Raw genomic sequence first — 57,392 nt, 5'->3', positions numbered from 1 at the left:
TTAGTATTGAAAGACGCAAAAAGCGCTCTTGAAGTATCCGAAGCAACCTTTGGACGTGATTTTAACGAAGCACTAGTACACCAAGTAGTAGTCGCATTCGGTGCAGGAGCTCGTCAGGGTTCTAAAGCACAAAAAACACGCTCTGAAGTACGCGGTGGTGGTGCCAAACCTTGGCGTCAAAAAGGAACTGGTCGTGCCCGTGCTGGTACAATCCGTAGTCCTATCTGGCGTTCTGGTGGTGTAACTTTCGCAGCAAAGCCACAGGATCACAGCCAAAAGGTTAACAAAAAGATGTACCGTGGTGCTATTCAAAGCATCCTTTCAGAATTGGTACGTCAAGAACGTTTAATCGTGGTTGAAAAATTTGCAGTTGAAACTCCGAAAACTAAGGAATTAATTTCTAAGTTGAAAGAGCTTGAACTTAAAGATGTACTTATTGTGACATCAGAAGTTGATGAGAACTTGTTCTTGTCTGCACGTAACTTGTATAAAGTTGATGTGCGTGATGTTCAGGGTATTGACCCAGTAAGTCTTATTGCATTCGAAAAAGTATTGATGACTGCTGATGCAGTTAAACAATTAGAGGAGTCGCTAGCATGATAAATGAAGAGCGTCTACTTAAGGTGCTATTAGCACCACATGTTTCTGAAAAAGCAACGCTATCTGCTGAGATAAACAACACTGTTGTTTTGAAAGTAGTCAAAGATGCGAACAAAGAAGAAATCAAAGCGGCAGTTGAAAAATTGTTCGAAGTTGAAGTTGATTCTGTTCGTACCCTAAACGTGAAGGGTAAAACCAAACGTCACGGTGCATCATTTGGCAAGCGTAAAGACTGGAAAAAAGCTTACGTTGTGCTTAAAGAAGGTCAAGACATCGACTTTACTGGCAGCGAAGGCTAAGAAGGGGATTAGATATGCCATTATTAAAAGCTAAACCGACTTCTCCTGGTCGTCGTCACGTAGTTCAGGTAACCAACCCTGATTTACACAAAGGCGCACCTTATGCACCTTTGCTTGAAAAGAACAGCAAATCTGGTGGTCGTAACAACAATGGTCGCATTACCGTGCGTCATATTGGTGGCGGTCACAAGCATCATTATCGTGTGATCGATTTTAAACGTAACAAAGATGGCATCCCAGCCAAAATTGAACGTTTAGAATATGATCCAAACCGTTCTGCAAACATCTGTTTGGTGTTGTATGCAGATGGTGAACGTCGTTATATTTTGGCTCCTAAAGGCGCTAAAGCAGGCGATGCAATCCAGTCAGGTTCTGATGCGCCGATTAAAGCAGGTAATACTTTACCAATGCGTAACATTCCAGTAGGTACTACGGTACACGCTATTGAAATGAAGCCTGGTAAAGGTGCCCAAATTGCTCGTTCTGCAGGTACTTATGCACAGATCCTAGCGCGCGCGGAAGGTTATGTAACCCTTCGTTTACGTTCTGGTGAAGTTCGTCGAGTATTAGCAGATTGCCGTGCCACCATTGGTGAAATCGGTAATGCAGAACACATGCTACGTTCACTTGGTAAAGCCGGTGCGAACAGATGGCGCGGTATCCGCCCAACTGTACGTGGTGTAGCCATGAACCCTGTTGATCACCCACATGGTGGTGGTGAAGGTCGTACCTCTGGTGGCCGTCATCCTGTTTCACCTTGGGGCGTTCCAACTAAGGGCAAGAAAACACGTAGTAACAAGCGTACTGATAAATTAATCGTACGTCGTCGTAATAAGTAACAGCGAGGATTCACCATGCCACGTTCTCTCAAGAAGGGTCCATTCATAGACCTACACTTGCTGAAGAAGGTTGAGGCTGCAGTGGAGAAAGGCGAGAAAAAACCAATAAAGACTTGGTCTCGTCGCTCTATGATCATCCCAGATATGATTGGGTTGACCATTGCGGTCCATAACGGTCGTCAACACGTTCCTGTATTTGTCAGTGACGAAATGGTCGGCCATAAATTGGGCGAATTTGCTCCAACGCGTACTTACCGTGGCCATGTCGCGGATAAGAAAGCCAAGAGATAGGAAATAGATTATGGAAGCTTTTGCTAAACATCGTCATGCTCGTACCTCTGCTCAAAAGGCTCGCTTGGTAGCAGATCAAATTCGTGGTTTACACGTTGAAAAGGCCCTTGAAGTGCTGTCTTACAGCCCTAAAAAAGGCGCCGATCTAATCAAGAAAGTATTAGAGTCAGCGATTGCGAACGCCGAACATAACGAAGGTGCGGATATCGACGAATTGTCAGTATCTCAAATCTTTGTTGACGAAGGTCCAACTATGAAGCGTATCAAGCCAAGAGCCAAAGGCCGTGCTGATCGTATATTTAAGCGTAGCAGTCACATCACCGTTGTTGTGGCTGATAACTAGGAGAAGATAATGGGACAGAAGGTACATCCTACAGGCATACGCCTGGGTATCAGCAAACCATGGACATCTACCTGGTACGCTAATACTGCAGATTATGCAGATAACCTGTTTAATGATCATCAGGTACGTCAGTATCTGACTAAGGCACTTAAAAGTGCTTCACTTTCGAAGATCGTTATCGAACGTCCAGCGAAAAGCATACGTGTAACTATACACACTGCTCGCCCTGGTGTTGTTATCGGTAAGAAAGGTGAAGACGTTGAGAAGCTACGTAAGTATGTATCTAAGCTAGCCGGTGTGCCAGCTCAGATCAACATTGCTGAAGTACGCAAGCCTGAATTAGACGGACAACTTGTTGCAGATAGTATTGCTAGCCAATTAGAGCGTCGGGTTATGTTCCGTCGTGCTATGAAGCGCGCAGTGCAAAATGCAATGCGAATTGGTGCTAAAGGTATCAAAGTTCAAGTAAGCGGCCGTTTAGGCGGTGCTGAAATTGCGCGTGCCGAGTGGTATCGTGAAGGTCGTGTTCCATTACACACTTTCCGTGCTGACATCGACTATGCAACGTCAGAAGCTGCGACAACTTACGGTATCATTGGCGTAAAAGTATGGATCTTCAAAGGTGAAGTATTAGGTGGCATGCCACTTACTCACGAGCAGCCAGCTGCCGCACCTAAGAAGAAGGGCCGTGCTCCTAAGCGTGAGGGCTAATTATGTTACAACCTAAACGTATGAAGTTTCGTAAAATGCACAAAGGTCGCAACCGTGGTTATGCTGCGGGCGATAGTGTAAGTTTCGGAACTTACGGACTAAAATCCGTAGGACGTGGTCGTATGACTGCGCGCCAAATCGAAGCAGCTCGTCGTGCAATGACACGTGCCGTTAAACGTCAAGGTAAAATTTGGATTCGAGTTTTCCCTGACAAACCAATTACTGAGAAGCCTCTAGAAGTGCGTCAAGGTAAAGGTAAAGGTAACGTTGAATACTGGGTATGCCAAATTCAGCCAGGTCGTGTTTTATACGAAATGGAAGGTGTTCCAGAAGAAGTAGCACGGGAAGCGTTTGCATTGGCAGCGTCAAAACTGCCCTTTAAAACAACTTTCGTAACTCGGACGGTGATGTAATGAAAGCCACAGAACTGAAAGAAAAAAGCGTAGAAGAATTGAACGCAGAGCTACTTAGCTTGCTTCGTGAACAATTCAACTTGCGTATGCAAGCGAGCACAGGTCAGCTTGAAAAAACTGACGGTCTTCGTAAAGTGCGTCGCAGTATCGCGCGTGTTAAAACCATTCTGACTGAAAAGGCTGCTGCATAATGACTGAACAAGCATTTAGAACAGTACAAGGTCGTGTGGTCAGCAACAAAATGGAGAAATCCATCACTGTTGCAGTAGAACGTAAAGTGAAGCACCCTATTTATGGGAAATTCATCAAACGCACTACTAAGCTACACGCACATGACGAAACTAACCAATGTAACGAAGGTGACGTAGTAACAATACGTGAATGTCGTCCTTTGTCTAAGTCCAAAAACTGGACGTTAGTAGACGTTATTACTAAAGCTTAATTGTTTTAGTAAATAATAATTGAGAAGGCGCTAACCGCAAGGTTAGCGCCTTTTTTATAGGTTAACTCATAGAGTTAATTAACGTTGAGGATAAGCGCTAACATCCCCCCTGTTATCTTCCTAGAGCTTGCTCATATTATTACTGCGGTGATACACCACTTTGTTAGGATGTACTGAGCAGATAATTTCACGGTATGCACATTGAAATGTGCAACTAATGTGATGTTGTTAGATTTGGCCTAGTGCTGACTGAACCTTTACTTTCTATGCCATTCTGATGAGGAGTCGTTATTTTATGTATTAGAGAGTTTCAATGTTTAAATTTAAAAAGTATGTGTTGTGTTTTACTGTTTCTGCCTTAAGCATTTTTTTGTATGGGTGTGGAATAGAAGATGATGAAGAGGGCTATGGTTATTATCAGTATGTGAATTTGGTGCCGCAATCTCCAAATATCGAATTTGTAGTGGAAAGTTCATCCCTTGGCGATCTGGCGTTCACCGAAGCAACAGCCTATAAATATGTGAGCAAAGGCACCTTTGATATTGAGTTCAATCAGATCCTACCGAATATAGAAAATGAGAGTTTTATAGATGATGAATCTTTGCGTGTTTACGCCAATAAATTGCATTCCTATATTCTCTACGGTGAGGCTAGTTCCCCAAGTAACTATACAATCGAGATTGATGTCTCTGACGTATATTCTGATGACTTTGATGATGAGTATGCCATGGTGCAGTTTGTCAATTTAGCCAATAGTGGTGAATCAGTAGACGTATATTTACTAGATGCAGACGATAATTTAATTAACCAAAGTGTTGACTATAGTCTAGGACAAGCAGACACCAGTGGTGACGTTGAGGTAAGTGAGGGGGATTACAAAATTGTGTTTACAGAGTCAGGCTCAGACTCCATATTGGCGCAAAAAAACAATATCAGTATTGATGAAGGTGAAGCTTTATCTTACATTTTGGTTAGTTATTACGTGGCTGGATATGACGAAGCAAGATATAAAATTGTAGAATTAAATGATACTGGTTCGCGTTCCTTAACCAATCAAGCCGCAGACGCCCATCTACGTGTTGCAAATGGTATCAGTAATACCAGTGGTATATCCATCGCTACTGGTGAAAGCTCAAATATTCTTGAGTCCTATCTTGAACTTGGGAGTATTTCATCAGACGTAGCTATTTCTATTTCTATTTCAGATTCAGACTCGGCTGAATCAACTACCGTGTTTATAGTTGATAGTGAAGATGAGACCCAGCTCGACAGTACTTCATTGAGTCTCTATGCAGATGATCAAATACTTCTGCTTACAGCGGGTGATGCCAATGCAGCTGTTTCACTAAACGAATCTAATGAAGATTTACGGGTCATAGACACTCACGGCAAAATATTACTGTCCCACGCAATATATGCAGAGCGTGACGAAACGTTAGAAGTGCTCATAATTGAAGAAGGCAGCAACCCTGACTCATACGATACCGAATTATCAGTAAGCTATTTAGATACAGGCAGTTATGAAATCGAGGCGGGAAATTACGACATCTATATATATGATTCTAATGATGAGTTGTTACTAGAATTTACCTTGTATGATTTGGCCGAAGGCGATGTGGTTAACTTAGTGACTACTGACTTTGAAACTAGCGGCTCACCTTATCAAATAGCGGAATACTTTAACTAACTAGAGTTTAAGTTAATTGAATAAAAGGTGTGAGTGATTGCTCTCGCTTAATTTGTAGTATTCTGAACAATGGCAAGGCGTTTTCCCCTAGGTAAGCGCCTTTTTTGTTTCACTGAAACTCCTAAACTATTATATGCTCGGTTATAAGTGAGTAACGTTATTAAATACATAGGTTAATGCATGTCTGAAAAGAAAGTTAAGTTTGAATTTGAAAAACAAAATAAAAATAGCGTGCGCTATAAAGAAGTGCCAGAAGAGGGAATGCCACCGCTAATAGGCAGTATTTATATACAAAAATGGTTTGCGGGAAACAGTAAAAATATTGAGATAATCATCAACAAAGAGGACTAATGATTTTTAGATATCGAGTCGAGGTTTGGGTAAGTAATAGGTGAGTTTGAATAATGGACTGTTAGCCTAGCCAGTTATTTTACTTTGCAGCTGATATTGTTTAACAGATAGAATTCTCCATTTTGGTTGTGCCTTAAGTAGCAATGACCGTCTTGGGTGAGTAAAGAAAAGGTATCCGCGTGACGTGTATCTCTCCCATCTAACAGATTGCCGTGACTGTCCTTAGACTGACTAAAGTCAATAATGACAGTGCTTTTTAGAGTAAATACCTTGTCTGCGAGCTTAACAGGATGGGTGTTTAGCAGCTTGCCAATAGCCGTTTCTAAAACCAAGTGACTTTGTGTACTAGGCTGTTCGAGTAATGCTTCGACTGGGTGTAAGGGGGGCGTCGTCATGCAGCTACTGAATATTAATAGAGTAGATATGCCTAGACCATTGGCTGTGGGTGTAATCACAATCTCTAAGGCTCACTAATAGGAGTTAGGATCTTCATTGACTCAAGCAAGGTATTAGGGGTATTGATAGCATTCCCCGTGTTTTCTACCTTCACCTCTTTGTTTGCTAAGGTTGTAGTTATTGGACATAAGCCGCTTTCAGCAAAATTTATTGCTGCTGCTAGTAAAGGTTCATCTTCATTTCCAAGAGCGCTAGTGAAATCGTCAGTAACAGTACAACCGGGTAATTGATCATCAAATATGGGGCTGGAGACGGGTTTAAATCCATCAGAATAGGCGCCAAAGTTTTTTGCATTGACGCCTTGAAACTGAATGGTGAAGTAGGTAGTACTACAATTATCTGTCGCATAAAAACCGAAGGGTTTACCACATGTTGTATCACCAATTAACACAACATCAACATCAATGCCTCGGAGGCCATTTATAACGGCTTCACTAGCAGAACAGGTATTGGCTGTGGCTAAAATAAATACTCTTGTTAAATCAACAGAAGGCAAAGTGTTGCTAGTGAGTTTGTTGGAGTTCCAATCAATCGCTTTAGTGTAAAAAGGTGTGGGTTGTATTGTGTTGCCAGTAATCGGGTCAACGTTAGGGTACTTATCATTAAATTCCAGGGTTTCAAAAATTTGATTATTAGTTTGTGCATTGCCGGCAATCATATAGGCGACCTGTGAAGCCATGGCTAATAGTCCTCCGCCGTTATAACGTAGGTCAATAACTAGTTCAGTGATGCCTTGATCAACAAACTCTTGAAAACCATTGATTAAACCATCTTGTCCCGTTCTGATAAATGAATTGAATTGCATATAGCCCATTTTGCCTGCGGAAGTGTGGATTGTTTTAACGTTTTGTACTGGCTGTAGTTCAATATTGGCAGACGTTAAATTAGTTGCTAATAATACTTTTCCAGTCGTATCGGAGAATACAAAGTTAAAGGTCTGCCCTGTATCAGATGGGGATAACGCAGCATTAATTTTATCCACGTTAGCTTCGCTAGTTGCATTAACAAAATCAATGTCATCAATTTTCTTTAATTCGTAACCTCTTGTCACACCTGCGATTGCGGCAGGTGAATTTGGTTCAGTGTAACGCACAATTAGACGCCTAGGAGCGCTGGCACTAACGTATTCCCAACTGATGCCATATCCAGAGGTAACGCCACTTTGGGTGCGTTGATTGTATTGTTCAGTAGATTGGGAAAAATGAAAGTTATCTTTAAGGGACTCTGATGGGGTCAGTTCGTTGGTTTTTAGTTGACTAAAATAGTCAGCAACAGAAAAGTGAGATGGATTATTATCATCGACTTCACTGTACCAAAGGTACGTATCGTGGGTCCAAGAGCGTAGCCACATTTTTTCATGCATAGCAGTGCCTTGAGAATCCAAGAATGTGTCGCCATTGCTATCTGGACCTATTCTAGGGACGGCACAAAGATTTTTGTAGATAGCATCATCAGAAAATTGCCCTACTAACCAATCTGGTTCGTTGGTATTCGGTATAGGTGGCACACCTGACTGCGCGTTACTGTCTCCGCATGAGTAAAGTACGAAGCTAACGCCTATAATGAGTGCCGACAAAAATGCTTGATTCATATTTACCATTCTTCTTAAGGATGTAATTTTCTACCAGTTAGTTTTAATTGAGGAGCCGTCAGATAGATGCCATCATTTTGGCTTAACTTGCAAACTTATATCTAGCGGCAGAACTCGCAAATTGAGTGCCTATCAATGACAGCAAACAGTATGCGGTGAAGTAATAAAACCCCTCTCCAGCCGCTGACAATGTTTGTGTGCTAATGTCCAAAGCAATCTTAAAACCAAATACACTGAATTGTTCAGTTGTAGTGGTATCGGCATGGTTGGTAGACATAATCGCAAGGAAAATAGCAATAACAAACACGTCTGCCATTGACCACTTACCTATAGCAGCAACAAAATTAGTTAGCCTTCTTTCAATTTGTAGAGATTTAGTAAAGTAAGCAAGACACAGCAGAAGCGTTTTTAGCAGAGGAATACACACTGAAAATGCAAATATCAATGCCGCAACTAACAAGCGTTGGTCGTCCCATAATTCACTCACTGTGGCCATAATTGATAATTCTTTATCAATTAACGACGAGGTCAAGTTTGAGCCACTTAAAGTGGCAGCCATTTCCATATTAAAAGAAAACATGGTCAACAGTATGCCAGGAAAAAAAAATCCTAATGCTGCTATGTTTAGGGCAAAACCAATATGTCGTTTATACATTTTCAAACAAAGCTTCTACTCGCTTGCGAGTATCTTCAATAGTACTAATGTCGGCAGGGGCGATAAAAATAGTGTCATCCCCAGCAATAGTGCCTAGCACACCGTCTTTTTTACCCAATGAGTCCAACAAACGAGCAATTAATTGAGCTGCGCCAGGACTAGTACGAATGATGACCATCACATTGTTGTGCACAATATCCAACACTAGCTGCCTAAGTGGACTTTTGGCAGTTGGCATGCCCATTTCAGGAGGTAAGCAATACACCATATCTCCGCGTGCGTTGCGGGTGCGTACCGCGCCAAATTTACTTAACATACGGGATACTTTAGATTGACTAATATTATCGAACTGCTGAGTTTTCAGTGCTTCGACTATATCGCCTTGAGACCCAAAACTTTCGGTTTTAAGAATGTTTTTAAATGCTTTGATCAATGCGTCTTGTTTAGTAATGGCCATAGGGGACTAATTGCTTGAGTTGATAGGGGTATTTTGCCGTATTGCATGGGTTTAAGCAATTTGCCAACTCAAAGAATGTCGAAGAGTATATGATAAAACATAGCTGGCTATTAAATCGAACAAGACCCTAGTATAATCCCGCGGTCTAAAATATTGTCCAAGCTTTATATTTTATAAACCATGTTAGTTTTGATTATTGCAAAGCAGCAAGCTTTTCACAGGAGAGAGTCATGAAAATAGCCGTATTAGGTGCAGCCGGTGGTATCGGTCAAGCGTTGTCATTATTATTAAAAACTCAATTGCCAGCAGGCTCAGAGTTGAATTTGTATGATGTTGCTCCAGTGGTTCCTGGTGTAGCGGTAGATTTGAGTCACATCCCAACTGATGTGAAAGTACAAGGTTTCGGAAAAGATGATTTAGCTGACGCCTTAACCGGTTGTGATATTGTATTGATCCCAGCGGGTGTGCCTCGTAAACCGGGTATGGATCGTTCTGATTTATTTAATATTAATGCTGGTATCGTTAGAAATTTAGTTGATGCCATTGCAGATAATTGCCCAGAAGCTTGTACTTGTATCATCACTAACCCAGTTAATACTACTGTTGCTATTGCAGCTGAAGCGTTAAAAGCCAAGGGTGTTTACAACAAAAATAAATTATTTGGCGTGACTACTCTTGACGTTATCCGCTCAGAAACATTTGTGGGTAACCTAAAAGGATTAAACCCTGCGAACGTACATGTTCCTGTTATTGGTGGGCACTCTGGTACAACTATCTTACCTCTTTTATCACAAGTAAAAGGTGTACAATTCACAGATGAAGAAGTCGCAAGTTTAACTACTCGTATCCAAAATGCGGGTACTGAAGTAGTTGAGGCTAAAGCGGGTGGCGGTTCGGCTACACTTTCTATGGGTCAAGCAGCGGCAAGATTCTGCTTATCTCTAGTTGACGCAATGCGCGGTGAAAATGTAGTTGAATACACTTACGTAGAAACCAATAGTGACGACGCTACATTTTTTGCTCACCCTGTACGTTTAGGTAAAAACGGCGTAGAAGAAATTCTATCTTACGGTGAGTTGAGTGAGTTTGAAGAAAACGCTAAACAATCAATGTTAGAAGGCCTACGTGGTGATATCGCATTAGGTGTTGCATTCGTTAACGGTTAGTTTTTATTGAATTACTAATCAAAGCAGTTACAAAAAAGCCCCTTAGAGATTACTCAAAGGGGCTTTTTTTATACGGTTAAGCTTGCGATTGATTGGTTGTTACGCTGCCGCAACTGGCCGGCTAGGTACAGTCTTATTGGTTTGAATTGGCCTTGTAGGTTTTGTTTGCCTTGCAAAGGCGGTTGCCAACTTTCCGCTTTGAGGAGTCGGAGCATTAAGTTGTTTTAGCTTAGGCGTGGGAAGTTTAGCTTGAATACATTCTCTAATATCTTGTGCTTTGTAGCCAGAACGCACTTTGATCCTGAGATGGGGTATATGCGCTGCATCAAGGGCGCCGCTAACATAAAAGTCGCGCTGGCTTTTATAACCCTCTTTGCCACTATTGTGGACTAGATCAATTGCAATGATCGGCGACATGTCTTTTTTGGAACACAGCACAAAATCAAGATGTTTGCTGCCAGCTCTTGAAGCCGCATTTTTGATGGTTTTTTTATCTGCATTTTGATGGATAGTTAATATATCACTCATTCTCACTCTGCATAATATACGAAATTCATTTCCTACCGCTTCTTCGATAAGTCCTAAAAACGTACGTTCAACGGGAGTGAACAAGTTGCCTTTTTTTCTAAAAGGGAATGTCAAACCCGGTTCATGAAGTTTCATAGCACCTACAGCTACGATAATCAGTAACATCATCAATACAATTGCTAGTTCCACTTTGCCTCCAAAAGTCAATGTCAGAAAATTGACTCGGTGTTAGTCTTACCCTGTTTAAGCAAAGAAAGTGCCAATGGAGTAGTAAAGATGAGGCTTTTAATTTTTTGATTTAGGAATGGGTTTTGGTTAACGACTTATAACACTTCAACCAGCAGATTTTATGAGGATATCGATTTGACTTCCTTGGCCATCTTTCGAGATCACTACTATTTTTTGTCCATTGGAATATTGCAGTACTATGCGGCCATGAAGCATTTTTTCTTGTTCAGCTTGGCCCAAATGATTGATATAAAACTCTTTAGCACTTTGCTGATCGCTGATTGCAAAATAGGACATGCTGGCAGGTAGGCCTTGTGCAAACAACTGGCAAAATTTAGCGTTAGGGTATAAAGGTAAAGTGAAAAAATCTGCGGGGCAAATGGGGCTAGGAGTGCTTGATAAATTTGAGGATTCCGGAACTGATAGGTTTGCAGTTTCGGATTGTTGTTGTTCCATCTCCTCTGATTGAGCTTGTATGGGTAGATAATCTTTAATTTCATTGTCTTGAGCCTGCAATGTAATACTAGTCAATGCAGCCAACAAGATTGAACTTTTCAATTTAAAATTTAACAAACAACTATCCCCTAGATAACGCTTTTGATTACTATAGAAGTTCATTACCTAAGCGGCAAGGCAATTCAGGTGAGCAAAGGTATGTTTGCCCGTGAATGAGTATAGAAATGATAAAATTTTGTATAGAGTACTTACGGCTTATACTTTTTTGCAGTGGATTACTGATTGGCATTCAGGTCCCAGCTGTAGTTGATCAATATGAAAAACGCATCGATGCACACTTATCAGAGGCGTTACAGATTTTGGCTGGATTCCAACAAACGGCTGATCGTTATTTTAATGGTAGTGTTGAAGATCTGGTTAAGCATTATGAGAGCAGTGATGATCCTGTTTTTAATAATGATGCTCGTAATATTCGTTTTATCTCTGAACGTGTAGCAAAGCTTCAGCTAGAAGCGCAGACTCTGCAACAACAGGCATTATGGCGAGTACTTCATGTGGTCACCACGCCCGACAAGCAAATTATTCAACAAACTATGGAACAGTATAGCTACATGATCCTCATCGACCCTCAAGCTCTGATCTGGGGAGTCTTATGTGGTTTTTTAATTGCCATTCTATTGGAGGGGTTTTTGCATCTTTTAGGCTTTTGTTTATTGTGTTTTTCACCCCATAAACATGGAAAAAATACGTGATAACCGAACTGGCCGTATTAGATGTTATTTCAGATAGGCAGCAAGAATTTGAGCAAGCTTTTCGACAAGCACAGAATCTCATTATTACGCAGAAAGGCTACATTAGTCATGAGTTACAAAAGTGTATTGAAACTGATGGTCGTTATCTTTTGTTAGTTAAGTGGCAAACACTAGACGATCACACCATTGGTTTTCGACAATCTGCAGACTATCAAAAGTGGAAAGCCTTGTTACACCACTTTTATAAACCCTTTCCTGTAGTAGAGCATTATCAAGCGCTAAGCTTGAAATAATAGACATAAATTAACTGTCCTGTAAGGACTTAATCAAAAATGGAAAGTTATGACTACGCAATTAAAAATCGACATCGTCTCTGACGTATCTTGCCCTTGGTGCATTATTGGCTATCAAGCACTCAATCAGGCTTTATCTAATTTAGCGCCAGGTATCCAAGCTGATATTACTTGGCAGCCCTTTGAGCTTAATCCACAGATGCCAAAAGAAGGGCAGGAAATTACTGAGCATATTACACAGAAGTATGGCATCAGCGAGGAGCAAGCGGAGCAAAACCGAACGGCAATTAAGGAGCGCGGCCTTTCAGTAGGTTATGAATTTGGCAATCGTGGTGGTGGTCGTATTTATAATACCTTTGATGCACACCGTCTATTACATTGGGCGCATGAGTTAGGCAAACAAACCGAGTTAAAGTTGGCGTTGTTTAATTTGTATTTTCAGCAAAGTGGCAATCCAAGTGATCATCAGCAGTTGTTATCTGTTGTCGAAAGTATTGGTCTTGATGCGGCACAAGCCCAACAGATTTTGGATTCTGAGCAATACACTGCTGAAGTAAGAAAACAGCAGCAACATTATCAATCAGCTGGGATCAGTTCGGTGCCTGCAGTGATAGTAAATGACAAACACTTGATCAGTGGTGGTCAACCTACAGAAATATTTGAGCAGGCATTAAAGCAGATTGCCGCTGAATAAATATGTTCCAAACACTCACTCTCCATAACTATTCGACCCCATTTACACATATGTTTTTGTGTAAATGGGATCACTAGAGCAATTCTCTTAGTCGTTATTGGGTAACTGGAAACCCTCTATCTCGCATTAACGCTTCAACTTTAGCATCACGTCCACGGAATAAACGATAAGCTTCTGCAGGATCCACAGCATTACGGATAGAAAACAAGTGATCGACTAACTTTTTGCTCACTTCTTTATCATAGAAACCACCGGGTGCTTCAGCAAAGGCTTCGGCTGCATCGGAAGTCAGTACTTCTGCCCACATATAACCATAATAACCAGATGAATAACCTTCACTTGAAAATACGTGGCCAAACTGAGTACTGCGATGGCGCATGACCACTTCTTCAGGCATGCCAAGAGCGGTTAACTGCTCTTTTTCGAAAGCCTGTGGCTCGATTTTGGCAGGATCTGTAGTGTGGTATAACAAGTCCATAATGGCAGAAGCCATATATTCAGTTGTTTTAAAACCTTCGTTAAAAGTGGCGGCTTTTTTAATTTTAGCGACCAAATCAGCTGGGATAGGTTCTCCTGTTTTGTAGTGAACTAGGTAGTTATTGATGACTTCGTCTGTGGTTAACCAGCGCTCTAATAATTGCGATTGAAATTCAGTGTAATCTCGCACTCCAGAATGTGATGTTGGATACGCGACTGTGGCAGATAGAAAATGCAAGGCATGACCAAATTCGTGGAAATAAGTTTCTGCATCGTCCCAAGAAATCAGAGTCGGTTCGCCTTCTGAACCTTTAACAAAGTTAGAATTGTTAGAAGAAAGCACCGTTTTTTTGCCATCAAATGTTGTATGACTGCGGTAGGTAGTAGCCCAAGCGCCTGAGCGTTTGCCTTTGCGACCGAATGGGTCTAGGTACCAAAGCCCAATATGAGCGCCTGTGTTTTTGTCTTTGACCTCCCACACTTTTACGTCTTCATGAAAAACTGGCACCGAACCTTCTGGAACTGGGCTAAAATCAAAGTTAAATAAACGGCCTGCCACATAAAACATAGCTTCCCGTAAATTATCTAACTGTAAATATTGTTTCACTTCATCAGAATCAAGTGAGTATTTGTCTTTACGGACTTTCTCGGCGTAATAGCGATAATCCCAAGGAGCGATTTTAAAGTTAGCGCCTTCTGCGTCAGCCATTGCTTGCATATCTGCCACTTCTTCATCGACACGGGCAATGGCTGCTGGCCATACTTTTTTCATCAAATCCATAGCGTTTTCTGGATTTTTTGCCATTCGGTCTGCTAAGCGCCACTGTGAGTAATTATCGTAACCCAACAAGGCAACACGCTCGTCGCGTAAAGTCAGGATTTGTTTGATGAGTGCGTTATTGTCATATTCATCGCCATTATTGGCGCGACTGTAATAAGTTTTCCATACTTTTTCTCTGAGCGCTCGCTCGTCAGAGTAGGTCAAAAACGGATCCATAGATGAACGTGAGTTAGTGATTGCATATTGTCCTTCTTTACCTAAGGCTTTTGCTGCGTTAGCTGCAGCCGAAATCAACGATTCGGATAGTCCTGATAACTGTTCCTCATTTAAAAACAATACGTAATTTTCTTCGTCGGCGAGTATGTTGTTGGCAAAACGAGTTTGTAAACCTGCGACTTCTTGATTGATTGCTGCATAACGCGCCTTGGCTTCTCCTTCCAACGTGGCACCATTACGAGCAAAACTATTATAAGTAAGCCATGTGACTCGCTGTTCTTCCCTTGTTAAACCCTTTAATTCTTCACTTTGATAAACAGCTTTGACTTTAGCAAAAAGCTTTTCATTACCTGTGATACTAGAATTAAAGGCAGAGATTTTTGGGACCATTTCTTTTTGGATAGCTCGAAATTCAGGGCTGTTATTATTTGAACTCCAAACCCCCCAATATCTAAATACTCTGCTTAAATCACTGCCAGATTTCTCTAATGCCACTATGATGTTTTCAAAGTTAGCGGATTCAGGATTGTTGACTATCGCTTCGATTTCGGCCAGTTTGAGGGCCATGCCTTTTTCTAAAGCAGGCTTAAGATCTGCTAAGTCCATTTTATCAAAAGCAGGTACGCCACCATATGGGCCGGTATATTCTGCTAATAGTGGATTATGTTGTTCTATTTGTTTTTCGGGTACGGTTTTTGTTGTTTCCGAGTGAATGCTGGGATTTTCGCTACATGCACTTAATGCAACTATCACCGCACTACTCAATAGCGCTGCTAGTTTAGTTTTCATTATTTCCTGCCTGATAATTTTTATAATTTTGATTGTTTTCGTTAGCATTATTCTAACGAGCATAGGAGTGTAAAGTTCTGGTATCAAAGTACAAGGGGAAGAAGCGCCCATTGTTTTTGTTTATTGCCTTATTTGAGGTATATTTTCTGATACTAAATGAGCTTTAGGTATACGGTAATTATACCTATATTAGGTAAAGTAACTGTATGTTGAAACCCAAGTTGAGCACCTCAGATGAAATCAGTTTTACTCGCCACATGTTTACTGGTCTCTAGTCATTGTTGTGCTAGTTCAGATGCACTTGCAACCACTTTGAACTGGTTGAAAACTTGGACTCCGCAAAATATCGAATTTACAGTTGCAAAGTCTTCAATAAAATTTAGAGGCTGCAAACAGAAAGAATACTTAGCCGCTTTTCATCAACCTTTGACTGAAAATATTGTGGTTGAAATGGCTGTGGGTTATGCCAAAGGCAGACATTCTTGGGGAGTCTTTAGTCAAAAAATTTCCGTCGTAGAGTTTGCTTTTGTCCCTAGATATCAATTTAATCACAGTGTCAGTATTGGATTTGGACTAGTGGCACAATCCCAAACTGAATTTAAAACAACTCAAGGGACTGAATTTAATTTACCTAAAAATACTGAGTGGTTACTCAACACCCGTATTAATGGGTTTGCGAATAATCATTATTGGGAATGGTCAGCGTCTAGCCAAAAATGGAGTGCTTCTGACGATTCAGGTAGATTATTTGAAAATGGTGCCACCAATAACAAAATTGGTTTAAGTTATAATGGGTATTTTTAGGTTAGCAAGGCTCCTAATTTACACTATTGCTCCAAGCACACTTTGGTCGTCTAAATGGTGTGCATCACATAACCTTAGGATTGTTTTTTTATCTGCTCCATCTACTTCAGTTATACAGGTATTTTGAAAGTCTGACAGGGGCGAAATGCCATTATTAATTATCAAATGGTGATTGATTAACTCCCGTAGCACTAAGCCATGAGTCATTACAATGAGGCTGCCCTGGGAGAGGCTATCTTGGGTGTTCTGATAGCTTGTTAATATAGCTTCCCATGCAAGATTGACTCGTTCAATAAATTGCGGATGGGTTTCACCATTGGGCGGGGAGTACCCTTCAGAAAAAAAGTCAGCGTCAATCTCGTCATAAGCCCTACCTCGTAAATCACCAAAACTTCGCTCTCTGAGTAAAGGCTGTAAGGAGAAAGTAGATTGTTTTAAGGCCAGAAGCGGGGCGACGGTTTGTTGGGTTCTAATATAGTCACTACATAGTATATGGCTTATTGGAATATCGCGAAACCGCTGTGCTAGTTGTTTGGCTTGTTGATGCCCCAAGTCTGAAAGTGGTGTATCAGGCGTCTGTACAATTCTATCCCTGTTGCCATTAGTTTGGCCGTGGCGGATTAAATAGATTGTCATCCCTATGCAAACACCACAGTTTTATTTTTGTGAATGATAACGCGGTCTTCTAAATGGTAACGTACACCATTAGCTAGCGCTGTTTTTTCACAGTTTTTACCTTTACGCACCATATCTGCAGAGGTATCGCTATGACTGATACGCATCACTTCTTGTTCTATTATCGGCCCTTCGTCTAAGTCACTCGTCACATAATGGCAAGTTGCACCTATTAATTTAACGCCACGATTATAGGCTTGTAAATAGGGTTTAGCACCCGCAAATGAAGGTAAAAAACTATGATGAATATTGATAGCTTTACCTGCTAACTTTTTGCAAAGGTGATCAGGAATAATCTGCATAAATCTAGCTAGTACAGTCAAATCTGCATCATAGGCTTCGATTAGTTTTTCAACTTCTGCGAAGGCTTTTTCTTTTGGTTGATCTTTAAAGTCGACCCAATGAAAGGGAATGTTGTGCCAGTCTGCAAATTGTTTCATTTGTGGATGATTCGCAATGATACAAGGAATATCACATTGTAATTCTCCGCTATGCCAACGATGCAAAATATCCATTAAACAATGAGACTCGTGACTAGCCAGCATCACTACTTTTTGCTTTTTGTGAGAATCAGCAATCTTCCAATTCATTTGGAATTTTTTTGCAATAGGTTCAAACGCCTGTTTGACACTGTCCATACTCATATTGATGGATTCAGCTTTTATCTCGTGGCGCATAAAAAAGCGCCCAGTTTGCTGATCAGTATGATGATTCGCCTCTACAATAGTGGCATTTTGTTTGGCTAAAAACTGACTGACGGCTGCGACTAAGCCTACTTGATCTGGACAATCGATAACTAATCTAAATGTTTGCTGCATATTCTTCGACATATTTGCGGTAACTTAACCCCTATTGTTGCTCGTGACAGACAAGGCCGTAAAGAACAATTATTGCTATGTCAGAATCAATGGTAAAAACACCGCAAATTAATACCTGGTTTGCTGTCGATTTTTTGATTTAGATCTTAGGTTTTCTTAAGTGAATTAACCGGAATGTTAGCTAATATCTACGAAGAATTACAAGGCAATTGTATCTAGTAAAAATGTCAGGGCGATTAGCCAAGCTAACAAACTAAAAAACAGTAAAGTTGAAGACAAGTCATGCCTTGCAACGCTCCCGCACCCGCTTAACTAGAATTGATGGCATATAGCCTATGTACCAGTTAGATTTTTTGGGTGCCCTCTACTGAGCATGGGGATTAAGAATTGTTTCTGAAACGCCACAAAATGCATCGCTATTAAAATTAGTATATTTCTACTTAAATTCCGGTATATTTCGTCTTTAATTTTATTGAAATGACAAACTTGGCAATTCATATTTGTATGCCTTAAAGATAGAAAATGGATCAAACGAATAAGCTATTTAGAGTTCAGCCCACCAATTTACCGACATGACCTATCTCTTTCGCGAATTGACCTCAATTACTAGATTTGTCCCTCTAGTCTTGTTTCTTATTCTGTTTCAGGCACTGGCTTGGTGGATTAGTCATGGGACAATGACACAAGTAGGAATAGCAAATATTGTTGGTACCTTGTTACGTTTTGTTGATGCCAATGTGGTGATTGAATACAATCAAATTTGGGGTGGTTTAACGGAACGGTATGTTGTTATTGATCATCAATGTACTGGTTTTAGTTTAATAGCAACCTTGTCAGCCATCCTATTTGTATTGCCCATAAATTGGCAAAAAAAAATCACTGGCGTCGTCATTATCATTGTATTTGTGCAATTGGAAAACGTCGTTCGTATTAGTCACTTGTATTATCTAGTGGTCAATAATTCACCAAGCTTTGATTTTTACCATTTGTATCTTTGGCAAGGTGTTAATTTTGTTTACGCGATAGCGTTATTTTTAATAACTTTTAAACTCCTCATACCAAAGGAAAAGAATGAGATCATTTAATACCATTTTACTTGGCTTACTATTATTTTTGCTGTCGCTAAATGTTGTGGCGGGTGGTGCGGGTGGTGGAGGCGCTGGAGATGGAGGAAGTGGATCTTCAGTTCCATTTATCTCACCACTACTGAATATTACCTTGTTGGTGTTTTTAGCATTCCTGGTTTTCCGTCGGAAGAAGTAATGTCTCTAGAGCAAGTTAAGGAGACGGGGCCTACTACAGTAAATTTCTGGCATGAGCAAAAAGATCTTATGCTAGTGTCACTCACTGTTTTATTTTTCTATTTGTCATTCCCAGGTGCTGATCTGCCATACTTTGCATGGATTGCCATAGTTCCTGCCTTATTGGCAATGCAAAGCGCCAAACCAAGACATGCTTTTTTTATCGGATTGTTAGCCGCATTGTTTGGTTGGATGGTGAGCATATGGTGGTCAGTTGAAGGTGTAGCGAAGATCAGCCAAAGTCATCCCAGCACAATACTGCCGATCATATTTTGTTTTTGTATCTATTCTGCTCTGCCTTACGCCCTGTCTAGTTGGTTGTATTGTCGTTTTCAATGGCAGCGCAGTATCCTAGGTGCGTTAAAGTTTGCGACAGTCCTTACTTTATTGGTTAACTATACGCCACAACTTTTACCGGGAAACTTGGCCCATAGTTTGTACATCCAGCCTTCACTCATTCAGTTAGCCGCAATTGGGGGAGTGCCATTAGTTTTTTTTGTCATTCATATCGTCAATGCACTTTTTGCTCACGCCCTATATCTGCAAAAATATAAAATACGGGGAGCAATGCATGCTGTGCTTCTTGCTGTAGCCATTTGTGTCGCCAACGGCTGGTACGGTCACGTACAGTTGCAAAAAAGCCCAATCGAAACGTCATCTAAACAAACATTAAATGTCGCTATCGTTCAACCTAATATTGGTATTGATGAGCGCAGCCGCGAAGATTGGCCGGCAGCACAAGAAAAAATAAATCAACTTATTGAACAAGCAAAAGCACAGCACATTCCTATCGACTTAATAGTGCTGCCTGAAGTGCCGGTACCTATTTCATATCAAAACTATTCATCAGACCGACTTAGTATGAATAATTGGTCTGAAATTGCCGACGTTTTATCTACTAGCATTAGTTTTGATGGACAGAGCTCGTCATTAGAAAAGGCAACTCAGTATTATAATTCCGTCGAACACATCAGCCATCAACGTTTACAAACAAGCTATCACAAACAGCGTTTAGTGCCCTTTGCAGAGTATCTTCCATTCGAGCAGGAGTTACCTTGGTTACGTGATATATTTCCGAATACGCCCAATTATAATCCGGGAACTAACAGTCCTTATATCGAGATAGATAACCAACAAATTAGCACCTCGGTTGTCCCCCTTATCTGTTACGAAGCAGTATTTTCAGGTTTAGTTGGACAGGGGGTCGCGGCAGGGGGAAGTGTCTTGTTAAATGTGGTAAACGATGCATGGTTTGCCGATTTGGCTGGTAAAAAGGTACATTTGGCCCTTTCCCTTTTTCGAGCAGTAGAATATCAAAGGCCATTAGTAAGAGTCACAAACAACGGCATTTCCGGACTTATTAACCACAAAGGAGTATTTGATCCTAACAGTATGCTGAAGTTACATGATGCTAATGTTAAAATTGTGAGAGTTACGCCAATTACCGAAAATACCATCTATCAGCGTTACCCAAGGCTTTTTTTGTTAGTGGCAGTATTGTTCCTGGTGCTCACTATTTTCACGCCATACTTAAGAACAACCTTTAAAAGGAAGTCACAACATGAGCCAATGTAGGACCCAAATCAGAGCAATCTTGCTTGAATATTCAAAACTATCTGAGAATGAAATTAATGATGAAGATGACCTGGAAAACCTTGGCATCGATAGCCTATCTCTAGTTGAAATTATTTTTGACCTAGAAGAAATGTTTGACATAAAAATTCCTGACGAAGCGACCTTGGAAGAAATGAATCTCTCAATGAGTAAAGTCAAAGATATTGAAGAACTGATTACAACCTTACTTGAACAGAAAGCCTAACCCATGACGAGAGTGATAGTGACAGGAATGGGCTGTGTTTCGTCGCTGGGAATGGATTGTATCGAGCTTGAACAGGCTCTTTTCGCAAAAGAGTGCGCCTCAGATCCCACTGAAATAAGTTTGTTTACATCTAAAAAAGTGGTGACGAAAGTGGCCGCTGAAGTTAAGAATTATGCCCCTGCTTCACATTTTAGTGCCTTGGAGTTAAAACAATTAGATCGTTATAGTCAATTTGCGTTAATTGCCACAGCAGAAGCTATTAAACTAGCCAAGCTTGGTGACTTATACTCATTTGGTACACGAGCCGCCGTTGTATATGGCAGTGGTGTGGGTGGCCAAACCACGATAGAAGAATCTTACAAGCAACTGCATTTGGAAGGCAAATCTCGTGTTCACCCCTTTACGGTGCCAAAACTAATACCCTGTGCAGCCGCAAGCCAAATCTCCATGAAATACGGCATTACAGGCCCTGCATTTGCAACTACATCGGCCTGCGCCTCGGCCGGTCACGCCATAGCCATGGCGGCGATGATGATACGATCCAATCTGATAGATATTGCCATTGTTGGTGGCGCTGAAGCTTGTATTACAGAAGGCAACTTTCTAGCTTGGGAAGGTTTGCGAGTATTATCCCCTGACTTATGCCGACCTTTCTCTAAAGGTCGTTCAGGTCTTATCATTGGCGAAGGTGCCGGCACGCTTATTTTAGAGTCTGAGCAACATTGTCTCTCGCGAGGGGCTCAGGGGATCGCTGAGTTATCGGGTATAGGGATGAGCTCAGATGCTCATAATTTGGTGCAACCCCATGTAAATGGCGCGACCTCATCAATGCAGGCATGCCTAGAAGATGCAAAAATGTCACCTGAAGACATTCAATATATTAACGCCCATGGCTCTGGAACAAAACAAAACGATCTCACTGAAACCCAAGCAATCCACCGGGTGTTTGGCGAGCACGCTAGACGTTTATCCGTTTCATCAACAAAATCTCAGCATGGACATGTGCTTGGTGCAGGTGCGGCAATAGAAGCAATAGCCACAATTTTAGCCTTAACAAAACAAACTCTGCCCGCTACCCGACATTACTTGGGGCCAGACCCTGCATGTGACTTGGATTATGTCATCAACTGCCCTAGGCCTGCATCGGTAACCGCTGCATTAAGTAACTCATTTGCCTTTGGTGGTCTAAATACTTCTTTGGCATTTAATGGACTGATTTAAATACAGCGGCTATCAACAGAAATTGATGGCAATTGAATGGGATTAAGAAGTGGAAATTTGAGGTGAATAGCAGTCTCTCAAAATCTAAAATGAACTAGTTAACCTGATGTGACGGTTTCTTCTCAATGTCTGCATCTAAGTGCCAAGATTCTAGAATGGGGTAATACACACCTTGGGAACTGGATTTTGATTCAAACAAATGAAACTGATCTACATGCCAATGGAAATTTGCAGGCACAAGTGGGGCGGGCGGTTTAATTTTGCATTTTCTCGCTAAGGTCAAATGCGCCACGTATTCTTGTTGCTGAAGTTGCAGGCCAGACTTTTTGGCTATTTGATGAACTTGCTTGGCAAGTGTTAGGTGTTCGTTAGCGGTTTGTCGGCAGCCTAACCAAAACGCCTTAGGTTTTGACCAATAACCCAGATGCGTGAGTGAAACGTCAAAGGCTGATATTCTGGGCATTTTGTCAATGAGTTGCTTTATTGCAACCAGTTGTTCAATGGATACATTACCCAAAAATGCCAAAGTGATATGAAAGTTTGCTTTAGGAACTGGAGCATGTAAACCGGGAAAGGCTTTATTACGCCAATCTTCAATGGCCAATTTAGTCTCGGCGTGTGGTGCTAAACCCAAAAATGCCCGCATACTGCTACCCCTTATGTTTGTTATCATCTTGAATAGATATTTTACGCACTTGTGCGTAGTCACCTTAACTGCAAAGAGATTTCATTTGTTACCTGTTGAACATATTCTAGCATCGCTTCACAAACAACTGATTGACGGTGATGCCATTGTTGTGGCGCCTCCCGGCGCGGGAAAGTCTACCTGCCTGCCATTGTCATTGCTCAAATTAACTGTATTTAAAGATAAAAAAATCATCTTATTACAACCTAGGCGTATTGCTGTTCGAAATATTGCCGCCTATCTGTCAAGCCAATTAGGTGAACCTGTTGGGGAAACTATAGGTTACCGAATTAGAGGTGAAGTTAAAGTAAGCGCTAACACACGTATTGAGATAGTCACCGAAGGTATCCTAACTCGAATGTTGCAAAACCAACCTGAATTACCTGATGTAGGTTTAGTCATATTTGATGAATTCCATGAACGCAGTGTACATGCCGATTTTTCTCTTGCGTTGTGTCTAGAGGTACAACAAGCACTGCGAGAGGATCTACGTTTGTTAGTGATGTCAGCCACACTTGATGTCGCAGCCCTACAACAATTATTACCCGCAGCAAAATTGTTAGAGTCAGAAGGTAAAAGTTACCCAGTAGAGATTGTTTATCAGCCAGACAATTCGAACTTACCTTTGTTTGAAAAAGTGAGTCGCCTGGTTATACAAGTGTTTCCTAAACATCAGCATGACTGTTTGGTGTTTCTACCCGGAGCCTTTGATATCAATAAAACCGCAATACGTCTAAGTCAACACTTTGAAGCTGAGGTGGAAGTCTTAAAGTTGTTCTCTGAATTGTCCAAAAATGAACAGCAGCGAGCGTTATTGCCCCACCCTCACGGGAAACGAAAAATTGTCTTAGCCACTAATATCGCTGAAACTAGTTTAACCATTGAAGGAATTGAAATGGTTATCGATAGTGGTATTGAGAAGAAAGCCAATTTTCAGCTAAATCGCGGTATCACACACCTACAAAACCAAAAAATATCTCAAGCCTCTGCTACGCAACGGGCTGGTCGAGCTGGGCGTTTAACGGCGGGTACCTGTTACCGTTTGTGGAGTAAAGAGCAACAGGATCGCCTAAGCAAACAAAGTACACCTGAGATCCTGCAGAGTGATATGAGCAGTTTTATTTTAGAAAGTGCCGTTTGGGGGGCGGATGTTAAGGATCTAGCATTGTTGGACCATCCCAATGATGCGCAGTTATCCCAAGGTTTTGCTCTTTTACGTCAGCTTGAATTATTCGATGACCACAAAACCCTCACAGCATTAGGTCGCAAAGCCCATGCTTTGGGCTGCCACCCTAGCATCGCTGTGATGCTAATTAAAAGCGCCAAGATGAGTCAAGAACACCTCAGTATGGCCTGTGCTTTAGCTGCATTAATTGAAAATAAAGATCCCATGGCCAGGACAAACAATGGAGCAAGTTTGTCGGCAAGATTGCATTTTGTATTACAGCAAAAGAATCATGTTATTTGGCAAACGATCCGCCAGTGGCATTCAAAATTGGCATCTAAACTTTTAGCTTGGCCAATCGAGGATACGGCTGTGTTGGTAGGTTATGGGTATCCACAATGGTTAGCAAAGCAAAGAAAAGATGAACGATATCAGCTCGTTAATGGAAGTGGTGCGGTGTTGTATCATGACGACGCGTTAACCACCCAAAGTTGGTTGGCAATCGCAACTATGCAAACCAGTGATAGACAACAAGATAATGCACAAATCCTTTATGCTGAGTCGATAACGCTGTCACAAATTGAGCAGTATTTTGATTATTTGGTTGAGAAAAAAGAGCGGGTGCACTGGGATGATAAAAATCACAGAATAGTCTCAGAACTGCAAAAGACCTTGGGTAGGATTGTCATTGATAAACAGCCAATCAAAAGACCTTCCCAGCAGCATATTCTTGCTATTTGGCAAGATGTCATTCGTGAAAAAGGTATGGCAAGTCTGCCATTCAATGAAGAGGTGCAACAACTTATCTTTAGGGTACAACTTGCAGCAGGTTTTTCTGGAGCAATGGCCTTCCCTGATTTTAGTGAAGCTGGATTACTCAATTCTATTGATCGCTGGCTTATGCCCTATTTGGTCGATAGCTTAACTTGGCAACAATTGTCTCAATGTCATTTTCTGCAACAACTATCGAGTGAATTAGACTACGCACAACAACAATATTTGAACAAAGAATTTCCTAAGCGATTAGCCTTACCTAGTGGCAGAAGCGGGCAGTTAACTTATTCCTCTGATAAAACCGTGACCTTATCGGTACGTATGCCTGAACTTTATGGCTGGAAAATACACCCATCTGTAGCGCAGCAGCAATTTCCCGTTACTGTTGAGTTACTCTCTCCTGCTGGCCGACCCATACAAACCACTCAAGATTTGCCGAGATTTTGGCAAGGCAGCTACAAAGAGGTACAAAAAGAAATGAAAGGCCGTTATCCTCGACACTACTGGCCAGATGATCCGGCCAATGCCCAAGCCACAACGCGCACTAAAAAAAGAATGAGCAGTCAATAATGAGTAAAATTCCCGCAGATAAACGTAAAGCAACAAAAACAGCAGCTGCGAAGTCTACATCTAAGTCCGCGTCAAAGGTCTCAATTTGGAAAAGGCTCAATCCCTTCCGTTGGGTTGTTCGCCATTGGGCTAAGTTATTGTTCATTTTTATCTTAGTGATAGGTGCTTATGGGGTATACCTAGATGCCCAAATAAGCGCTAAATTTGCAGGCAATAAATGGCAAGTGCCCGCTCAAATTTATGCTCGACCGATGTTTTTGAGGGTAAAACAAGAAATAAGCATCAAAGAAATTGAAGAAGAATTACAACTATTGGGCTATCGAAAACTTGCTCGTGCTGACAGTTCTGGTGAATACCAAGTCTTGGGTAATCGTATCCGTATTCAAAGGCGTCAGTTTGATTTTTCTCATGGCTCGGAGGATTTGCGCTACGTTGAGATAACCATCAAAAATCAACGTATAGAGCAAATCCAAGATTTAAGTAGTGGTTACGCAATCACCAATATTTCTCTAGAGCCATGGCTTGTGACTCGCTTAGTCAGTAGCGGTAGAGAAGACCGTATGTTAGTGCAAATTAACAATGTTCCGGCTATTTTGACTCAAGCCTTAGTGGCTGTAGAGGATAAAGATTTTTATCAGCACTTTGGGGTAGCACCACTTTCGATCTTACGGGCGTTAATGGCCAATATTTCTGCGGGGCGCACCGTTCAGGGCGGCAGCACATTAACCCAGCAACTCGTGAAAAATCTGTTTTTAACCCGTGAAAAATCTTTAGTACGTAAAGCTAAAGAAGCGCTGATGGCACTTATCATAGAAATTAGATATAGCAAGGATGTGATCTTAGAGGCCTATTTAAACGAAGTGTTTTTAGGTCAAAACGGTGACACTGGCGTTTATGGTTTTGGTTTAGCCAGTTATTTTTATTACGATCGCCCTTTGAACGAGTTAAGCATCGACGAAATTGCAACCTTAGTGGGGATAATCAAAGGACCTTCCTATTACAACCCACGTAAATATGCTGAGCGAGTGATAGAAAGACGCAACATAGTATTACGTTTGATGTTTGAAAATAATCAATTAACACCCAACGAATATCAAGACTTAGTTAAGTTGCCTATAAAACTTGCTACTGGCGCCAGCTTGAAAAAAGACAAACATCCGGCCTTTATGGATCAAGTACGCCGCGAGCTGAGGCTGGTGTTAGATAATCCAGATATTCGCCAGTCAGGCTTAAAAGTGTTTACTACTTTAGATTCGAACGCTCAGGTCAAGGCCGAGCGTGCTGTTTCAAAAGGCGTCGCAGTACAGGAAAAAAGACTAGGCAAGAGCGGATTTGAAGCAGCCATGATAGTGACCGATATTGATTCTGGAGAAATTCGTTCGATTGTAGGGGGGCGCAATACTGATTATGCTGGTTTTAATCGGGCGCTGGATGCTAAACGCTCTATTGGCTCTTTGATCAAACCCGCTATCTACCTTACAGCACTAGAGCAGGCCGCAGACTATAATTTAGCCACTCATCTAAAAGACGAACCCATAAAACTCAAAAGCACCTATGGCAAGATGTGGGAGCCACAAAACTCAGATAAAAAATTCCGAGGAGAAGTGCCTTTATTAACCGCTTTGAGTCGGTCATTAAATGTGCCCACTGTTACATTGGGTATGAACCTAGGCTTGGGGAGTATTGCCGATACGATCTGGCGCTTAGGGGTAGAAGAAGAACTCGAGTTGTATCCCGCTCTCACTTTGGGGGCAGTTAACTTTTCACCATTACAGGTGAATCAGATGTATCAAACCATTGCCAATAATGGTCGTTATATACCTTTGCATGCTATTACCGCCATTATGTCGCCAGATAACAACTTATTGTGGAACTTTGATGTAGCTGAAGAGCAGCGAGTAGACGAGCAGGCTACTTATTTACTGAATTATGCTTTGCACAAGGTCACATTGGAAGGTACTGCAAAAGCCATTCGCACAACCTTTCCTGATATTAATATGGCAGGAAAAACTGGGACCACTGACGATTATCGCGATAGTTGGTTTAGTGGTTTTGACAAAAATATTTTAGTCACTAGCTGGATTGGCAAAGATAACAACCAGCCTGTTAATTTAAGCGGTGCAAGTGGGGCAATGCAGTTGTTTATCGCATATCAGCAACAACAAGAGCCGAAGTCTTTGGTGCGACGTTTCCCTGAAGGCTTGGGCATTGCGCATTTTGATAATGCAACCGGACATTTAAGTAAAGCCGGGTGTACCGACACCTATAGTGTGCCTGCCATCACTGATGCTTTACCACCGGTGCCTAAAAAGTGTTTGGGCGAGTCCACTGTACCAGATAAACCAAAAAGTTTGTGGGAGCGGATTTTTGGTTAAGAGCAGAATACGCAAAGTGAGGCAGAATATAGCAGAGAGTGCAGTGAATCCCAGGCGTGAGCATATAAACGGTGATAACAAAAGTAACGACTAAGCTTTCTAAAACTCTTTCAGTGTTGTTATTAACTAATAGTCTCTGGAAATATTACATGGCAAAAGAATTTGTCTGAATGAAATCAAGAATATAAGTAATCATTTAATTCTATTCTGTAACTTCATTGTATATGGTCTAAAACGGGGCAGTCCCATCGTCTCTAAATTTAGGTTGGCATTTTGATTGCGTAGAATTTAATGTAGTAGCTTAATTGAATTCGTAATTATTATTATTCTAAATAAGTACGGGATATGCACCAAAACAATACTAATATTGACTAAATGGTCAATAGTGGTGAATGTAATCTAAAAGTTTGAAGTAAACCTTCACATAAAATCACTTAATAAACAGACACTTAATACTATATTCTTCAATGGTCTAATTGTTGCGTTGCCTGTACAAATACTCAAATAGTGGAACACAATGGTTTATCAATCTAGTTACAAACAAATACTCAATACTGCATTTATTTTGGTAGGTCTACTATCAGGTGTAGCCATTACCAGTGGGACAGCTTTGGCCAACAAAGCTAAAGTTATAGTTGATCAAGACGCCTTTGAAGGCCCTGGATTTCAACCAATTTTGATGATAATGAATTCACCTGAAGTTGAGTTGTTGGGAATTACCATAGTAAGTGGTGACGGTTGGCAGGCAGAAGAAACGTCACGTACCTTACGTATGCTTGAACTGGTGGAGCGAACCGAAATTCCCGTTGCGGCAGGTGCCACATACCCTTTAATCAACAATAAAAAAATGGCCATACGCCGTGATGCTTTGTACGGAAAACCAGGCTACAAAGGAGCTTGGACAGAGAAATGGCCAGCCAATGACCATATGGTTAGAGCTGACTTTCATGAAGCTGATGTTATCCCTGACTTTCCAGAAGGCGCTCCGAAATTAAAGCCTTATTCAAGTCACGCAGCCCAGTTTCTAATTGAGCAAACTCGACTATACCCCGGTGAAATTACTATTATAAGCATGGGTCCACTAACGAATCTGGCATTGGCCCAACGCTTAGACCCAAGTTTTGCTTCACGGGTTAAAGAAGTAATAATGTTAGGAGGGTATTTCAACCTAGATCTTTCTGCAGAGCATGGCGTCTTTACTAGTCAGGTTGCCTACGCACCACGTACAACATTTAATCAGGCTTGGGATCCGGAAGCCGCTTGGATAGTTCATCACAGTCCTTGGCAAAAACTTACGTTAGTTAGTGATGATACTTCTGTGGGGTTATTTAGCTCACCTGAAATGCTAGAAACAATCAAGAGCTCTAAGACGCCTGTTGCAAATTATGTAACTCGTTTCGCCCAGCCGGGATTTCAGTTATGGGATGAAGTTGAGTCAGCAATTTTTCTGGAACCCGACATAATTTCTGTAACAGCTAAGATGTACATCAGTATTGATATCAACCAAGGTCCTAATTACGGTTCTATCATAACTTGGCCTGAAGGTCGCAATCCGGAGCTGGGTGAACAACTAGTTAATGTTGTATTTGAAGTTGACAGAGAGAAAGTAACGAATATGTTTGTAGATTTATTAAGTAAGTAAATGGTCTAGTTAACTTGAATTAATTTGCGATATAGAAGAGTTTTTAATCACTTATCGACTCAGTTGGTTGGGTAAGAAAGTGTAATCTCTAGTCTCTTTTCACAACAACAAAGCAGGTTGAACTTACACCTAATAGTGAGCCTGCCATCACTGATGCTTTACCTCCGGTGCCTAAAAAGTGTTTGGGCGAGTCTACTGTGCCAGATAAACCGAAAAGTTTGTGGGAGCGGGTTTTTGGTTAAGAGTTGGCAAATCTTAATCAGTAATTTTGACTAAATATGAAGATTGCCATTATGGTTAAAAATACGCCAAAAGCATTTTTGATTTTTTGCTGAGGTAATTTCATCGCAAAATATTGACCTATTACACTGCCCGCAATACCTATAAGTGATATTAGGATAATTGTGGGCCAATCTAATAGCTGATTATTTTCTTGAAGAATAGCGTGATATTTAATAAATCCCGATCCTGAATTGATTGCTATTATTAGCAAACTAGTAAAGATGGCTTGACTCATTACTATTCCTCCCAATAAAACTAGGGCAGGAACAATTAAAAAACCACCTCCAACACCAACAAATCCAGTCAGTAATCCAACACCAATACCTTGCAATACGGTTAACAATCGATTCAGTTTGTTAGTCGGTTGTACCTGCAAAGTTCGAAATATTTTCCATGCAGCCGTAAGCATTACCATTGCCAATACTATTACCTGTGTTGAGCCTGAAACAAAGTTGCTACCCCAAGCTCCAATGTAGGCGCTGATCATACTGGGACCACCAAAATATATGACCAGTGTCCAATTGACCATTTTTCGCTTTATCCCTATTAAAGCTGTTGTCGCACTGATAGTACCAACAATAACCAAAGCACTGGCTATCGCTACTTTTTCAGAATAACCCAAACCATAAATTAGCATCGGTACCGTTAATATTGCACCGCCTGATCCTAAAATACCTAGGCTCAGGCCAATAAAGCTTGCTCCAATTAACACAATCAACATTTAAACAACTCTTAGTGATACTAATAATTAGATTTGTAAGTGACTTTAAATCTGTCGCCAGCAGACTCACCGTGGCTTTATAGTAGAGATTTAATATTGATGTAAGGCATAGCCACCTTTCAAATGCCCTACCTGTTCAAACCCTAAGCGGAGCAATGCTTGAGCCGCTAATTGTGAACGGCTTCCACTTCGACAAACCAATACTAGTGGTTGTTGTTTATTATGCTGATGCTGCTGAACAAAATCGACTAGTCGAGTCAGTGGTACATTGTTTTCGAAATTTTCATCGTGTTGTAATGCGTATTCGTGAGGCTCACGAAGATCAATTAACTTAATATTATTAGGTTGTTCTAAGGCCTTAGCCAAACTGCGACTAGTATATTCATGGGCCGAATTTTGTTGGCATGATCCTAGTAAGGCACCACACATAATTTCACTACCTGATTGGTCGACAATATGTGTATCCATGATTCTTTTCTGAACGGAGAATTTTTCAATATTTATTTCATTTGCTATAACTTGTGCAAGTAATGAGTTACGAGATACTTCTGCTGAAATACTGGTGGTGAACTCATTATTATAATCATGGCTTGGACAAATAAGGCTTTGTGGGCCAATAAGGGAATTCAAAAGCTGTAAACTGGTATACATTGCCGCTGCACAACTGGTTGAAAAATTTGTTCTGCCGAGACTGTCCATTAAAATTAAATCTCCGCAAAATGCATAATGAACAACCAATTCTTCTGTTGATGCTTTAACTGGATCACAAAGTAATAGACTCATACTGTCGCTGGTATGTCCTGGCGTGTTTACTTTTACTAACCATTTGTCGCCTAAGTTAATGTAAGGGTAACTTTTACCGTTAATGTTGTTTGTTTTTGAATTAACTGGCCATCCTAGAAAATCTGTTTGTTGCTGGGGTAAATAGTCATTTGCAAGGGTTGTTCTACAAGAGGGATGATCGGCATGGCCATGAGTGTCGATAACGGCAATTAAGCTAAGGCCTTGGCAGCTCAATAAAATTTTTAGGCGCTCTGTTAACTCGGGTAGTGGATCTATAAATATGGCTGTTTTAGTTTTTCTATCCACATATAACCAGCTGCAACTGCCTCCCACTTTAAACTGTACAAGACCTTTTAGTTCTGTTTTGTCGGCGATAATATTTGTGTCTGTGGTTAAACAGCTTTGCCCTAACGCTTTAGCTGCAAATACTATTCGATCACAAGCAAGGTCAACTTCCTGTTGAGTCATAGCTGGTCCAAAAGACATTCTAATAGCTGATTCACTTTGCCATACAGGAAGTCCCATAGCGTCCAATACAAAGCTTCTGGTGACTTTTGAGCTACAAGCCGATCCTGAACTGACTCGAATATTCGCTGCGTCGAATAGATCCATGATTTCTTTAGAGCTAAAGCCAGGGATCGCAAAATTGATGGTTGTCGGTACTGAATTTTCGAAACTATGATTAAACACAATGTGAGGAAACGCGAGGGTTAAGGCCGCTGCAATTTGCTTGCGAAATAGGTGGAGAGTGTTTAAAGGGGTAAAGGTGTGCTGAGTCTCGCCGTTTAGCATGCTAAAAATCACATTTAATGCCGCTAACCCTGGTAAATTTTCAGTTCCTGAACGTAATCCACTTTCTTGGCCGCCACCGGCAATAAATGCTGTAAATGGCGTATTTTCTTTGACGTAAATAAAACCAACACCCTTTGGAGCATAAAGTTTATGGCCACTAAATGGCGCATAATCAATACTGGTTTTTGCCAAGTCCATATTGGTTTTGCCTAATGCTTGCACACAATCAACCATCCATGCGGTATGACTATTATTGGCACGTATGGTCTGGTCTAGTAAATCGATGTCTTGGCAAACTCCGGTTTCGTTGTTAACAGCCATGGTACAAATCATTAAAGCATTGGGTACTTCTCGTGCTATAAAGTCCATATCAAGTTGACCCATTTCATTCACTGGAATGGCTTTTACCTCAGCGTTTATTTCAAGAATTTTGTTCCAGTGTTTGAGTGATTCAGGGACTGCTTTATGTTCTGTTGCACCATACAGAAGGCAATATTTCTTTTTGTTATCAAGTGTTTTTTTCGCATCATATAACGCCGATAAAATGGCAGTTTGAATACCTTCAGTAGCGCCACTGGTAAATATAATTTTACCGTCACCTGCACCAATAACGCGTCTAGCTTGTTGGCGGGTATCTTCAATTATTTGTTTTGCCTGTAATCCAGTTACATGACTGCTGCTGGGATTGCCAAAGAGTGTTTCCATGGTTGATAAAGCTGCCTTAGCAGCTTCAGGTAAAACCTGAGTCGTAGCGTTTGCATCTAAATAAATTAGGCTAAGTGGTTGCTTTGGGTTTGTAGGTATTCTAATCATAAAACGCTCTCAACTTATCGTGTAGTTCGCCGCTGTAAACGGCAAAGATGTAACACATTAAAAAAGTAAGCGAATTTTTTCACGTTAAGTAAGGTTTTATTTTGCGTATTATCCTTTTAGAATCTCATTTGCTAGTAATTAATTCCTTAATCGTTAGATTTGTTGGAAGTAAATTTTACGTGTCTCTAAATGGATGTGAGATTTGTTCTAGATCACCTTTGGGATAGGTTTAAGTTATGCACGCTATGGATAATTAAAGTAAAACTAAAAGGCTCTTTAGTGTGTTGGCAACTTTAGTATTATAAATCTCTGCAATGCCTAAAAACACTTTTGGTGAATCCTCAGTGGCAGAGAATTTTAAAGGTTTTTTTGGGGGAATATTTGGTTAAGGGCCTAGCCTGAAGTCGTGGCCTTATGCGGCTTGATTGTGAATTCAAATTTAAGCAATACACCTAGGCAGAATGAGAAAACGTCCCACACATCAGCTAATTTTTTATTACTACAGATTGTGGCCTTTTTTTGTTTTTTTGTTGATGTTGACTGGGTAAGTGCGATGTTTTATTTATCCTGTCTTGGATGAAACCTGTGATGGGAGGGGGTTTTGAACAGTCAATCTGGGCCCCTAAAAAACCTAACACAACAGCAGTTGTTTGTTTGCTGGCACTACTGCAATCTGCACGGACTTTTAAGCTGTCTCTGAGCTTTTCATCTTCGGTCATAAAAGGGTTTTGTACTTCACTATTTATGTCAGGGGAGTTTTTACGATTTTGATAGTTCCGCGAAGCTTGTTCTGCCACTCTATTTTGTTGCAGTTGTTGAAAGCTGTTTAGATGGCGCCTCACCATGCTTGATGCGGAAGAGCTCATTTCTGCATTGTCTAAAGGTAGGGTCTCTTTATCAGAAATAATAATGTCAGTAACCTTATCATTTAGTTCGGTTTCTTGTGGTAGCGTTTCTTCGGGTTTAGGTTTAGGCAATGAGAGTGGCGGGAGTTGTATCTCCGGCTCTACAACAGGTTCAATTAGACTCTCTTCAGGTGGTTCAGCAACAGGCACCTTTTTTTGTGGCTCAACGGGTTGAGGTGTTTCATCTTCAATGACTTCAACTGATTCTTTTGGGAGAGGGGGTAAATCAAATACTAAGGTTGCTTGAATGATGTTTGGCTTTTTTGCAGGCGAGTCTAATACTGAAGGAAACATAACCGACTGAGCTACAACATATATTACTATCAGGTGCGCAAAAACTGATAAGAATAGAAACTTGTTTCTTTTAAACACTGATGCTCGCGCATGCCCTTGATAAAAGTTTAGGATTTTATAGAGTACCCTGTATTGGATTAGTTCAAAATAGCAATAATACTTAAAGCCAATAGGGGTGAGCTTATAATGAACTCAGTACTTTTAGTGCCTCATCTCTAGCGTCTTTAATAACTACTTCGGACTGGCTATCAGAAAATATACTTTTAGTGACTTTTTCCAACACACCCCGTTCGTTTTCATTAACAGCCACCGCAATGTTTAGTTTACCTAGGTTTTCCAAGGCCATCTTTCCCAGCATAGTAATAGCAACGGCATCTTCAGCCGTTAACGAAACGCCGCTAATGTTGGTGTAGTCGATTAGAATTTTTTTATAGTGATTGACTACCTCTATGTAATCTTTGCTTTGAAACATAAACATCAAATCTAAGGAGTTAAGGTTGCCCTTTATGGTGATGCAAGCAATGTTTTCTGTAATGGATATGTCGTATTGCATTTTTTATCCCTTGGATTTTTTGGGGGAACAATAAACCACAATAGAGAATTTCGCACTGATATTTTTTCCAAGGGGAGTGATTGTGTTCGTCTAAAATAGCCTGTTTTAGCAGCATGCACCAAGTTGATCCCATTTTTGATGGTTGCACCAAAGAAACGCAATAAAATGTAACAATTCACACTCTCAACTGTTTAACACTTTGATTTTATTAGTAAAAAAATATGGCATAGGACTTGTTGTAGTTCTGGCAATTACTTGCAACACATAACAATAAACTGGGAGCTACACCATGAAATTAGTTACTGCGATCATCAAGCCATTTAAGCTTGATGATGTGCGAGAAGCCATCTCCGAAATTGGCATTGACGGTCTGACTGTCACAGAAGTGAAAGGCTTTGGTCGTCAAAAAGGTCACACCGAATTATACCGTGGCGCGGAATATCAAGTGGACTTTTTACCAAAAGTGAAACTTGAAGTTGCTGTCCAAGATGATCACGTCGAGCGTTTAGTGGAAGCCATTGTTGGCGCAGCTAAAACCGGCAAAATTGGTGACGGTAAAGTATTCGTGTATGACTTAGAGCATGCCGTTCGTATTCGTACTGGTGAAACAGATGGCGAAGCCATTTAGATTTTAGGAGAGGAACCGTGGAAATTACTTTTGAATTGGGCTACGCCCTAGATACATTTTACTTTTTGATATGCGGCGCGCTAGTCATGTGGATGGCCGCTGGTTTTACTATGCTCGAAGCGGGTTTAGTTCGTGCTAAAAACACTACCGAAATTTTAACCAAAAACGTTGCCTTGTATTCGATTGCTTGCATCATGTACATGGTATGTGGTTATTCAATTATGTACGGCGGTGGTGATTTTACCATGTTCTTAAGTGGTATCACTGCTGATGGCGCAACAGGTGTGGCTGAAGATGCTGCAACTTACGCTCCTTCTGCTGACTTTTTCTTCCAGGTGGTATTTGTTGCAACAGCTATGTCTATTGTTTCAGGCGCGGTTGCTGAGCGTATGAAGCTTTGGGCTTTCTTAGCCTTTACTGTTGTACTAACAGGCTTTATCTATCCAATGGAAGGTGCTTGGACTTGGGGTGGAGAAGCAGTATTTGGTATGTACACGCTAGGTGACCTTGGATTCTCTGACTTTGCTGGTTCAGGCATTGTGCATATGGCTGGTGCTTCAGCGGCTTTAGCTGGTGTAATACTACTAGGTGCTCGTAAAGGTAAATATACTGCTGATGGGAAAGCACATGCGATTCCAGGTTCTAACTTACCACTTGCCACTTTAGGTACATTCATTTTGTGGATGGGCTGGTTTGGATTCAACGGCGGTTCTGTTTTAGCGACTGCAAGTGTTGAAAGTGCTAATAGTGTAGCAGTTGTATTTATGAATACTAACGCTGCCGCGGCTGGTGGTTTAGTTGCTGCGCTTATCCTAGCCCGCATCTTGTTTAAGAAAGCAGACCTTACTATGGCATTAAATGGTGCCTTGGCTGGTCTAGTTGCAATTACTGCTGAACCTTCTACACCTTCACCTCTACAAGCTACTTTGTTTGGCGCTTTAGGTGGCATCTTAGTTGTGTTTAGTATCATTGCTCTTGATAAAGCTAAGATTGATGATCCAGTTGGCGCTATCTCAGTTCACGGTGTAGTAGGTTTATTAGGTTTATTACTTGTTCCTGTTACTAACCCTGATGCTGCGACATTTAGTGGTCAGTTAATTGGTGCGGCTACTATCTTTGTTTGGGTGTTTGGTACTAGCTTCATAGTCTGGGCAATCATTAAAGCCGTCATTGGTATTCGTGTAACAGATGAAGAAGAGTTTGAAGGTGTTGATATGAGTGAGTGTGGTTTAGAAGCTTACCCTGACTTCACTACTTCACGTTCTTAATAAAAATGGTATTCTAAAATCTGATATTTAGAATATTAAAAAACTTGAAGCCTCGCTAAATGCGGGGCTTTTTTATGAGTATAACTAATAGAGCACTGCTTCAAATCAGAGTATCCTAATAACACTATTAATTGTTAATCCGTGGCTAATGAAAATATCTATAGTAATGAGTATGTTGACTTTGGTTTTCGCTAGTTCTTCTAGTGTTGCTTACGACCGAATTACAGGCGAACCTTTTGCCTCCCGTTCAGAAGTGATAGCGCAAAATGCTATGGTGGCGACTAGCCAACCATTAGCCACACAAGTCGCCTTAGACATCCTAAAACAGGGCGGCAATGCCATAGATGCAGCTATTGCGGCTAATGCGATGTTAGGTTTAGTTGAACCAACAGGCAGTGGTATAGGAGGGGATTTATTTGCCATTGTTTGGGATGCTAAAACCCAGAAGTTATATGGACTCAATGCATCAGGGCGCTCACCAAAGTCACTCACCCTTGAACATTTTGGGTTACAGGGACTAGACCATATTCCATCCCATGGACCTTTACCTGTATCTGTTCCTGGAGCGGTAGATGGTTGGTTTGAACTACATGCTAAGTTTGGCAGCTTGCCCATGACCAGTATTCTTTCGCCTAGTATTGAATACGCAAAAAAGGGCTTCCCTGTGAGTGAGTTAATCGCTTATTACATGCAGCGAAGTGCGCCTAAACTGAGTGAGTTTGCAGGTTTTAAAGATACATATATGCCAAATGGCAAGGCACCAGTTAAAGGTCAGATATTTCAGAATAAAGGATTAGCAGTGACCTATGAAAAAATAGCCACTGGGGGGCGAGACGTTTTTTATAAAGGGGATATTGCCCGCTCTATCGCTGCTTACATGAAAGAACAAGGAGGTTTTTTAAGTTACCAAGATTTAGCCAGTCACACCTCAGAGTGGGTAGAGCCTGTTTCTACCAATTATAAAGGGTACGATATTTGGGAATTACCGCCTAACGGTCAGGGAATCGCAGCGTTACAAATTTTGAATCTGCTTGAACAGTTTGATGTTGAAGGTATGGGTTTTGGCTCTGAGCAGTATGTGCATACCTTTGTTGAAGCAAAAAAGCTGGCGTTTGAAGACCGCGCCAAATATTACGCCGATCCTGCCTTTAATGATATTCCGGTTGATTGGCTGATCTCAAAAGAATACGCCCAGAAGCGCCGTAAGTTAATCGACACCACCACCGCCGCTAAACGGTTTGATGCTGGATTAAATGATGGAGATACCATTTATCTCAGCACTGCTGATAAAGACGGTAATATGGTGTCCCTCATTCAAAGTAACTATCGTGGCATGGGATCGGGTATGACACCCACAGGTTTAGGCTTTATGCTGCAAGACCGAGGCGAGTTGTTTAGTTTACAAAAAGGGCATTTTAATGTGTATGCCCCTAATAAACGCCCTTTTCATACGATTATTCCTGCATTTATTACTCGAAATGGTCAACCTTGGGTGAGTTTTGGTGTGATGGGAGGAGGAGCACAACCACAAATGCATGCACAGATTGTGGTGAACTTAATTGATTTTGGAATGAATTTACAAGAAGCGGGTGATGCACCTCGTATATTGCATTCTGGTTCAAGCCAAGCAACTGGTAAAATCATGACAGACGGTGGTTATGTCAGTTTGGAGTCTGGGTTTGATACTAAAGTGAAAAGAGAGTTGCTTAAGAAAGGGCATAAGCTACGGGATACAGTGGGAGCATATGGGGGATATCAAGCTATTATGCGTGATCCTCAAACAGGGGTATATTATGGCGCGTCTGAAAGTCGTAAAGATGGGCAAGCAGCGGGCTATTAGTGTGTAATTAAAGTGCATTGGAGAAAATAACATTACTGTTAATATGCGTCTAAGAAAAACATTAAATTTCGATACGCTATGCTGATTTTGAATTCTATTGCTGGGGAATGTTAAACAATGAGAATACTATTATTCTTAGGTACCAATATAGCTGTTATGGCTTTGTTGGGGCTAGTATTTAGTCTATTTGGGATCCAAGGTTTATTGGCTGATAACGGTGTTGACCTCGATCTTAATGCTTTGCTGGTATATGCCGCAGTGATAGGTTTCAGTGGTGCTTTTATCTCGTTGTTTTTATCCAAGTTTATGGCTAAACGCAGCATGAAAGTACATATTATTGTCAATGCAGAAAACCAAACTGAACGTTGGTTAGTTAACACAGTACAGAATATGGCTAAAGAAGCGGGGATTGGTATGCCAGAAGTCGGTATTTTTTCCCATTCTTCACCTAACGCCTTTGCTACCGGTTGGAATAGAAATAATGCCTTGGTTGCCGTGAGCACTGGGCTTTTGGATGCCATGCCAAAAAATGAAGTGGAAGCTGTGCTTGCACATGAAGTAAGCCATGTGGCAAATGGCGACATGGTGACCATGACGCTGATTCAAGGTGTAGTAAATACTTTTGTGGTGTTTTTATCGCGTATAATTGGTCATGTTGTTGACCGAGTTGTCTTTAAAGTTGAACGAGGACATGGACCCGCTTTTTGGATTGTTTCTTTTATAGCTGAGATCCTGCTTGGGTTATTCGCGACTATGATTGTTATGTGGTTTTCCAGATACAGAGAGTTTAAAGCGGACGCTGGCGGCGCAAAATTAGCTGGCCAAAATAATATGATTGCAGCACTGCAACGTTTGCGTAGTTTTAAAGAAACCCCAAAGTTACCTGATGAAATGGCGGCGTTGGCCATTAATGCGGGTAAAATGCAGGCAATATTTTCTAGTCATCCTCCATTAGAAATACGCATCAAAGCATTACAGAATTTGAGGTCTTAGCATTATGACTCAGGCTCAAAAAGGTATCTGCGCAGAACCTAATCTTCATGCATTGTATCTGACATTTACAGTAGTAGATGATGACACCCAAGCGATGCGAGTAAAATTAGCCCGTATTCTCGATTTGTTTACACATTTTGACGAAGAATATTACGAAGCAATGGTATCGGGCGTTTTGGCCATAGGCACAGATTATTGGTATGAGCTTTACCCTGACATTATCCCCAATGAATTAGCTCCGTTTCCTTGTATGAATTGTGACGATCGCAGTGCGCCTAATTCTCCTGGTGATCTCTTTATTCAAGTCAAAGCGGATCGAATGGATATCTGTCATGCCATAGGTACAGAAATTATTCAGTTGCTAAAACCCCACGTTGACTTATATGAAGAAGTGCGAGGTTTCCGATATTTAGATGGCAGAGACTTAACGGGTTTTGTGGACGGCACAGAAAATCCCCGTGGCATGCACAAGTTTGATGTGGCCATAGTGGGTGACAAGGACCCAGACTTTGCTGGTGGTAGTTATATTCATGTGCAGCGCTACCGCCATAATATGACTAAGTGGCAACTACTGCCAAAAGGCAGTCAAGAAGACGTAATTGGCAGAACCAAGACCGATAACGTTGAATATGCCAGTGACAAAAAGGCCGCATTTTCCCATACAAAACGTACCAGTTTGAAAGACGAGAACGGTAAAAGTATAGAAATGCTCAGACAAAGCATGCCTTACGGGGATATGTCAGTGCAGGGCTTATATTTTGTTTCTTGTGCCAGTAGCCCAGAGCCATTTATTAAAATGCTCAGGAGTATGATTTTTGGTGATGAAGAAGGCACATACGACAAGTTACTAGACTACACCACAGCCGAAACTGGTGGCGCATTTTTTGCGCCATCTATTACTTTTATCAAACGACAAGCTAAAGATTAAGCTTCACTTTACCTAATGTATCAATATTTTGGAAAATGCTGCTGTAGCAAAGTGACCATAGAGTTTTCTTGTCCAAAAAAGTTAAGCAGTTACACCTCGAGAAAGTGTGATTGTGAGTATTGTATGCAGCGAGGTATTGAATATTTATCTGATCCACAAGGTCAGATCACCTTTGTATCTAACAGCCCTTTGCGTTATGAAAAACAAGGTTCAGAACAAGCTACTTTTTTGCAATGTAGTCATTGCCAGACGATTGTAGGTGTTTGTTATCTTTCTGAAGAAGAGTCTGTGGGCAGTGTAAATGCCAAGGTTTTGGAACAATATTTGAGTTTACAGGGAAGTGTTGCTGTTTCACCAAAAAAATTGAGTAATGCTGAAAAAATAGGACGTTGGACTGAATTGTGGTCGCAATTACAAATTGTTAAAAGTTGAGTCAGTGTTGTTGAGGCGTACTATTACTCTAATAATATTGACCCATCCCAATCTTCTGCCAACTCAGTATTTTTTAACTTAGCACATTGGGCTAAATGATGTTTGGCGAGAGTGTCTTCAGGGTAGATATCCAAAGCTTGTTGAAAATGGGTGATGGCTTGTTGCCAGTTTTGTTGTTTTCTACACCCCAAACCCAATGAAATTAACTCAGCGTTGGCGAGTTTTAAGTGTTTTATATTGGGGGCTTGGTGATCGATTATTTCGTAGACTTCTATTGAGGCCTTTCTGCCTTTAACTCTTACCCAGTCTAATAAGCGGTATTCAAACAGGCCTTTGGCATCGGCTTGATGCAGGGTTTGGGCACTGATGACTATGTCAGTATTATATTTGGGTGCAAGAGCCTCAAGCCTATAGGCAATGTTAACGCTGTCGCCTATTACAGTGGTGTCCATTCTGTCATCAGAGCCAACTGTACCAATTATCACTGGGCCAAAATGGATCCCTATACCAATATTCACTGGCGGGTAATTACAATTAGCTCTATGTTCGTTATAAAGATTAATGGCGTAACGTAAGTCCAGCGCAGCACGAATGGCGTCTTGGGCTTTATCGGTATTGGTGCCTGTTGGCCGATCAAATAACGCCATAACAGCATCGCCAATAAATTTGTCAATGAACCCCTTATTTTTATGAATGGGTTCGTTCATTCGTAAAAAGTAGGAATTTAAAAAATTCATTAATTCTTGTGGGCTCATTTGTTCAGATAAACTAGTAAAACCTCGAATATCTGAAAATAAAATGGCGAGCTCGTCTTCGTCAGCTCGGCCAAGTTCTAAGGCTTCTGAGCCATGTTTTGCGAAGTGATCAACAAATTGTTTAGGTACAAACTTACGAAAAGTCTGGTTTAAACGCATCGCTTCATCAGCTTTGTCCTTATATTGTTGTAAGGTTTCATCGCTTGATGATTGTTGTGCACTGGTGTCAGCTTGTTGATTGCAAGTGGCATTACTGCTGCTTAAACGCGCTGTTTTTTTAAGAAGCATGATTAACACTACTGTGAACAGTGCAATGATAGCCAATAAAAACAGCGGTAATGGTTGTAATACTTGCTCAAGCATTGGGTGTATTTTATCTCTCTAAAACCAAGGTTTGGTTAGCAGTCTCATTATTGATTAATTGCATCGAGCGGCAACATTCGCCAATACCTTATCGGCTATAGCTAAAGTCTGTTGCACAATTTCATCATCATGTGCAGCCGATACAAAGCCTGCTTCATAGGATGCCGGCGCTAAATACACACCATTGTCTAACATACCATGATAGAAGTGGTTAAATTGTTCTGTGTTGCAGCTAATGGCTTGTTGGTAGTTGGTAACTCGCTCTACATCAGTAAAAAACAAGCCAAACATGCTGCCGGCGTAGTTAACAGACATCGGAATACCGTGTTTGTTCGCTAGGGTTTTAAATCCTTCCGCCAAGGTTTGTGTAGTTTTAGTCAATTGATCATATAAACCTACTTTCTGGATCTCTTCCAGCGATGCTAAGCCTGCAGCCATAGCCACAGGGTTACCCGATAGTGTACCAGCTTGATACACAGGGCCATCAGGGGAAATATGTCGCATTATTTCGGCTTTACCACCAAATGCGCCTACTGGCATACCGCCACCAATCACTTTTCCTAAACAAGTGAGATCTGGTTTAATGTTGTATTTTTCTTGGGCTCCGCCACGTGCAACTCGGAAACCTGTCATCACTTCGTCAAATATTAGTAATGCGCCATATTGATCGCAGATATCTCTAAGCCCCTGTAAAAAACCATCAACAGGAGGAATACAATTCATGTTACCTGCGACGGGTTCAACAATAATGCAGGCTATATCTTCTGGATGTTGTTGAAACGCATTAATGACTGAATCTAGATTATTGTATTCCATGGTCAGAGTGTGTTTGGCAAAATCAGCAGGAATGCCAGGAGAGCTAGGCACTCCAAAGGTTAATGCTCCTGATCCTGCTTTAACCAGCAAAGCATCGGCATGACCATGATAACAACCTTCAAACTTCATAATTTTGTCGCGATTAGTGAATCCTCGCGCTAAACGTATCGCACTCATGGTGGCTTCAGTACCTGAGTTGACCATACGTAATACTTGCATCGAGGGGACTAACTCGCTGACCTTTTCTGCCATGATCACTTCTGCTTCGGTGGGGGCTCCAAAACTTAACCCATTGGCTGCTGCATCAATCACAGCTTGGCGAATCTTAGGATTATTATGCCCTAGTACCATTGGCCCCCATGATTGTACGTAATCAATATAACGTTTGCCGTCTACATCAAAAATATAAGGTCCGTCAGCCTTACTGATAAATGGGGGAGTGCCGCCTACTGCCTTAAAGGCTCTAACTGGGGAATTAACGCCGCCAGGAATATGTTGTTTAGCGCGGTCGAAAAGGCTTTTTGATTTTTGCATAATGACTTCTTTTTATTAGTTGAATTTTTAGCTGAATAATTTGTTAGTTAAGTATTTACGTGCCAAAGCACTTCACGATCAAACTGGGTAACAATGTTTTCCACACCTAGAGTGAGCGCAAATAATGCCATACGTACTAATACACCATTATCTGTTTGACGAAAAATGGCAAGATTAGGGTTTAGATTTAAATCATTGTCTAGTTCGTTAGCCTCTGCACGGGAATCACGAGGTAGCGGATGCATTATTACGGTTTTTGATTGAAAATGTTTGGTGTAAATTTGCTGATTGAGTCGAAATTTACCTCGGTATTGATTGGCTTCTTCTTGCGAGGGAAAACGTTCTTCTTGTATGCGTGTTTGGTAACAAATATCCGCATCCACGCTGCCTTCAAATTGGTCAGTAATTTTATACTGATGACCTGCATTTTCAATGGCGTCAATAATAGCGCTCGGCATAGACAGCTCTTTAGGTGAGATTAAAGTAAAACGAACATTGTTAAATAAACATAATAACTTAGATAATGAATGTACTGTTCTACCGTATTTTAAATCACCAATCATGGCGATATGCATACCATCAATACTGCTGCCGTGATCGAGCAATTCTTTTTGGATAGTATATAAATCTAAAAGTGCTTGAGTAGGATGTTCATTAGCGCCATCGCCACCGTTGATGACCGGAATGCGACTGCCTTCGGCAAATTCTGCCACTGAACCTGAGTCGGGATGGCGCATAGCAATAATATCAGAGTAACCGCTGAGGACACGGGCAGTGTCGTATAATGACTCACCTTTTGCTAAAGCAGAGTTACTTAGTCCAGTGGTTTCACGCACTTCACCGCCTAATAGATTAAATGCTGTGCCAAAACTGACTCTTGTACGGGTACTTGGCTCGAAGAATAAGTTACCTAAAATTGCCCCATCTAACACTGTAGTGCGTTTTTGCCTTTTGGCATAGGGCAACATTTGATGGGCAACGTTAAATACTCGCTCAATTGCGTCGCGGTCGAACTGATTGACCGACAGAATATGGTTACCTTTAAAATTCATTTGGTGCGTAACTTATATAACCTTAGGATATTGTGCATTTTACCAAATTTAATCTGCACTCCCTAATACCAATGTCATAAATTTACTATTGGGGTCCTCTTGATAGTCTGCAAAGGGCTCGCAAAATTTAAAATTGTAGCTTTTGTATAGTGCAATAGCGGGTTTGAAAAAGGCTTGAGAGCCTGTTTCTAAGCTAATACGTTTTAGTTCCCGTGCTTTTGCTTGCATTATTATATGTTCAAGTATGTGCGTAGCTACACCCTTGCGCAAATGCTGGCGGGACGTGCGCATTGATTTGATTTCAGCATGTTGCGAAGATAATGCCTTTAATGCCCCACAACCCAATAGGTCTTGTTGCTGCCAAACTGTCCAGAAGGTGATATCTGGTTGGCGAAGTTTTTCTAGATCTAAGGCATGTACACTTTCAGCCGGTGATGTGGCGTACATATCGTCTAAATGTTGTTGCAACAATTCCACTACTTTAGGGTGGGTGAGATCGTCAATTTGAATTTGCAAAAAATAGCTCAAATTATTATTTTGAATGGATTAAGAATAATAACTTGAGCAGATTGTCGTTATCAATAGTAGGTTAATGATCTTTACCACTACTTTTACTTTGGCGAGACACTTTTACCGGCCGCGACTTGTTTTGTTGGCTCGATTTGGCGCGATAACTGTTACTTTTGGTACTGCTTTTATAGTTTGATTTGTATTTGTGACTCTTATTTTGAGAGTTCACTGTGGTGCGCTTTTGTTGTTTATTTTGCGCCTCTATTGATGAATATTTCTGGTTATTTCTCTGCTTAGCGTCCACTTTAGTGTAATGGCTAGTTTTATGTTGTTTGCTAAGAACCTGCTTTTGTTGATTTTTACTTTGATTAATAATCCGTTGTTTATTACTCGCCACCTTATTCCCCTTGAAGGTTTTGGTTTGACGAGCCGTTTGTTGTTGATGAATTAAGGCTTGTTTGACGCGTTTAGCCTCATTAATGTTATTTGTACTCTTATTTTGTCTATGGCCATAATCACTCAGGTTCAACACCCTTTGTTTATCAATTTGTTTATAACTTTTGAGTTTGTTGCCACCGTTAATGTTACGTACGATTCGCTGTCCGTTAATTTGATATTGAACGCCTCTTCTATGTTTTTGGTTATGGTTCCAGCGCGGATATTCTTTAACTCGCACAATTTGGCGATTATTGTGATGCGATGACCAGTGTCTATTTGCATATTTACGGTAATGGTAGTTAGCTACAACGTGACGATTGTGCCAATGAAAGCCTCCAAAATAGAAGTTGGGACGAATGTTAAAGCCTATGCTCCAATATAACCCCGCACTAAAAATACTATGTCTTGGGCGATCCCAGTAATAGGGTTGATAGTTGTCCCACCACCAGTTTCCATAGACAATGCGAGTATCGTAATAGGGCACATAAACCACTTCCCTACGTACTGTTTCTATTACAATTTCACCTTGGTCATGCTCAACATTTACATAATCATTATTAGTTAAGTTGCCTTGTTCATAGGCCTTTTGACGCAAATTTTGAACGCTTGTTAATATCTGCTGTTCATTCACTAAAAAAGCACTACCTAAGGATTGCAACCAGTCTAAGTCATCACTTAGTTTTTGTAATAAGTCATTGAATGGCACTAAAGCTTGTACACTTGGATCCCAGTCTTTGTCTTCCACTGCATTGAGTGCTTGTTGTTCATCTAAATCTGAATTGGCTGCGCGCCAACGGGCTGCTTGGATTACTTCTAACGGGTAGGTCGACGCCACTAATATATGTGAAAGTAAGGTGTCTGGGTATAGGGCTATCGGGGCTAACATTTGATCTAGTTGAGCTTGATCAAGTTCGGTAATTTCAGCATCGTTTGTTTGCTGCCCTTGAGCAGGTTGCAGGGCGCTACTTGCTAATAGGCAAAAAATACTTAAATAAATGCACAGGTACTTGGTTTGGATTCGCATAACCCTTTCCTTATATAATCGTAAACTCAAGTGTTACCAAAATTGCGTTTCACTTAAGATGTTAGACTAGGTTATACGATTGTTTGCCTTAACCATGGCTGAATATATACTGACGTAAAGGTTTTTTAACTCGCGTTCTGGCTAGGTGGATGTTGCCGCAGATAACCTAATGATTTTAAGGGACGCGGCAGGTCTTTAATAAAATTTACTTAAATAGGTGTTTATCGAACTGATGGCCTAACTTTTCTGTTTTTGTGCGAATGTAATGTCGATTATCATCGGTTATTCCATGATCAATGGGGGTACGTTCTACAACGTTAATGCCCATGCTGGTAAGTGCTACACTTTTCTTGGGATTATTGGTCATTAAATTGACATTTTTTACGTTCAGCTTTTCTAAAATCAACTTACAAATACCATAATCTCTAATATCTGCATCAAAACCTAAGTGTTCATTTGCTTCAACGGTATCCATGCCTTGATCTTGTAGATGGTATGCGCGAATTTTATTTAGTAGGCCAATGCCCCTGCCTTCTTGACGTAAATATAGAAGTACTCCTTTGCCTTGCTGAACGATGTTTTGCAATGCTTTTTCTAGTTGTGCACCACAATCACAACGAGTACTAAACAATGCGTCCCCAGTTAAACACTCAGAGTGAATACGAATAGGCACAATATCATCAATGTCCCATTTCCCGTATGACAAGGCGACATGTTCTTGCCCAAGTTCATTATCAATAAAACCATGAATGTGAAATTTGCCCCAGTGAGTGGGTAAATTGGCTGAGCTAACATATTGATACTGATCTGATTTAGGCTTCATATAGTGTAAAACGTACTTTGTTAATGGGAAAATTGCGGGCTATTCGCCCACTAGCTGCGTACTTGGACATCAAAGTTAAAGTACATCTCCAATCTGGAAGTATTTGAGTATATGGGCATGATTCAGAGTTTTACAATAGCTTGAGATCATCTATGTGCAGTGAAATCTTTTAGTGAATGTGGTTTAGCCACGCCATAACCTTGGGCAAAATCAACCCCCATTTTACCCAGTTCAACCATTATTTCTGTAGATTCAACAAACTCGGCGACTGTCTCCATACCCATTGCTTTAGCCACATCTTTAATTGAATTCACCATAGCCATATCAACAGGGTCGACAAGTATGTCTTTAACAAAACTTCCGTCAATTTTGACTTGATCAACGGGCAGATTTTTCAAATAGTTATAGGAAGAAAAACCACTACCAAAATCATCTAAGGCAAATAAACAACCCAATTTATGGAAGGTATTAATAAACTCTAAGGTTTCATCCATTTTTAAAATCGCCATGCTTTCGGTGATTTCGAAACATACTTTTTGATAGGGGACTTTGTGCTTTTCAAAGGCATTTAAAACAAATAGTTTAAGCTCTTTATCTGCTAAGGAGTGACCACTTAGGTTAATACTGACTCGTTCTAGTTCGGCATTGTGTTGCGGGTTATTTCCTAGCCAACTGAAATAATTCTCTACAACCCAACGGTCTATTTGTGCGGTAAGGCTATAACGTTCGGCAGACGGTAAAAAAGCCCCGGGAGCAATAACATTGCCTTGTTGATCGCGCATTCTAAGTAATATTTCGTAGTGATGCCCCTGCGCTTTTTGACTTAAGGATTGATAATGTTGGTAGTATAATTCGAAGCTGTCGTTTTGCAGCGCATGGTTAATATGAGTTACCCAGGACATTTCAGATTCATATCGTTGCATATGAATGTCTTCAGCAGAATAGGTATGTACTTGGTTGCGGCCACGTTCCTTAGCTAAATAACAGGCTGCGTCTGCCATACTTAATAACTGTTCTGGTGAATTGATATTAGGCTGCCAAGGGACTTGTCCTATACTAATGCCTAAGGTGAATATTCGATTTTCCCAAACAAAACGAAATTCTTGCACTGCAGTCAGTAGTTTGTTGGCCAGCAAATAAGCCATTTGTGCGTTATCGCCTTCTAATAATACGCCAAACTCATCGCCACCCAGCCTCGCTAAGGTGCCTTTTTCCTTTACTACCCCATCAAGTTTTTCCGATAGTTGTTTAATTAACAAGTCGCCCGCTTTGTGGCCACAGGTGTCGTTCACTACCTTAAACTGGTCTAAATCCAAGTAGAGAAGGGTGAGATCACTATTTTGATTTTGAGCATTAACCAATGCACGTTGCAGTCTACGTTCAAATTCACGCCTATTGTAAACACCGGTCAGTGAATCGTGTGAGGCTAAATATTCAAGGCTAATATTTGATTGCTTGCGCTCGGTTACATCTGAAATAGAACCAAATAAGTACTGCTTATCCTGTTCTTGTTTGATTTGCCCTGAGATTGCAAACCAAAATTCGCTACCGTCTTTACGTACACCTTTGGTTTCTTTACCAATGACTTTATCGCCTCGATGTATTTCTCCTAGCATAATGGCACGATCTTCAGGGTTAGCGTAGAACTGCGAGGCATTCTCTACTTCCCGTAGCATTTCATCCACATCGGTATAACCAAATAGGGTGCACATCGCTGGATTCACGCTTATGAGTTGACCGTCCAAGCTTGAGGTATATAAGCCCTCTGCAGAATTCCTGAATAAATCATAAAAGTGTTGCAGATCTGTTATTGCCAACTGTTGTTGTAAGCTGTGGCGATTGGTTATAACACGCTCATGGGCTTCAATTGCCAGTGCGACTAACATTATGCCTAGCATGATGAACACAGCAAACAGCAAGGAAATTTTTTGTGTTAATGGGATGCCAGTTAAAAATAATGTCACTTGACCAAAGCCGCTTAAAGCTATACAAGCTAACCCCATTAAACAAACTAAATTAGCAATTTTTTTGTCGGGTTTGTGATAGAAAAATCCCAGCAAACCGACAAGTAAAGCTGAAAATGCAGCCATGAGCACTGAAAATGTGATTTGCTGCCCGCTGTCTGAAGAAAAAGCCATTCCCAGAGTAATAAAGCCAAAACTATACAAGGCATAACGCCAAATAGTAGGAACCCCTTCTAAAATGGCAAAGGTGACTTTTGCTGACGTGAGTAATAATAACCCAAACAATGCAAAGCTGAGATTGGATATGTAGGCAGTGATACCGATAACTTGACTTAATACCCCCTTAGTATTTAAAAATAACAATAAAAATGCCGCACTCGAAAGGGCAAACCAAAAACGTACTGGGCTACGCATAAAGATATAAGTAATAAAGAAATAACAGGCGAGCAAAGTAAGGCCACCACTAATAAAACCAATGATAGCTAGCAGTACTTGTTCTCTTTCGACTAATGATGACTGTTTATCTATGTCGATGGAAAAGACTAAGGGGCCATCGTCGTTTATTCTTAGAAAAACCGTTACAGCTTGTTGTTCTGCATTGATAGGAGTAATAAATAGTCTGTGTCTGAAAGGGCGTTTAGCATAATCTCGATTCACGCCCATTAGGTAGGAGCCTAAGATGCGCTCTTTTTCGTCCAATAAAAACACATCAACATAGTTCAGGTAAGGGTTGTCTACAGTCAGAAAATATTGTTTCTCATCAGGATCATCAAACACAATCTTGATTTTCCCCCATAAGCTTTTATCTTGGCTTATTTGATTGGGGAAATAACTGCGTTGCCACTCTTGTAAATTTTGAATATCGGACAACTGTCTACTTTTGTCTGTCACTAGCCAGTCAATTTCCGGCAGCAAGTTGACCTGAGCGTTTTGTTTGGATATCACCACCTGCTCAGCAGCCATGTTATTTGTGGACCAAAAGGCGCCTACAAAATATAAGATCAAAGCAATTGAGTAGAGTGACTTCATGATTACTCTGTAGCTATTACGAATAATATACGTTGGCGTATATTGCACTTTATTGCTACTACTTTTGCAAAAATAGCGGTGTGATTTCAAAAATTATTAACCTTAACTACTACAAGATATTTCTAATTGTTTCCCCCAATCGGGTGGTGGCGCAGAGAATTTCTGGTATTCCTCAATTTCTTCGTATGGTTTTTTTAGTGCAGCAATAAACTGGTGAAACATTTCAAAATTCCCCTCTTCTGCTCGATCTATTACTTGTTGCGCCAAATAATTGCGCAACATTATATGTGGATTGTGATGGCGCATTTGGGTTTGTCGTTGGGTTTGTCTGATTCCTTGTTTTGATAATGCCAAGGCGTATTGTTTAGCCCAGTCATCAAACCTTTCACGATTAATAAATTGATCCCGTAAATTTTGATTATCATCCAATATATCAAACTGACATAGCTGTCTGAAGGTCACAGAATAATCCTTTTTTTCAGCCGCTAACATATCTAACCAGACATTAATGATCTGGGCATGGGTTTCGCTATTTGCAGCACTAGGGACAAGGCCTAATTTGTGATGCATCAAGGTGGAATATTCTTTTAATAAAATTCCTTCGTAGGTGCTTAGCGCTTGCTTTATCTGTTCTATTTCTAAGTACGGAGTGAAACTTTGTGCTAACGCATTGAGGTTCCATAATCCTACACCCGGTTGACTATCAAAGGAGTATCTACCTTGAGGGTCGGAGTGATTGCAGATAAAAGTCGGTTCAAAATCATCTAAAAACGCATATGGTCCGTAATCGAAGGTGATGCCATGAATCGACATGTTATCTGTATTCATTACTCCATGATTAAAGCCAAAAGCTTGCCACTTCGCAATTAACTTAGCCGTGTCTTGTACTATTTTTTCAAGCAATGCTAGATAAGGAGATTCGGCTTTGGCGCATTCAGTAAAGTGATACTTAAAGCAATAGTCAAATAAACTTTGCAACTTTTGTGGTTGTTTACTGTGATAAAAGTATTCGAAGTGGCCAAAGCGCAGGTGACTTTGACATACTCGGATCATCTTAGCTGCTCTTTCTTGTTTTTCTCGGTATACGGGTTCGTCACTGGTGATTAAACATAATGCTCGTGAAGTAGGGATCCCCAAATAAAATAGCGCTTCACTGGCCAAGTATTCTCTAATTGTAGAGCGCAATACTGCCCGTCCGTCAGCAAATCTCGAATAGGGGGTTGGGCCAGCTCCCTTTAGGTGCAAATCCCAGCGTTGTTTTTGTTTGTCAATGGCTTCTGCTAGTAACAATCCACGCCCGTCACCTAATTCTGGATTCCAATGGCCGAATTGATGACCTCCATATTTTTGCGCTACCGTTCGGCGATTCAGTAAGCCTTCCTGAGTATAAAGTGTGTTAAATAACTCGGTTTCTTCTTGCCATTCAGTCGGCAAGCCTAATTCCGTGGCAAGCTCTTGATTAAAAGCAACTAAGTGTGAGTTTATCAATTTATTTGGCTTGACTTCGCTAGCCAGTGCAGTAAGTTCTTCAGCAAAAGAATGATCTAATTTCATTGAAAACGCTTATTCATTAGCATAATTTATTTACTCAAACCTCTAGGTGTAAGATTAAGGATCCAACATGAAAAATCTTAAGAAAAGTGTATTAACAATTGTATTTGCTACTGCAACCCTCGTATCTCAACCAATACTTGCAGCTGATATTGCTGCTGGAAAATCTAAATCCGTTACTTGTGGCGCCTGTCATGGCAACAACGGTATTTCTACTATCCCTATGTATCCTAACCTAGCTGGACAAAAAGAGCAGTATTTGGTTTTACAACTGAAGGCATTTCGTGATGGAGAGCGTAAAAATATGGTAATGGCACCCATGTCGGCCGGCTTAAGCGACACAGATATTGCTAATCTAGCCGCCTATTATGCGAGTTTGGATCCTGCAGGAAAATAAACAATCTGCGATTGGATAATGTCCCTTACGACTATCACTGTTTTATTCAGAGAGTAATAAATGACTGAAAACTTTCAAGCTATCACTCGCTTTATTGTCGAGATTGAAAAATTAAAAAGTGTCGATCGTAAGATTAAACCTGTTGGTTTATCACGTTATGAAAATAGCGCGGAACATAGTTGGCAAATTGCATTATTAGCCTTAACGTTATTGCCTCACGCAGAGCAAACTACTGATCCATTAACAGTTGTCACTATGTTGTTGTTGCACGACATAGTTGAGATCGATACGGGAGATAAGTTTGCTTATGATGCGAATCATGATGATTATGAAAATGAGCTGCTGTCGGCGCAAAGAATTTTTGCAATTTTGCCTGATGAACAAGGACAAACTTACCTCAATTTATGGATGGAATTTGAAAAGGCTCAAACCCCAGAAGCACAATTTGCTAAAGCAATTGATAGGTTAATGCCGGTGCTCCAAAATCTAAATAACGGCTGCCAAAGTTGGATTGACCACAATATTTCCGTGACTCAGATACTGCATAAAAATGCCGCTATTGAAAAAGCAAATCCGCAGTTGTGGCAATGGCTAAAGCAGCAAGTAATAGAGACAGGGGAACGCGTGGGATTGCGTTGTTAATAAACACTACGAATACATACAAATATTCTATCAAAAGTGGTCTTCGCTTAGTTCTGTGCGTATAAAACACTGAATATTTGTTATTAAGGAACCCCAGATGATCACACTACACCACTTAAATAATTCCCGCTCGCAACGCATTTTGTGGTTGTTAGAAGAACTTAATCTTGAATACCAAGTGAAACATTATCAAAGGGATAAAGTCACTAACTTAGCCCCTAACACCCTGACATTAATACATCCTTTAGGTAAATCTCCAATCATAACGGATGGAGAGGTCACTATTGCTGAGTCGGGGGCCATAATTGAATATCTGATCGGCACTTATCACAAAGAGAATGCAGCGGGGCAGCTTGTTGACCCGCCGCGTGGCACAGAAGTGCATAGACAATATATTTATTGGTTGCACTTTGCTGAAGGCACACTGATGCCGCCCTTAGTGGCAAAGTTAGTACTTGATAAAGTAAAAGCCAGTGCCACACCCTTTTTTGTCAAAATGATTGCGAATAAGATTGTTGATAAGCTGATGGCGTCTTATTACGGACCGATTATTGCCAAAAATATGGACTATATTGAAAGCCATTTAGCACATAACCCCTGGTTTTCAGGTGAAGAATTATCAGGAGCTGATATACAAATGAGTTTTCCACTCGAGGCCGCGGTTGCTCGAGGTAATACCAAAAACTTTCCAAACATTACTAAGTTCGTCGAAAAAGTTCATGCGCGACCCGCATATCAAGCCGCTTTAGAAAAAGGTGGAAAATACGATTACGTTTAGGGTTTCATTAGCAGGCAATCCCCTTAGGTTTTGCCTGCTAATGAACGCTTTAAATTATATTTAAAGCGTTCATTCACCATCTACTTCGGTATCTATAGTTAATCCCATTTCTTGCATCAGCTTTCTGGCTTCTTTGGGGATCAGTTGGGTGTTATCTTTTTCCAAATCTTCATCATCTGGTAGGGGTTGCCCAGTAAAAGCATGTAAAAACGCCTCACAGAGTAATTCTGAGTTAGTTGCATGTCGCAAATTATTCACCTGACGACGGGTACGTTCGTCGGTGAGAACTTTCAATACTTTGAGGGGTATTGATACTGTGACTTTTTTCACCATCTCGCTTTTTTTGCCGTGTTCAGCATATGGGTGAATATATTCACCGTTCCATTTTGTCGAATTTGCCATAAATATATTCTTTAGTCTTTCTTATGCATGGAAATTCTAAACATTACGGGCAAAAGGTCAATGATAGACTTCTAAACATCTTGACGGCTTTGCGCACAAAGTTTACTTTAGACGTCTAAACGGCTAAATACTTTTGGAGTTACCCATGGCGTCTTACGCACAAGGGATAGATGCATTAAATCAATCATTATCAGAGGTGCAGGGGATTGATGTTTCCTTTGAATTTTTTCCACCTAAAACCGAATCAATGGAACAAACCTTGTGGAAATCGGTAGAACGTCTAGCGCCACTTAAGCCTTCTTATATGTCGGTAACATATGGTGCGAATAGTGGTGAGCGTGATAGAACTCATGATGTGGTGAAACGTATACAGGCAGAGACGGGCATTCAAGCCGTACCACACTTGACTTGTGTAGACGCGACTCGGGATGAACTAATTGAAATAGCCAAGGACTATTGGCAAAGCGGGATCAGAAAAATTGTAGCATTGCGTGGTGACTTGCCTGAAGGAGTTGAAAAACCCCAGTCTTATGCATCTGATTTAGTGGCATTGTTAAAAGAGGTAGCAGACTTTGAAATTGCAGTCGCGGCTTATCCTGAAAAACATCCAGAAGCGCCAAATAGCCAATTTGATTTACTCAATTTGAAGCGTAAAGCGGATGCTGGTGCAACGGAGGCGATAAGTCAGTTTTTCTTTGATGCCGAAGTTTTTTTACGCTTTAGAGATCGTGCCGCCGCAACAGGCATTGATTTAGACATCGTTCCTGGGATATTACCTGTGACTAACTATCAAACCTTGCAACGTTTTGCCGGGTTTACAAACGTACATGTGCCGCAATGGTTACACAAAATGTATGATGGTTTAGATAAAGATGACCAAACGACCCGTAATTTGATGGGGGCTAATATCGCCATGGACATGGTTAAGGTATTGGCGAAAGAAGGCGTCAGGAAGTTTCATTTTTATACCCTTAATCGCAGTGAACTGAGTTATGCTATTTGCCATATGTTGGGTGTTAGAGCAGACTAGCCGCATCTTGGTTATTAAGGTTTATTAAAGTAAATGCAGCTTAAATCGATACGGATCGCAAATATTCGAGAAAACATGACAATGGCAAAACGATTTTTGCTGTTGTTCTTTGGGCATTGCAAAAAAGATAAAATAACGGTTTCTGCTGGGCACCTAGCCTACGTCTCATTATTATCTCTTGTGCCATTTATTATGGTGTTTTTTACTATTCTGTCTGCCTTCCCCGCTTTTGCTGAAGCCAGAGGCGACTTAGAAGAGCTGATCTTTAGTAGTTTTGTGCCTACAGCAGGCGATCAAGTGCAAACTTATATGAGTGAGTTTGTTGGAAATGCGTCTGGAATGGGCGCCATAGGGATCCTATCACTGGTTATTGTAGCCTTAATGTTGATTTCAAACATTGATAAAACCTTAAACAGTATTTGGCAATCTAAGAGTGAACGGCCACTTATATTCACCTTTGCTATTTATTGGATGGTGCTGACTTTAGGACCGCTACTTATGGGCTTTAGTGTGATCATGAGCTCTTATCTAGTGGGGTTGGCCACTTATGCTGAGGAGTACACTGCAGGTCTTACAACGACCTTATTAAAAACTTTGCCCTTTTTGACCTCAGTATTTGCCTTCTTTATCATTTATATGCTGGTGCCAAATAAAAAGATTTCGCCAAAACATGCCGCTTGTGGAGCTTTGGTTGGAGCGGTTTTATTTGAAGCCAGCAAAAAACTGTTTGCCGTTTATGTAACAAGTTTTCCTTCCTATCAACTTATTTACGGTGCTTTAGCGGTAATTCCTATTTTGTTTGTATGGGTTTATTTGTCATGGGTGGTAGTGCTCGTTGGCGCAGAGGTCACTCATGTTTTAGAAGTATTCTTGAACGAGGAATCAGAAGAAACATTTACAGAAGATGATGACGAAGTTAATTCGCCATCATGAGGTGGTATAGGTATAAAATTAACTCTTCATGCTAGAAATAAAGTTATTTGATTCAGATATGGCTTTGTTCATTTCTATAATCAATTGATTAATTTCTTTCTTAATACCGTTAAACTCTCCTTGCAGAGCGCCCACAGCATTCGCATTAAGGTTGTGTTTTAAGTACAAGACGTTGTCTCTTAATGAAGATAATATCGGCGCCATTGTACTCTCAGCTTTGCGCATGGTGCGAACTAAAGCAGTATAGCGACGTTGGGTGTCTTTTAGTTGCTGTTGGCTATCGCGCTTGAGTTTGACGTTAGTATATTTTTCAAGCTCTTCTTGCCACTCATCAAATAATGCTTCAGCGACACTCTCTACTTTATCAATACGATCGGATAAGGTATTCGCTGATTCTTCGCTGGCTTCAAACTGATCTTTGAGTTGTTCGTAAACGTCTTGTAATTCACCACCATCGAAGTTTATAAGTTGGCTAAATTCATCTAACGCAGAACTGAATTGTTTTTGCGCATCTTCTTGTGAATCTTTAGCGTCTTCAACTCGGTCTACTAAGATATCGCGTTTTTCTACTCCCACTTTTTCCCATGCCGCATAATAGGCGCTTTGGCACCCTGCTAAGCAAATGAAAAATGATATTAATATGAGCTTTTTCATGATTATCCTTTAAAACGGGCTGCGTCAATTATGGCCCAAATGTGAAAAATAAAACCAAAAAAAGCCATAAAAAATAAAATTCCGGTGGCCGCTAGGGAATAATTGACACTCACCAATACAAAAAATATGATGGCGGCTAAAATTCTACCTTGTACTAATTGCCCCAAACCGGGAATAAAAAAATTGCAAATTGCAGCAATTACATTGCCACCTGAACCTTGTCCTGACATATTCTGTCTCCGCTAAAATAAAGTAACTTTTTACATACTTAAGTAGTAAATTAAAGCATTAGTGAATAATAAACAAATGGGATGTGTAAATTTATATGACTCAACTCTTTCCTGATATCCAACCTTTTGCCTCTGAAATGTTAGACGTTTCACATGGACACTCCTTATATGTGGAACAAACCGGTAATGCGAAAGGTATTCCAGTATTGTTTTTACACGGTGGCCCAGGAGCGGGAATTGGCAAAGATTACCGACGTTTTTTTGATCCAGAAAAATATTGGATTATTGGTTTTGACCAAAGAGGATGTGGTAAGTCCCAGCCTTTTGGGGAGCTTGAAAACAATAATAGCCATGCCTTAGTTGACGATGTGCTGATTATTCAGAAACATCTTAATGTCAAAAAATGGGTGTTATTTGGCGGATCTTGGGGCTCCACTTTGGCTTTGCTGGTGGCACTTCGTCAACCAGAAAGTGTGATAGGGCTGATATTACGAGGGATTTTTCTAGCAAGAGAGCAAGATTATGACTGGTATTTAGAGGCATCGGGTGGCGCAGCGCAACTGTTCCCAGAATATTATCAGGATTTCCTCATGCCAATTAAAGGTAAGCCCGCAGATGTACCAATAGTTGATGCCTATTACCAAATATTTAAGAGTGATAACGAAGTACAAAAAATGGCGGCAATCAAGGCATGGTGTTTGTGGGAAGCTAGAATAAGTCGTCTTCATTGCCAGTTCGATGAAAGCGAACTGGTTTCTGATGTTCACAGCGCAATTAGTTTAGCGTTATTAGAGTGCCACTATATTAAACATCAATGTTTTATTGCTGAAAATCATATTTTGCAGAATATAGAAAAAATTCAACACTTACC

61 protein-coding genes (2 of these 61 cut by a window edge) are annotated in these 57,392 nt (G+C 40.8%); 36 read left to right on the top strand and 25 right to left on the bottom strand.

Going from position 1 to position 57,392, the window contains the following annotated elements:
* The 11 genes from rplD to AAC000_RS14615 form a co-directional block, all read left to right on the top strand.
* Positions 1-600, top strand: the 3' portion of a protein-coding gene (rplD, locus tag AAC000_RS14665; RefSeq protein WP_007622479.1) for a 50S ribosomal protein L4. Its footprint begins 6 nt before the window's first position; the window shows 600 of its 606 coding nt (coding positions 7-606); its start codon lies off the left edge, out of view; it ends in the stop codon at positions 598-600.
* Entirely contained in the window at positions 597-899 is a 303-nt protein-coding gene (gene rplW / locus AAC000_RS14660) for a 50S ribosomal protein L23 (protein WP_339723567.1), read from the top strand. Before rplD ends, rplW begins: the two co-directional genes overlap by 4 nt.
* Before the next feature lie 14 nt (positions 900-913).
* On the top strand, positions 914-1,738 hold the full coding sequence (rplB, locus tag AAC000_RS14655) for a 50S ribosomal protein L2 (protein ID WP_339723565.1): 825 nt from the start codon (positions 914-916) through the stop codon (positions 1,736-1,738).
* Positions 1,739-1,753: 15 nt separating this feature from the next.
* Entirely contained in the window at positions 1,754-2,029 is a 276-nt protein-coding gene (rpsS, locus tag AAC000_RS14650) for a 30S ribosomal protein S19 (protein ID WP_014107406.1), read from the top strand.
* A gap of 10 nt (positions 2,030-2,039) precedes the next feature.
* Positions 2,040-2,372 carry a 50S ribosomal protein L22 gene (gene rplV / locus AAC000_RS14645; RefSeq protein ID WP_339723560.1) on the top strand — a complete coding sequence of 111 codons (333 nt, stop codon included), beginning with the start codon at positions 2,040-2,042 and terminating at the stop codon, positions 2,370-2,372.
* Between the two features lie 9 nt (positions 2,373-2,381).
* Entirely contained in the window at positions 2,382-3,083 is a 702-nt protein-coding gene (gene rpsC, locus AAC000_RS14640) for a 30S ribosomal protein S3 (protein WP_339723559.1), read from the top strand.
* A 2-nt stretch (positions 3,084-3,085) separates the two neighbouring features.
* A complete protein-coding gene (rplP, locus tag AAC000_RS14635; protein ID WP_339723558.1) occupies positions 3,086-3,496 on the top strand; it encodes a 50S ribosomal protein L16 in 411 nt (136 codons plus the stop codon).
* A complete protein-coding gene (gene rpmC / locus AAC000_RS14630; protein WP_339723557.1) occupies positions 3,496-3,687 on the top strand; it encodes a 50S ribosomal protein L29 in 192 nt (63 codons plus the stop codon). Before rplP ends, rpmC begins: the two co-directional genes overlap by 1 nt.
* Complete coding sequence (rpsQ, locus tag AAC000_RS14625; protein WP_339723555.1) at positions 3,687-3,938, top strand: 30S ribosomal protein S17; 252 nt, start codon at positions 3,687-3,689, stop codon at positions 3,936-3,938. The genes rpmC and rpsQ overlap by 1 nt, the downstream gene beginning before the upstream one ends.
* A 313-nt stretch (positions 3,939-4,251) precedes the next feature.
* Positions 4,252-5,625 (top strand): DUF4397 domain-containing protein, encoded by a 1,374-nt coding sequence (locus AAC000_RS14620; protein ID WP_339723553.1) that lies wholly within the window; start codon positions 4,252-4,254, stop codon positions 5,623-5,625.
* A 180-nt stretch (positions 5,626-5,805) separates the two neighbouring features.
* A complete protein-coding gene (locus tag AAC000_RS14615; RefSeq protein ID WP_339723551.1) occupies positions 5,806-5,976 on the top strand; it encodes a hypothetical protein in 171 nt (56 codons plus the stop codon).
* Positions 5,977-6,050: 74 nt separating this feature from the next.
* Here AAC000_RS14615 and AAC000_RS14610 read toward each other — a convergent pair whose 3' ends face one another.
* The 4 genes from AAC000_RS14610 to argR form a co-directional block, all read right to left on the bottom strand.
* Positions 6,051-6,371: a hypothetical protein gene (locus tag AAC000_RS14610; protein ID WP_339723550.1), complete on the bottom strand. Its 321-nt coding sequence runs from the start codon at positions 6,369-6,371 to the stop codon at positions 6,051-6,053.
* A 65-nt stretch (positions 6,372-6,436) separates the two neighbouring features.
* Positions 6,437-8,023 carry a S41 family peptidase gene (locus AAC000_RS14605; RefSeq protein WP_339723549.1) on the bottom strand — a complete coding sequence of 529 codons (1,587 nt, stop codon included), beginning with the start codon at positions 8,021-8,023 and terminating at the stop codon, positions 6,437-6,439.
* An 82-nt stretch (positions 8,024-8,105) separates the two neighbouring features.
* On the bottom strand, positions 8,106-8,678 hold the full coding sequence (locus AAC000_RS14600; protein ID WP_339723548.1) for a paraquat-inducible protein A: 573 nt from the start codon (positions 8,676-8,678) through the stop codon (positions 8,106-8,108).
* Positions 8,671-9,135 carry a transcriptional regulator ArgR gene (gene argR / locus AAC000_RS14595; protein ID WP_339723547.1) on the bottom strand — a complete coding sequence of 155 codons (465 nt, stop codon included), beginning with the start codon at positions 9,133-9,135 and terminating at the stop codon, positions 8,671-8,673. Before argR ends, AAC000_RS14600 begins: the two co-directional genes overlap by 8 nt.
* 230 nt (positions 9,136-9,365) lie before the next feature.
* Between argR and mdh the strand changes: the two genes are divergently transcribed.
* Positions 9,366-10,301, top strand: coding sequence for a malate dehydrogenase (gene mdh, locus AAC000_RS14590; protein WP_339723546.1), 936 nt, complete (start codon positions 9,366-9,368; stop codon positions 10,299-10,301).
* A 99-nt stretch (positions 10,302-10,400) separates the two neighbouring features.
* On the opposite strand, the gene AAC000_RS14585 is transcribed toward mdh, so the two are convergent.
* Positions 10,401-11,018 (bottom strand): DUF2726 domain-containing protein, encoded by a 618-nt coding sequence (locus AAC000_RS14585; protein ID WP_339723545.1) that lies wholly within the window; start codon positions 11,016-11,018, stop codon positions 10,401-10,403.
* Positions 11,019-11,162: 144 nt separating this feature from the next.
* A complete protein-coding gene (locus AAC000_RS14580; protein ID WP_339723544.1) occupies positions 11,163-11,630 on the bottom strand; it encodes a hypothetical protein in 468 nt (155 codons plus the stop codon).
* 107 nt (positions 11,631-11,737) lie between these two features.
* Between AAC000_RS14580 and AAC000_RS14575 the strand changes: the two genes are divergently transcribed.
* The 3 genes from AAC000_RS14575 to AAC000_RS14565 are packed head-to-tail and all read left to right on the top strand — an operon-like array spanning position 11,738 to position 13,252.
* Positions 11,738-12,265 (top strand): DUF2937 family protein, encoded by a 528-nt coding sequence (locus AAC000_RS14575; protein WP_339723542.1) that lies wholly within the window; start codon positions 11,738-11,740, stop codon positions 12,263-12,265.
* Entirely contained in the window at positions 12,262-12,558 is a 297-nt protein-coding gene (locus tag AAC000_RS14570; protein WP_339723540.1) for an antibiotic biosynthesis monooxygenase, read from the top strand. The genes AAC000_RS14575 and AAC000_RS14570 overlap by 4 nt, the downstream gene beginning before the upstream one ends.
* 49 nt (positions 12,559-12,607) lie before the next feature.
* Positions 12,608-13,252, top strand: coding sequence for a DsbA family oxidoreductase (locus AAC000_RS14565; protein ID WP_339723538.1), 645 nt, complete (start codon positions 12,608-12,610; stop codon positions 13,250-13,252).
* 94 nt (positions 13,253-13,346) lie between these two features.
* On the opposite strand, the gene AAC000_RS14560 is transcribed toward AAC000_RS14565, so the two are convergent.
* Entirely contained in the window at positions 13,347-15,515 is a 2,169-nt protein-coding gene (locus tag AAC000_RS14560) for a M3 family metallopeptidase (protein WP_339723536.1), read from the bottom strand.
* A 234-nt stretch (positions 15,516-15,749) separates the two neighbouring features.
* Here AAC000_RS14560 and AAC000_RS14555 point away from each other — a divergent pair, with 234 nt between their 5' ends.
* Complete coding sequence (locus AAC000_RS14555) at positions 15,750-16,319, top strand: hypothetical protein (RefSeq protein ID WP_339723535.1); 570 nt, start codon at positions 15,750-15,752, stop codon at positions 16,317-16,319.
* Positions 16,320-16,337: 18 nt separating this feature from the next.
* Here AAC000_RS14555 and AAC000_RS14550 read toward each other — a convergent pair whose 3' ends face one another.
* Together AAC000_RS14550 and purU are read right to left on the bottom strand one after the other, a co-directional pair.
* Positions 16,338-16,955, bottom strand: a complete 618-nt coding sequence (locus AAC000_RS14550) for a histidine phosphatase family protein (RefSeq protein ID WP_339723534.1) — start codon at positions 16,953-16,955, stop codon at positions 16,338-16,340.
* A gap of 2 nt (positions 16,956-16,957) precedes the next feature.
* Entirely contained in the window at positions 16,958-17,812 is an 855-nt protein-coding gene (gene purU / locus AAC000_RS14545; RefSeq protein ID WP_339723601.1) for a formyltetrahydrofolate deformylase, read from the bottom strand.
* A gap of 677 nt (positions 17,813-18,489) precedes the next feature.
* Here purU and AAC000_RS14540 point away from each other — a divergent pair.
* From AAC000_RS14540 to AAC000_RS14520, 5 genes are read left to right on the top strand one after another with little or no spacing between them, the layout of a single operon-like run.
* Entirely contained in the window at positions 18,490-18,897 is a 408-nt protein-coding gene (locus AAC000_RS14540; protein ID WP_339723532.1) for a hypothetical protein, read from the top strand.
* A complete protein-coding gene (locus tag AAC000_RS14535) occupies positions 18,884-19,075 on the top strand; it encodes a hypothetical protein (RefSeq protein ID WP_339723531.1) in 192 nt (63 codons plus the stop codon). The genes AAC000_RS14540 and AAC000_RS14535 overlap by 14 nt, the downstream gene beginning before the upstream one ends.
* Complete coding sequence (gene lnt / locus AAC000_RS14530) at positions 19,075-20,688, top strand: apolipoprotein N-acyltransferase (RefSeq protein ID WP_339723529.1); 1,614 nt, start codon at positions 19,075-19,077, stop codon at positions 20,686-20,688. The genes AAC000_RS14535 and lnt overlap by 1 nt, the downstream gene beginning before the upstream one ends.
* A complete protein-coding gene (locus tag AAC000_RS14525) occupies positions 20,675-20,932 on the top strand; it encodes an acyl carrier protein (RefSeq protein WP_339723528.1) in 258 nt (85 codons plus the stop codon). The genes lnt and AAC000_RS14525 overlap by 14 nt, the downstream gene beginning before the upstream one ends.
* A 3-nt stretch (positions 20,933-20,935) precedes the next feature.
* Entirely contained in the window at positions 20,936-22,153 is a 1,218-nt protein-coding gene (locus AAC000_RS14520) for a beta-ketoacyl-[acyl-carrier-protein] synthase family protein (protein WP_339723526.1), read from the top strand.
* Positions 22,154-22,247: 94 nt separating this feature from the next.
* On the opposite strand, the gene thpR is transcribed toward AAC000_RS14520, so the two are convergent.
* On the bottom strand, positions 22,248-22,799 hold the full coding sequence (gene thpR / locus AAC000_RS14515) for an RNA 2',3'-cyclic phosphodiesterase (protein WP_339723525.1): 552 nt from the start codon (positions 22,797-22,799) through the stop codon (positions 22,248-22,250).
* Positions 22,800-22,884: 85 nt separating this feature from the next.
* Here thpR and hrpB point away from each other — a divergent pair, with 85 nt between their 5' ends.
* From hrpB to AAC000_RS14500, 3 genes are all read left to right on the top strand, one after another.
* Positions 22,885-25,347 (top strand): ATP-dependent helicase HrpB, encoded by a 2,463-nt coding sequence (gene hrpB / locus AAC000_RS14510; protein WP_339723523.1) that lies wholly within the window; start codon positions 22,885-22,887, stop codon positions 25,345-25,347.
* On the top strand, positions 25,347-27,722 hold the full coding sequence (mrcB, locus tag AAC000_RS14505) for a penicillin-binding protein 1B (protein WP_339723522.1): 2,376 nt from the start codon (positions 25,347-25,349) through the stop codon (positions 27,720-27,722). The genes hrpB and mrcB overlap by 1 nt, the downstream gene beginning before the upstream one ends.
* Positions 27,723-28,239: 517 nt before the next feature.
* Positions 28,240-29,364: a nucleoside hydrolase gene (locus tag AAC000_RS14500; protein ID WP_339723521.1), complete on the top strand. Its 1,125-nt coding sequence runs from the start codon at positions 28,240-28,242 to the stop codon at positions 29,362-29,364.
* 259 nt (positions 29,365-29,623) lie between these two features.
* Here AAC000_RS14500 and AAC000_RS14495 read toward each other — a convergent pair whose 3' ends face one another.
* The 4 genes from AAC000_RS14495 to AAC000_RS14480 form a co-directional block, all read right to left on the bottom strand.
* On the bottom strand, positions 29,624-30,367 hold the full coding sequence (locus AAC000_RS14495; protein WP_339723520.1) for a sulfite exporter TauE/SafE family protein: 744 nt from the start codon (positions 30,365-30,367) through the stop codon (positions 29,624-29,626).
* Positions 30,368-30,457: 90 nt separating this feature from the next.
* On the bottom strand, positions 30,458-32,755 hold the full coding sequence (locus tag AAC000_RS14490; protein ID WP_339723519.1) for an aminotransferase class V-fold PLP-dependent enzyme: 2,298 nt from the start codon (positions 32,753-32,755) through the stop codon (positions 30,458-30,460).
* A gap of 485 nt (positions 32,756-33,240) precedes the next feature.
* Positions 33,241-33,954, bottom strand: coding sequence for a hypothetical protein (locus tag AAC000_RS14485; RefSeq protein ID WP_339723518.1), 714 nt, complete (start codon positions 33,952-33,954; stop codon positions 33,241-33,243).
* A gap of 181 nt (positions 33,955-34,135) precedes the next feature.
* The gene (locus AAC000_RS14480) at positions 34,136-34,507 is read right to left on the bottom strand and encodes a hypothetical protein (protein WP_339723517.1); all 372 of its coding nucleotides are present in this window, start codon (positions 34,505-34,507) and stop codon (positions 34,136-34,138) included.
* A 289-nt stretch (positions 34,508-34,796) separates the two neighbouring features.
* Between AAC000_RS14480 and glnK the strand changes: the two genes are divergently transcribed.
* From glnK to AAC000_RS14450, 6 genes are all read left to right on the top strand, one after another.
* Complete coding sequence (gene glnK / locus AAC000_RS14475; protein WP_007622553.1) at positions 34,797-35,135, top strand: P-II family nitrogen regulator; 339 nt, start codon at positions 34,797-34,799, stop codon at positions 35,133-35,135.
* Between the two features lie 17 nt (positions 35,136-35,152).
* Positions 35,153-36,403 (top strand): ammonium transporter, encoded by a 1,251-nt coding sequence (locus AAC000_RS14470; RefSeq protein ID WP_339723514.1) that lies wholly within the window; start codon positions 35,153-35,155, stop codon positions 36,401-36,403.
* A 166-nt stretch (positions 36,404-36,569) separates the two neighbouring features.
* Positions 36,570-38,243: a gamma-glutamyltransferase gene (ggt, locus tag AAC000_RS14465; protein WP_339723600.1), complete on the top strand. Its 1,674-nt coding sequence runs from the start codon at positions 36,570-36,572 to the stop codon at positions 38,241-38,243.
* 117 nt (positions 38,244-38,360) lie between these two features.
* On the top strand, positions 38,361-39,236 hold the full coding sequence (gene htpX, locus AAC000_RS14460; RefSeq protein WP_339723512.1) for a protease HtpX: 876 nt from the start codon (positions 38,361-38,363) through the stop codon (positions 39,234-39,236).
* A gap of 4 nt (positions 39,237-39,240) precedes the next feature.
* Complete coding sequence (locus AAC000_RS14455) at positions 39,241-40,164, top strand: Dyp-type peroxidase (RefSeq protein ID WP_339723510.1); 924 nt, start codon at positions 39,241-39,243, stop codon at positions 40,162-40,164.
* A 123-nt stretch (positions 40,165-40,287) separates the two neighbouring features.
* Positions 40,288-40,596: a hypothetical protein gene (locus AAC000_RS14450; protein WP_339723509.1), complete on the top strand. Its 309-nt coding sequence runs from the start codon at positions 40,288-40,290 to the stop codon at positions 40,594-40,596.
* 23 nt (positions 40,597-40,619) lie between these two features.
* Here AAC000_RS14450 and AAC000_RS14445 read toward each other — a convergent pair whose 3' ends face one another.
* The 8 genes from AAC000_RS14445 to AAC000_RS14410 all read right to left on the bottom strand — a co-directional run bounded on the left by AAC000_RS14445 (position 40,620) and on the right by AAC000_RS14410 (position 51,458).
* Entirely contained in the window at positions 40,620-41,714 is a 1,095-nt protein-coding gene (locus AAC000_RS14445) for an adenylate/guanylate cyclase domain-containing protein (RefSeq protein ID WP_339723508.1), read from the bottom strand.
* Between the two features lie 54 nt (positions 41,715-41,768).
* Positions 41,769-43,064 (bottom strand): glutamate-1-semialdehyde 2,1-aminomutase, encoded by a 1,296-nt coding sequence (gene hemL / locus AAC000_RS14440; protein ID WP_339723507.1) that lies wholly within the window; start codon positions 43,062-43,064, stop codon positions 41,769-41,771.
* Between the two features lie 47 nt (positions 43,065-43,111).
* Positions 43,112-44,116, bottom strand: coding sequence for an aspartate carbamoyltransferase (locus AAC000_RS14435; protein WP_339723506.1), 1,005 nt, complete (start codon positions 44,114-44,116; stop codon positions 43,112-43,114).
* Positions 44,117-44,164: 48 nt separating this feature from the next.
* Positions 44,165-44,632 (bottom strand): GNAT family N-acetyltransferase, encoded by a 468-nt coding sequence (locus tag AAC000_RS14430; protein WP_339723505.1) that lies wholly within the window; start codon positions 44,630-44,632, stop codon positions 44,165-44,167.
* Between the two features lie 73 nt (positions 44,633-44,705).
* Complete coding sequence (locus AAC000_RS14425) at positions 44,706-46,088, bottom strand: DUF3300 domain-containing protein (protein WP_339723504.1); 1,383 nt, start codon at positions 46,086-46,088, stop codon at positions 44,706-44,708.
* A 205-nt stretch (positions 46,089-46,293) separates the two neighbouring features.
* The gene (gene ribA, locus AAC000_RS14420; protein ID WP_339723503.1) at positions 46,294-46,911 is read right to left on the bottom strand and encodes a GTP cyclohydrolase II; all 618 of its coding nucleotides are present in this window, start codon (positions 46,909-46,911) and stop codon (positions 46,294-46,296) included.
* Between the two features lie 146 nt (positions 46,912-47,057).
* Positions 47,058-49,904, bottom strand: coding sequence for an EAL domain-containing protein (locus AAC000_RS14415; protein ID WP_339723502.1), 2,847 nt, complete (start codon positions 49,902-49,904; stop codon positions 47,058-47,060).
* A 102-nt stretch (positions 49,905-50,006) separates the two neighbouring features.
* On the bottom strand, positions 50,007-51,458 hold the full coding sequence (locus AAC000_RS14410) for a YdiU family protein (protein ID WP_339723500.1): 1,452 nt from the start codon (positions 51,456-51,458) through the stop codon (positions 50,007-50,009).
* Between the two features lie 67 nt (positions 51,459-51,525).
* Between AAC000_RS14410 and AAC000_RS14405 the strand changes: the two genes are divergently transcribed.
* The 3 genes from AAC000_RS14405 (at position 51,526) to AAC000_RS14395 (ending at position 53,272) form a co-directional block, all read left to right on the top strand.
* Entirely contained in the window at positions 51,526-51,852 is a 327-nt protein-coding gene (locus AAC000_RS14405) for a cytochrome c (protein WP_339723498.1), read from the top strand.
* A 60-nt stretch (positions 51,853-51,912) separates the two neighbouring features.
* On the top strand, positions 51,913-52,494 hold the full coding sequence (locus AAC000_RS14400; protein WP_339723496.1) for an HD domain-containing protein: 582 nt from the start codon (positions 51,913-51,915) through the stop codon (positions 52,492-52,494).
* 97 nt (positions 52,495-52,591) lie between these two features.
* On the top strand, positions 52,592-53,272 hold the full coding sequence (locus AAC000_RS14395; RefSeq protein WP_339723494.1) for a glutathione S-transferase: 681 nt from the start codon (positions 52,592-52,594) through the stop codon (positions 53,270-53,272).
* Between the two features lie 69 nt (positions 53,273-53,341).
* Here the strand turns inward: AAC000_RS14395 and metJ are convergent, their stop codons facing one another.
* Positions 53,342-53,674, bottom strand: coding sequence for a met regulon transcriptional regulator MetJ (gene metJ / locus AAC000_RS14390; protein WP_339723492.1), 333 nt, complete (start codon positions 53,672-53,674; stop codon positions 53,342-53,344).
* A 145-nt stretch (positions 53,675-53,819) separates the two neighbouring features.
* Between metJ and metF the strand changes: the two genes are divergently transcribed.
* Both metF and AAC000_RS14380 read left to right on the top strand, forming a co-directional pair.
* A complete protein-coding gene (gene metF, locus AAC000_RS14385; RefSeq protein ID WP_339723490.1) occupies positions 53,820-54,704 on the top strand; it encodes a methylenetetrahydrofolate reductase in 885 nt (294 codons plus the stop codon).
* A 33-nt stretch (positions 54,705-54,737) separates the two neighbouring features.
* Positions 54,738-55,637, top strand: a complete 900-nt coding sequence (locus tag AAC000_RS14380) for a virulence factor BrkB family protein (RefSeq protein ID WP_339723488.1) — start codon at positions 54,738-54,740, stop codon at positions 55,635-55,637.
* An 18-nt stretch (positions 55,638-55,655) separates the two neighbouring features.
* Here the strand turns inward: AAC000_RS14380 and AAC000_RS14375 are convergent, their stop codons facing one another.
* Both AAC000_RS14375 and AAC000_RS14370 read right to left on the bottom strand, forming a co-directional pair.
* A complete protein-coding gene (locus AAC000_RS14375; protein ID WP_339723486.1) occupies positions 55,656-56,291 on the bottom strand; it encodes a DUF2959 domain-containing protein in 636 nt (211 codons plus the stop codon).
* A gap of 2 nt (positions 56,292-56,293) precedes the next feature.
* Positions 56,294-56,521, bottom strand: a complete 228-nt coding sequence (locus AAC000_RS14370; protein ID WP_215926855.1) for a hypothetical protein — start codon at positions 56,519-56,521, stop codon at positions 56,294-56,296.
* Positions 56,522-56,616: 95 nt separating this feature from the next.
* Between AAC000_RS14370 and pip the strand changes: the two genes are divergently transcribed.
* A protein-coding gene (gene pip / locus AAC000_RS14365) for a prolyl aminopeptidase (protein ID WP_339723483.1) crosses the window boundary here: on the top strand, positions 56,617-57,392 show its 5' portion. 193 nt of this gene lie beyond the right edge of the window; only the first 776 of its 969 coding nucleotides appear in the window; the start codon lies at positions 56,617-56,619; the stop codon falls past the right edge of the window.

Source organism: uncultured Paraglaciecola sp. (assembly GCF_963977085.1).
Classification (GTDB): Bacteria; Pseudomonadota; Gammaproteobacteria; order Enterobacterales; family Alteromonadaceae; genus Paraglaciecola.
The sequence above is the reverse complement of the archived record's forward strand: the minus strand, read 5'-3'. Positions and strand labels throughout refer to the sequence as shown.

Bases quoted from the DNA above. Each gene is read 5' to 3' on its own strand.
- rplW (WP_339723567.1), top strand. From the start codon at position 597: ATGATAAATGAAGAGCGTCTACTTAAGGTGCTATTAGCACCACATGTT.
- rplB (WP_339723565.1), top strand. From the start codon at position 914: ATGCCATTATTAAAAGCTAAACCGACTTCTCCTGGTCGTCGTCACGTA.
- rpsS (WP_014107406.1), top strand. From the start codon at position 1,754: ATGCCACGTTCTCTCAAGAAGGGTCCATTCATAGACCTACACTTGCTG.
- rplV (WP_339723560.1), top strand. From the start codon at position 2,040: ATGGAAGCTTTTGCTAAACATCGTCATGCTCGTACCTCTGCTCAAAAG.
- rpsC (WP_339723559.1), top strand. From the start codon at position 2,382: ATGGGACAGAAGGTACATCCTACAGGCATACGCCTGGGTATCAGCAAA.
- rplP (WP_339723558.1), top strand. From the start codon at position 3,086: ATGTTACAACCTAAACGTATGAAGTTTCGTAAAATGCACAAAGGTCGC.
- rpmC (WP_339723557.1), top strand. From the start codon at position 3,496: ATGAAAGCCACAGAACTGAAAGAAAAAAGCGTAGAAGAATTGAACGCA.
- rpsQ (WP_339723555.1), top strand. From the start codon at position 3,687: ATGACTGAACAAGCATTTAGAACAGTACAAGGTCGTGTGGTCAGCAAC.
- AAC000_RS14620 (WP_339723553.1), top strand. From the start codon at position 4,252: ATGTTTAAATTTAAAAAGTATGTGTTGTGTTTTACTGTTTCTGCCTTA.
- AAC000_RS14615 (WP_339723551.1), top strand. From the start codon at position 5,806: ATGTCTGAAAAGAAAGTTAAGTTTGAATTTGAAAAACAAAATAAAAAT.
- AAC000_RS14610 (WP_339723550.1), bottom strand. From the start codon at position 6,371: ATGACGACGCCCCCCTTACACCCAGTCGAAGCATTACTCGAACAGCCT.
- AAC000_RS14605 (WP_339723549.1), bottom strand. From the start codon at position 8,023: ATGAATCAAGCATTTTTGTCGGCACTCATTATAGGCGTTAGCTTCGTA.
- AAC000_RS14600 (WP_339723548.1), bottom strand. From the start codon at position 8,678: ATGTATAAACGACATATTGGTTTTGCCCTAAACATAGCAGCATTAGGA.
- argR (WP_339723547.1), bottom strand. From the start codon at position 9,135: ATGGCCATTACTAAACAAGACGCATTGATCAAAGCATTTAAAAACATT.
- mdh (WP_339723546.1), top strand. From the start codon at position 9,366: ATGAAAATAGCCGTATTAGGTGCAGCCGGTGGTATCGGTCAAGCGTTG.
- AAC000_RS14575 (WP_339723542.1), top strand. From the start codon at position 11,738: ATGATAAAATTTTGTATAGAGTACTTACGGCTTATACTTTTTTGCAGT.
- AAC000_RS14565 (WP_339723538.1), top strand. From the start codon at position 12,608: ATGACTACGCAATTAAAAATCGACATCGTCTCTGACGTATCTTGCCCT.
- AAC000_RS14560 (WP_339723536.1), bottom strand. From the start codon at position 15,515: ATGAAAACTAAACTAGCAGCGCTATTGAGTAGTGCGGTGATAGTTGCA.
- AAC000_RS14555 (WP_339723535.1), top strand. From the start codon at position 15,750: ATGAAATCAGTTTTACTCGCCACATGTTTACTGGTCTCTAGTCATTGT.
- AAC000_RS14550 (WP_339723534.1), bottom strand. From the start codon at position 16,955: ATGACAATCTATTTAATCCGCCACGGCCAAACTAATGGCAACAGGGAT.
- purU (WP_339723601.1), bottom strand. From the start codon at position 17,812: ATGCAGCAAACATTTAGATTAGTTATCGATTGTCCAGATCAAGTAGGC.
- AAC000_RS14540 (WP_339723532.1), top strand. From the start codon at position 18,490: ATGACACAAGTAGGAATAGCAAATATTGTTGGTACCTTGTTACGTTTT.
- AAC000_RS14535 (WP_339723531.1), top strand. From the start codon at position 18,884: ATGAGATCATTTAATACCATTTTACTTGGCTTACTATTATTTTTGCTG.
- lnt (WP_339723529.1), top strand. From the start codon at position 19,075: ATGTCTCTAGAGCAAGTTAAGGAGACGGGGCCTACTACAGTAAATTTC.
- AAC000_RS14525 (WP_339723528.1), top strand. From the start codon at position 20,675: ATGAGCCAATGTAGGACCCAAATCAGAGCAATCTTGCTTGAATATTCA.
- AAC000_RS14520 (WP_339723526.1), top strand. From the start codon at position 20,936: ATGACGAGAGTGATAGTGACAGGAATGGGCTGTGTTTCGTCGCTGGGA.
- thpR (WP_339723525.1), bottom strand. From the start codon at position 22,799: ATGCGGGCATTTTTGGGTTTAGCACCACACGCCGAGACTAAATTGGCC.
- mrcB (WP_339723522.1), top strand. From the start codon at position 25,347: ATGAGTAAAATTCCCGCAGATAAACGTAAAGCAACAAAAACAGCAGCT.
- AAC000_RS14500 (WP_339723521.1), top strand. From the start codon at position 28,240: ATGGTTTATCAATCTAGTTACAAACAAATACTCAATACTGCATTTATT.
- AAC000_RS14495 (WP_339723520.1), bottom strand. From the start codon at position 30,367: ATGTTGATTGTGTTAATTGGAGCAAGCTTTATTGGCCTGAGCCTAGGT.
- AAC000_RS14490 (WP_339723519.1), bottom strand. From the start codon at position 32,755: ATGATTAGAATACCTACAAACCCAAAGCAACCACTTAGCCTAATTTAT.
- AAC000_RS14485 (WP_339723518.1), bottom strand. From the start codon at position 33,954: ATGTTTCCTTCAGTATTAGACTCGCCTGCAAAAAAGCCAAACATCATT.
- AAC000_RS14480 (WP_339723517.1), bottom strand. From the start codon at position 34,507: ATGCAATACGACATATCCATTACAGAAAACATTGCTTGCATCACCATA.
- glnK (WP_007622553.1), top strand. From the start codon at position 34,797: ATGAAATTAGTTACTGCGATCATCAAGCCATTTAAGCTTGATGATGTG.
- ggt (WP_339723600.1), top strand. From the start codon at position 36,570: ATGAGTATGTTGACTTTGGTTTTCGCTAGTTCTTCTAGTGTTGCTTAC.
- htpX (WP_339723512.1), top strand. From the start codon at position 38,361: ATGAGAATACTATTATTCTTAGGTACCAATATAGCTGTTATGGCTTTG.
- AAC000_RS14455 (WP_339723510.1), top strand. From the start codon at position 39,241: ATGACTCAGGCTCAAAAAGGTATCTGCGCAGAACCTAATCTTCATGCA.
- AAC000_RS14450 (WP_339723509.1), top strand. From the start codon at position 40,288: ATGCAGCGAGGTATTGAATATTTATCTGATCCACAAGGTCAGATCACC.
- AAC000_RS14445 (WP_339723508.1), bottom strand. From the start codon at position 41,714: ATGCTTGAGCAAGTATTACAACCATTACCGCTGTTTTTATTGGCTATC.
- hemL (WP_339723507.1), bottom strand. From the start codon at position 43,064: ATGCAAAAATCAAAAAGCCTTTTCGACCGCGCTAAACAACATATTCCT.
- AAC000_RS14435 (WP_339723506.1), bottom strand. From the start codon at position 44,116: ATGAATTTTAAAGGTAACCATATTCTGTCGGTCAATCAGTTCGACCGC.
- AAC000_RS14425 (WP_339723504.1), bottom strand. From the start codon at position 46,088: ATGCGAATCCAAACCAAGTACCTGTGCATTTATTTAAGTATTTTTTGC.
- ribA (WP_339723503.1), bottom strand. From the start codon at position 46,911: ATGAAGCCTAAATCAGATCAGTATCAATATGTTAGCTCAGCCAATTTA.
- AAC000_RS14415 (WP_339723502.1), bottom strand. From the start codon at position 49,904: ATGAAGTCACTCTACTCAATTGCTTTGATCTTATATTTTGTAGGCGCC.
- AAC000_RS14410 (WP_339723500.1), bottom strand. From the start codon at position 51,458: ATGAAATTAGATCATTCTTTTGCTGAAGAACTTACTGCACTGGCTAGC.
- AAC000_RS14405 (WP_339723498.1), top strand. From the start codon at position 51,526: ATGAAAAATCTTAAGAAAAGTGTATTAACAATTGTATTTGCTACTGCA.
- AAC000_RS14400 (WP_339723496.1), top strand. From the start codon at position 51,913: ATGACTGAAAACTTTCAAGCTATCACTCGCTTTATTGTCGAGATTGAA.
- AAC000_RS14395 (WP_339723494.1), top strand. From the start codon at position 52,592: ATGATCACACTACACCACTTAAATAATTCCCGCTCGCAACGCATTTTG.
- metJ (WP_339723492.1), bottom strand. From the start codon at position 53,674: ATGGCAAATTCGACAAAATGGAACGGTGAATATATTCACCCATATGCT.
- metF (WP_339723490.1), top strand. From the start codon at position 53,820: ATGGCGTCTTACGCACAAGGGATAGATGCATTAAATCAATCATTATCA.
- AAC000_RS14380 (WP_339723488.1), top strand. From the start codon at position 54,738: ATGCAGCTTAAATCGATACGGATCGCAAATATTCGAGAAAACATGACA.
- AAC000_RS14375 (WP_339723486.1), bottom strand. From the start codon at position 56,291: ATGAAAAAGCTCATATTAATATCATTTTTCATTTGCTTAGCAGGGTGC.
- AAC000_RS14370 (WP_215926855.1), bottom strand. From the start codon at position 56,521: ATGTCAGGACAAGGTTCAGGTGGCAATGTAATTGCTGCAATTTGCAAT.